Below are 57,671 nucleotides of genomic sequence, written 5' to 3' on the forward strand. Positions count from 1 at the left end.
TCTCTATCTTTCTAAATTTAACTGTACAGGTCTGGTATTATCGCAAGTTACAAGGCTAAATTTCCCGTAACTAAATCTTCCCTTTCACTACCCCCGCATCAATTTCGCCGTGCGATTCATCATAAACCGACTGCCCCTTCTTAATAACCAGCACCTGCGGGCTCTGGTGTACCACATTAAAGCGGCTGGCTATTTCGCTGCTTATATCGCGGTGCTCAAGAAGGTCGAGAAAGTAAGGCTTCGCCTCCCCTTCTCCGATGCTGTACTCATTTTCGAAGTTTTTTAATGCCATACGGCTCACAGGGCAGCGGGTACTGTGCTTAAATATTATAACAGGGGTATCGGCAGACTCGGCTACAAGGGTATCCAACTGTTTTAGTTCTGTTAAATCATTCCACGCTATCGCACTATCTGTTGTATCTTTACTGTCAGAGTTACCGAATATTTTACCAAAAACGCCCATATATTGAATATTTAAGACAATTTGTCTGCTCTGAGTACTTAATTCGCAACACATACAGCCATTTCGTCAGATTTTACTTATTGGAATAATACTTGACTATCACATACCAAATTTAATGAAATTAGGATATGAACTTTGCCAATTTTACCATAAAATCTCAGGAAGCCATACAGCGTGCACAGCAGATTGCCCAAAGCTATGGCCACCAGCAAATAGAGAACGAGCACATTGTAAAAGCCATCCTTGAGGTGGATGAAAATGTAACGCCGTTCCTGCTGAAAAAACTCAACATTAACCTGCCCCTGTTTACCCAGGTGCTTGATGCTACCATACAAAGCTTCCCTAAAGTGCAGGGCGGCGAAATGGGTATTTCGCGCGATGCGTCAACAGCATTAAATGAAGCCAGCAATATTGCCCGCAAAATGAACGATGAATTTGTGAGCATAGAGCATTTATTGCTCGCCATATTTGCGTCGCGCAGCAAGGTAGCCCAGATTTTAAAAGACCAGGGCGTTACCGAAAAAGGGCTTAAGTCCGCGATTGATGAGCTTCGCAAAGGTGAGCGCGTAACCAGCGCAAGTGCCGAGGAAACATACAATTCGCTTAACAAATATGCCAAGAACCTTAACCAGTTGGCTAACGACGGCAAGCTCGACCCGGTTATAGGGCGCGATGAAGAAATTCGACGTGTGTTGCAGATACTAAGCCGCCGTACTAAGAACAACCCTATGCTTGTGGGCGAGCCCGGTGTGGGTAAAACCGCTATTGCCGAGGGACTAGCACACCGCATTATACAGGGAGACGTGCCTGAAAACCTTAAGAATAAAGTGGTGTATTCGCTGGATATGGGCGCGCTGATAGCCGGTGCTAAATATAAAGGTGAATTTGAGGAAAGGCTGAAATCGGTAGTGAAGGAAGTTACCTCAGCCGAAGGCGATATCGTACTGTTTATTGATGAAATACATACCCTTGTGGGAGCCGGCGGTGGCGATGGTGCCATGGATGCCGCAAATATACTAAAACCTGCCCTGGCCCGTGGGGAACTTCGTGCCATAGGCGCAACAACGCTTGACGAGTACCAAAAGTATTTTGAGAAAGACAAAGCGCTTGAGAGACGTTTCCAGAAAGTTTTAGTAGACGAGCCGGATACCGAAAGTGCAATATCAATCCTGCGCGGTATTAAAGAAAAATATGAGGCCCACCACCAGGTGCGTATTAAAGACGAAGCCATAATTGCAGCCGTAGAGCTGAGCCAACGCTATATTACGAACCGTTTCCTTCCGGATAAGGCGATTGACCTTATGGACGAAGCGGCCAGTAAACTACGCATGGAGATTAACTCAAAGCCGGAAGAACTGGATGTGCTTGACCGTAAAATAATGCAGCTTGAAATTGAGATTGAAGCCATTAAACGCGAAAATGACGAAAGCAAGCTGAAATCTCTGGGCATGGAACTCGCCAACCTAAAGGAAGAGCGCAACGAGATATATGCCCGCTGGAAAAGCGAGAAAGATGTAGTAGACAACATTCAGGCAGCAAAAACCGATATTGAAAACTTTAAGCTGGAAGCCGAAAAAGCAGAGCGCGAAGGTAATTACGGCAAGGTAGCGGAGCTGCGCTACGGCAAAATAAAAGATATTGAGGAGCAACTTATTGCCCTGGAGCAACAACTTGCCGAAACCCAGAAAGGCCAAACCCTTATTAAGGAGGAAGTGACCCGAGAGGATATTGCAGAAGTTGTAGCAAAATGGACCGGTATACCGGTAACCAAAATGCTGCAGGGCGAGCGTGAAAAACTCCTTAAGCTGGAAGACGAACTGCACAAACGTGTGGTAGGCCAGGAAGAAGCCATAGAGGCTGTAAGCGATGCCGTGCGCCGCAGCCGTGCCGGGCTACAGGACCAGAAAAAGCCTATAGGGTCGTTCCTGTTCCTGGGTACTACGGGTGTGGGTAAGACTGAATTGGCGAAAGCCCTTGCCAGTTACCTGTTTGACGACGAGAATGCCATGACGCGTATAGACATGAGCGAATACCAGGAACGACACAGTGTGAGCCGCCTTGTGGGTGCGCCTCCGGGATATGTGGGGTATGATGAGGGCGGGCAGCTTACTGAGGCGGTGCGCCGCAAGCCCTACAGTGTGGTGCTGCTTGACGAGATTGAGAAGGCCCACCCTGATACCTTCAACATTTTGCTACAAGTGCTTGACGAAGGCCGCCTTACCGACAACAAAGGGCGTGTAGCCGACTTTAAGAACACTATAATAATCATGACCAGCAATATGGGCAGCAGCATTATACAGGAAAAGTTTGAAACCTATAAAGGTGACATATACAACGCCATAGAAGCTGCTAAAGTTGAAGTCCTTGGCCTGCTGAAACAAACCGTAAGGCCGGAGTTCATAAACCGTATAGACGATATCGTGATGTTTACACCGCTTAGCGCCGATAATATCCGCGAAATTGTAGGTTTACAAATTAAGGGTGTTACCAAACTTCTTGCCCAGCAAAACATTACGCTGGATGCCACCCCGGAAGCTATTGACTACTTAGCGAAGAAAGGTTACGATCCTGACTTTGGCGCCCGCCCTGTAAAACGCGTGGTACAAAAAGAGGTTATGAACCAGCTAAGTAAAGAGATCCTAAGCGGCAGGGTCACTACAGACAGTATCATACTGCTGGATAGTTTTGACGGGCAGCTTGTGTTCCGCAACCAAACGGATTTGGCACATAATGACTGAACAAATTTTTTGAATACAAACGAAGGAGCCATCCGGTAAGGGTGGCTTTTTAAAACAGAAACGGGGTTACTCATTAAAAGAGTAACCCCGTTTTCATTTTAAAGGCAATCGTTTATCCAGCGGGGCTGTTAGCTTTTATAATCGTAGTATTGGCGTATGGTCATCATGCCTTTGTAATGCTGTTTTCTTTTGAGGCTTATTAAAAATGCGAGCCCACCTGCAAGTAACCCGCCTACAAGCGTTATAAATAGGCCGTTGATAAGAAATGCGCTAAAGGCCGTACTATTAAAACTGAAATTATTTGTTGCAAAATATATACCGGTTACCACGATAATCAATGCTAAGAGGATGTATACTACTTTCATAAGAATACTTTTTAAAAGTGGGACTTCATTTGTATCGCATCAAATTTCAGGAATTAAAATATTAGTTTATAGAACTTTATGACTAAATAACTTTTTATTAAGAAATATTTTGACGGTATTTTCTTTCAAAAAATATTAATACTTAAAAATTCGCCACATTGTTACAGAAGTAATACTGCTGCTGTTAATGTTTTATCAAAATAAAAAAACATTTGACAAATAAAACAGAACTTTACATCAACACTAATAATATTAAATTATGAACCTGAAAAGAATTTTTGGCACCGTACTTACCATATTGGGCATTATTGGGCTTATTTATGCCGCTTACACATTTGTGAATACCAGCACCGGAGAACAGAGCGTAAAGGTTATAGCAATATACGGCATTATAGGACTTATATTTTTTATTGCCGGCATTGGACTTGTAAAGCGTACCCGCGACGACTCCAGGGTGTAACGGCACTCTCAATACAAAAAAGGGATGGCTCCGCGCCATCCCTTTTTTGCATAAGTATATATTTTATTTGGCAGATAAAGTAATTGTAGTGCCTTCACCCGGCGCACTCTTTATCAATGCATCAAGCCCTATTATAGCGGCACGGCTTACAAGGTTATCAAGCCCCATTCCCGTTGCGCCTTTTTGTATCGTATCATAGTCAAACCCCCTACCATTATCGCTAACCGACAATTTAAACTTTGGAGTGTCTGATATTGCAACTGTAACAACGGTAGCTCCTGAGTGCTTTAAGATGTTGTTAATACTTTCCTGGAATACACGGTATATTACAATCTGTGCCTTGGCATCAAGCGACTTTACCTCATCATCCTCACTGGTACATACTACCTTTATCCTGCCTGCCTGCATAAGGCGTTCTGCCTCGCCTTTTATGGCTTTAACAAGATTTTGTTTTACCATGAGCTGGCTGTTAAGCGAGTGGCTTGCCCGCCTTATCGACTGGGATAGCAATGTAACCGAGTGGCTAACCGGCTCCAGCGTTTCTTCCAGTTCGGGTTGTTCCAGTTTAAGGTTTTCAACTAAAAACCGTATGTAGGTAAGCTGCTGGCCGGCGTCGTCATGCAGTTCTTCCGAAATATCGTTTAGTACCTGGTCCTGTGTTTCAAGTATTGTGGTGGTGAGCGTTTTTTCAAAGGCCAGGTCTTTTTCATAAATAAGCCTGGTATAGGTTTTTATCTTATTTATATACAGCTTTATAACCAATACACAAAAAAGTATAATAAGGCTTATAAAAAGTAAGCCTACAAAAATACCATATGCTATATTAGTTTGCAATTTACGTTCTTTTTTCTCTGTAAATATATAAATTGATCAGGCTATAGTAAAAAATACTGGTAAAATGGGAAATAAAATCATATAAATCGACACCGAAAACCTTTGTATCTAAAAGTTTTGAACTATTAAATCCAAACCCTATACCTAAACCTAAAAAAAGTAGGATTGGCGAAAACAATAATATAAAAACGTTTGATGAAAAAAAAGGAAAATTTTCTTTTTGAAGTTCATAAAAACTTTCGGTAATAAAAAGGACAAGGTATATAAAGGCGCCAACCACCATTAGGTAATTATTAAAATCATACAGCAAAGACGACTGAAACAGATTTGTTACCACAGCGAAAAGAATATAAAAAACACCCAATACCTTAGTAAGCAGCTTCATATTCATATTTCTATATAAAATAAATAACCATATAATATTATGAATAGGAATACTAAAATTATACACAAGGTTTATCCCGATATTAAAGTCAATGCATTTAAAAACAGCACATAAAATCTCTGTAAATACCATAATAATAAGAATACTTAATAACAGCCTATTATTTTTATCCTTCTTATTAAGCGACCACAATGCATAAAAAAAAGTAACAAATAGATAATATGTTACCGGCTTTATATTAATAAAGAAGCTGGCTGCATTTATATACATATAATTAAGGCTTTCCCGGAGGATTATTCGTAAAATCAAAATAGGCATCTGTAATACCTTCAATGCAAAAAACAATCACATTTTTTCCATTTATTCTACCCTCGGTAAATTTTAGGCTTGAGTTTACGCTAACACCGGCAAATTTCAACGGCAGACCCTTAAAAAAACAAATTGAATAATTATGCCCATTAAAATTAAATGGTGCCAGAGTATTTGTTATAGCATGCGTACTTCCATTTACTGAAAAAACATAATATTTAGCAAAAGTACAATTTTCACCCAAAAACGTACTTAACGGGAACGTTGTGCTTTTTGGCACATTTGTGCCCCAATAAGAACTTAGCGCGTTATTATACTCCGCTTTTGTAATCATATGATTCTTTACCAGGGATTTAAGCAATTCATTATTATTGCAAATCTCTTCGGTTTTAGTTATTAGCCATGCTAATTGGTTTTGCGGACTTTGCAATTTAATAGGTTCAAAGTAGTCCTCTGGGATTGGTGTAGTTTCACTCATAAACTTAATTAATTAAAAAGGTTGGTAGAAGATTAAAAAATACTCGGTTTTAAAATTAAGAGAAATTTCTAAATTTTAAAAAACAAATATAAGCGTTTTCCTAATAATTAAAATGTAAATTTTGATTTAATTATTAGGAAAACAATACCTAAAGAAATCCCTTTTTGCAGAAGAATTTTAACCAAACCCTAACAGCGTAGTTTTAAGTAAATGCCAATCTTTTTGCGTAAATTTGCACCTCAAATTTTTATGTATATACCATGGGTAAAGTAAAGATAGGGCTTGTGCAAATGAGCTGTGTTGCCGAAAAGCAGCCCAATATTGATAAAGCAATACGCGAAATTCGCAATGCAGCCGCTAAGGGCGCTCAGATTGTTTGCCTTCAGGAACTTTTTACATCACTGTATTTTTGTGATGTAGAAGATTATGAAAACTTTAAGCTGGCCGAAGCCATTCCCGGCCCTTCTACCGCTACACTTTCTGAAGTGGCAAAGGAGCTTAATGTGGTAATTATTGCATCGCTGTTTGAAAAACGTGCCGAAGGCCTGTACCATAACACTACAGCGGTTATTGATGCCGATGGTACTTACCTGGGCAAATACCGCAAAATGCACATACCGGACGACCCTGCTTTTTACGAGAAATTTTACTTTACACCCGGCGACCTGGGTTATAAAACCTTCCAGACCAAGTATGCAAAAATAGGTGTGCTTATCTGCTGGGACCAGTGGTACCCAGAGGCCAGCCGTATTACTGCGCTTATGGGCGCAGAAATCATGTTCTACCCTACCGCTATAGGCTGGGCAACATCTCAGGATGAAGATACCAATAAAGAGCAGTACGACGCCTGGCAAACCATACAGCGCAGCCATGCCGTGGCAAATGGCGTACACGTGGTAAGCGTAAACCGTGTGGGCTTTGAGCAGGACGGCGCCATGAAATTCTGGGGCGGAAGCTTTGTGGCTAACCCGCAGGGCAGGCTGCTTTATCTGGGCTCTCACGACAACGAAGAAACAACCGTGGTAGAGGTTGATACAAAAGACTCTGACCATTACCGCACGCACTGGCCGTTCCTCCGCGACCGCAGGATAGACAGTTACCAGCCAATAACAAAGAGGTATCTTGACGAGGATTAATTAGTTTAAGGTTTAAAGTTTAAGGTCGCCTATCTGCTCTTCATTGCGAGCGGAGGAACGTAGCGCGGCCATCTACTTACACGATTAAATAAAATAAATGTCACAATTCCAAAATATAGAAACTCCAAAAAAACTGGGTTTCCACTTCCCCGCAGAATTCGCCCCGCAACGTGCGCTATGGCTATCATGGCCGCATAAGGAAGCCTCATGGCCGGGCAAACTGCATACCATTTACAAGCCGTATTGCGAGTTTATACTACAGGTAAGCCGCCACCAGCAAGTGTGCATAAATGTGGCCAATGAAGAGATGAAGAATTTCGCCCTGGCGGAACTACACCTGTATGCAACGCTGGTTAAAGGCGCAATTTTAGAGAATGTAAGCTTCTACTTCCACCCTACTAACGATGCCTGGTGCCGCGATCATGGCCCCGCATTTTTGGTAAATAAGCAAACGGGCGAAAAAGCTATTGTAGACTGGGGCTACAACGCATGGGGAGGCAAATACCCTCCATATGACCTGGATGATGTTATCCCTACCCGTATAGGCGAAGCCCTTGGATTAAAAGTATTTAATCCGGGTATTGTGATGGAAGGGGGCAGCGTGGAGTTTAACGGTAAGGGCACATTGCTTACTACTACGGCATGCCTACTGAACGAGAACCGCAACCCACACCTTAACCAGGCACAAATAGAAGAATATTTATCGGAATATTATGGTGTAGACCACATTCTTTGGCTGGGCGATGGCATTGTAGGCGACGATACTGACGGGCATATTGACGATATAACGCGTTTTGTAAACGAAGATACCGTGGTTACCGTTGTAGAAGAAAACAAGAACGACGAGAACTACCACCTGCTACAGGAAAACCTCGAACTGCTTAAAAAAATGCGCCTTCAGGATGGTAAGCAGGTTAATATAATAGAGCTGCCCATGCCAAAGGCCGTTAGCTGGGAAGACCAGAGGCTGCCTGCATCATACGCTAACTTCTATATTGCAAATGAAAGCGTTATTGTACCTACCTTTCGCGACGATGCTAACGATAAAAAAGCGCTTGACATCCTTACCGGTTGCTTTGCCGGCCGCGAAGTTATAGGCATAGACAGTACCGACCTTATCTGGGGCCTTGGCAGCTTTCATTGCCTTAGCCAGCAGGAGCCTTTGTAACGATTTCAGATTTCAGAAGGTAGATTTTAGATTTAACATCACTCATAGTAATTTTTGATTTTAGATTACACTTTAGTACATCCGAGTGAAGTTCAATCTAAAATCTGAAATCATAAATCTGAAATTATTTTCAATAGCTCCTCCTTCGGTACTACCCCACTTTGTTTCCAGAGCATTTTACCTTTCTTAAAAAGCATAAGTGTAGGCACTCCCCTAACCTGAAACTGCGGTGTATTCATTAACGCCTGGTTTTTATCTACGTCTACTTTTACAATGGTAATGCTTTCACCCAGTTCAGCTTTTACATCACTTAATATAGGTGCCATAACTTTACACGGGCCGCACCACGTTGCAAAAAAGTCGACAAGTACCGGTTTATCACTGTTTATAAGCGTTTGAAAAGTCTTCATCATTAATATATTTTTCCTGAAAGTTACCTCATGAAACCTTTTTTGCCAACTGCTTTAACAGAGTTTTAAAAATGCTGTGTAACGTTAATAAATACTTGGCAATTAGTACTAAATATGCGTTAAACAACTAATGCGGGTGCCATACATTTATAAAAATGTTCCTACATTTATTCCATTAAAACAACTTTATGAAAAAGATAAAAATATTTATCGCGTCAGTATGCATGGTGGCCGTTGCACTTACTTCATGTAAGGGTAATAAAGACGGCGATGTAAGCTCAGATACTGAAACGCACGAACACAGCGAAAAAATGATACCGCTGGACACTACACAGTTTGCTTCGTTTTACAAGCAATATCCCGAGTTTAAACAGTATAGCGGCGAAATAGCCGAGCTGTATAAAAAGCACACGCACTACATCTGGCACGAAAAACGCGGCCTTATAGAATTTGCTGAAGTACTGTACAACAGGATAAACCAGCTGGATGACGAAGGTCTTTCAAAAAACATACCGTACAAAAAAACGCTTGATGAAGTGTTTGAAGATTCGGGCCGTGGCGAGCGCCCTAATGTGCAAACCGAACTGCTAATATCATCTATGTATTTTTATTGGGCAAATAAAACAATTGACGGGCTGCCGGCATCTAAAAGCCGTGAAACAGGCTGGTTCTTGCCACGCGAAAATATGGATCTTGTAGCCTACCTCGATACGCTGATGAAAGACCCGCAGAAGGTAAAAGGCGATAAAGAAGAAGTATTCAGCCAGTATTTTGCACTTAAAAAAGGATTAGCTAAATACCGTGAGATACAAAGCAAAGGCGGCTGGAAAACCATTGAACTACCCGAAGGTACTAAAGTGCTGCAGGAAGGCGACAACAATGCTGCCGTGGCACAGCTGCGCGCGCGCCTTGCGGCAGAAGGTTACCTGAAATCTGACAACAAAAGCACCGAATTTGACAAGGCCCTGGCAGATGCAGTATCTGACTATGAAGAAAAACATTTCAGGAAATATGACGGTAAAGTGGGGCCTGCAATACTGGGCGAACTTAACGTAGCGGTTGCAGAACGCATAAAAACCATTACGGTTAATATGGAACGCTGCCGCTGGATACCTTCCCGCCTTAATACACAAAAAGAATATATAGCGGTTAATATACCCTCTTACAGGTTACGCTATGTGCGCGATGGTGAAATAGAGTTGATATCTAATGTTGTAGTAGGCAAAGAACTTAATAAAACTGTGGTATTTACCGGTAACATGAGCTATATAGCATTTGCTCCCTACTGGAACATTCCGCAAAGCATAGTAGAAAAAGAGATACAACCGGGCATTGCAAAAAACAGCAACTACCTGGCGAGCCATAACATGGAGTATTACGACAATGGACGCATACGCCAAAAACCGGGCGGGGAAAACTCGCTGGGTAAAGTAAAGTTTATGTTTCCTAACTCTAACAATATTTACCTGCACGACACCCCTGCCAAGAGCCTTTTTAATAAAGACGACCGCGCGTTTAGCCATGGATGTGTGCGTGTGGAAAAAGCCCGTGAACTTGCTATATTGATAACCGGAAAAGACGGTGGATGGGATGAGAACAAGGTTGATGAGGCGATGAACTCTGACAAAGAAAACACCTATTCGCTAAAGAAAAAGATACCTGTATACATTACCTATTTTACCGCCTGGGCGGATGAAAACGGCAATGTTGCCTTTTTTGAAGACATTTATAGCCGCGACGTGAGTTTAGAGCATCTGCTTTACAAAGAGTAAAACATATTAATATTTTTTTACCACGAATACACCTAATAATAACGAATTCAAATTTGTGAAATTAGTGTAATTCGTGGCTATTTTTATTTAATTCCCCATCCTTTGTAATGCTGTTTTCATAATTAAATCCCCACATGTATGAGATTTTCCAAGAGCCATTTTCTTTTACGGCACTAAACGGGTAACTATAGTCTTCTACCGTGGGCAGCTCTTCGCCAAAGTAATAAAAAAAATCGCCTGACTCTTCATCTATATCTTTAATACCAACTTTTACATTATTCCAGTCGCCGGGATCGTCCTGACACATGCACCACGGATTTACATCATTATCGAAAATAAATGTAGGGAGTTCATATACATTCCATGCATCAAATTCCCCTGATTTAATTTTGCTGTCAAGCGTTCTAATAATGCTATCATAATTACTGATAAACTCATCTGCAAAAAATCCTGTAGCTTTAAGGTTTTTAAGGTTTTGGTGGTGTTTATCAAAATCAAAACCTGTGCATATACTGTCTTTTACTACAACAGGCAGCAGGTTAATACTTTGTTCAGATTCTGACCAATACATGGTTTTACCGATAAGCCGTGCGAGTTCCTCCTTTACTGCCGCATCATCATCTGCAGCCATTGTTGTATCAGCCGAAAGTTTCTCCACCCCAGATGTAGCCTCTACTGTTTTCTCATCTTTACAGGAAGAAAAAAAGCCAATTATCAAAAAGGCTAAAAGTAATTGTTTCATAATCGGTTGGTTAAAAAAGATTACTCCTTTTCCAGCACCACCTCAACGGGCTTATTCATTTTACGGCCAAATTTTGCCGCGGCCTGCTGGCTTTCGTTGCTGCACAAAATATACATATTGTAGCTGTGTAAGGGTACAATAACGGTTTTAAACTTGCCGCCATTTTCAGCGCCGTCTACATCCTCCACCTTAACGCTAAAGCTGTCGGCGGGAAACTGTTTGCTAACCGAAAGGAGGTAGGTATCTTTCGCAAATGGGAAATACCAGCGCTCATTGCCCGTTAATTGTGTACCCTCAGGTAATGCTTTGTTATCGGCACCTATAGGGTAATTACGGGTAAATTTCATGGGTTGGTTGGCCTTTTTCCAGCTGTACACGTTGTTCACGTTTATTACCTCGCGGCCCAGGCTGTCCACTATGGTTATTTTCAGGTTTTTTATGTTCTCTTTTTTGCCGGTTTCGTGTACTTCTAAAACTACGTATGACGTAAAATCGTACCCGCAGTGCATAGCGGTTTGCTGGGCTTTCGCACCCAAACTGAGTAAGCTAATAAGAATAAAAAGATACCGCATAACCGTGTAAAATTGAGCGCCTGTGGCACTAAGCAAATGTATAAAAATTTTAGCGCGGCAGGGTTTCCCGCGGCAAATTATAACAATTGACAATAAAATAGTAATACCTTAAAACAGCCTCCCTTTGTTGTGATTTTTTCAATAAATTAGCGCTTTTAAATTTTATTATAAAATAAATGAAAAATACAGCGCTTACGCACATTCACGAATCACTGGGTGCCAAGATGGTACCGTTTGCGGGCTACAATATGCCGGTACAATACGAAGGGGTAACTGCAGAACACGAAACCGTGCGCAACGGTGTGGGCGTTTTTGACGTTTCGCACATGGGCGAGTTTTTACTGAGCGGCCCTAATGCCCTTGCCCTGATACAAAAAGTTACCAGTAATGATGCGTCTGTACTAACCATAGGCCGCGCGCAATACTCGTGCCTGCCTAATGCTGATGGAGGTATTGTAGACGACCTTATTGTATATAAAATTAAAGATGAGCAGTACCTGCTGGTTGTAAACGCCAGCAATATAGAGAAGGACTGGGCCTGGATTTCATCGCACAACGACCTGGGTGTAGACATGAAAAACCTGAGCGACGATTACTCGCTGCTTGCCATACAGGGCCCTATGGCTATGGAGGCCATGCAGCCGCTTACGTCAATAGATCTCGCCGCCATTAAATACTATCATTTTGAAGTGGCCGATTTTGCAGGCATTGAGCATGTAATTATTTCTGCAACAGGCTATACCGGCAGTGGCGGTTTTGAAATATATGCCAAAAACAGCGAGATAGAGCAAATCTGGAACAAGGTGTTTAAAGCCGGAGCCGCTTATGGTATCAAGCCAATAGGCCTTGCAGCGCGTGATACCTTACGCCTTGAAATGGGCTTTTGCCTGTACGGCAACGACATTAACGATACCACATCGCCACTTGAAGCCGGCCTGGGCTGGATTACAAAATTCACTAAGGAGTTTACCAACAGCGAAGCGCTTAAACTGCAAAAAGAAACCGGCGTTACCCGTAAGCTGGTAGGCTTTGAACTTACAGAGCGTGGCATCCCCCGCCATGATTATGAAATAGTTGACGCGCAGGGCACAGTAATAGGTGTGGTAACATCGGGTACTATGGCGCCGTCGCTTAACAAAGGTATTGGCCTTGGGTATGTGCCAACGGCTTTTGCTGCTGAAGGAAGCGAGATTTTTATCCGCATCCGTAAAAATGATGTGCCTGCTACCGTGGTAAAACTGCCTTTTTATAAAAAATAGATAGAAACATCATAACGTGAAGCCGCAAATCGTATTAATTTGCGGCTTTTTCGTTTAAAAGACAGTACCGCGTAAAATTTTTTTAGTTAATTTTAGTTACATTTACTATTGTAACCTTTCAACTATGAAAAAACTGTGCGCCTTACTATTCGTCCTTACATCCTTGCTGAATGCACAGGATAATGAAAAGGCGTGCAAAACCTTTTCCCGCGTTAGCGAGATGCTGCAGCAAAACCACTTTAAGCCTAAGAAAGTTGATGACAGCCTATCGGTATTTGTTTTTAACCAGGTGGTTGACGGACTGGACGATAACCATGTGCTTTTTACCGCTACAGAGTTTGACAAGCTCGCGGTGCACAAAAACCAGATAGACGATTATATCAATAAAAAAGACTGCGCGTTTTTCACTGATTTTATAAGCGTGTACCGCACCGCGCTGGAACGTAACAAAAAATTTATTGAGGAAATAAGCGCCGAAAAGCTTACCTATACTACTACAGATACCATGCGGTATTCTAAAGGGGCCTATCCGTATTTAAAAGAGCCGGAGCGCATTAAAAAATACCTCCGCAAAAAAATAACGCTGGATATACTGGAAGACATAGCCGAACTGAGCAAGAATAAAGATTCGCTTACTAAGCAGCTTCCCGCGTTGTTTGAAACCAGTAAGCAAAAAATAACAAGCACCTACCTGTGCCGTGCAGACAACCTGCTCTCCCCCGCCGATGGGTTTGAGAATGCTGTATACGGCAAATTCTACAATGCTTTCTGCACCTATTTCGACCCGCACAGTGCCTATTTTAACTATAACGAAAAAGCCTCTTTTGTATCTACTATATCCTCTCAAAATTATTCTCTTGGGCTTTATGTGAACCAGGAGGACGATGAGCAAATGGTGGTGGAGGAAGTGGTGCCCGGCGGCCCGGCATTTAAGTCGGAAAAAATAGAAAAGGGCGACAAAATTATAAAGCTAACCGCTAACAAGCAGGAATATATTATATCATGCGCATCTATGGATGCGGTGACTAATATTGTAAACAGCGACAGCTATCGCGATGTGGCGCTAACCCTGCGCAAGCAGGACGGCAGCCTTTATACGGTTACACTTACTAAAGAAAAGATGCGTGATGACGACAACGCCGTGTACAGCTATGTATTGGGCGAAGGCACCGAAAAAACAGGGTACATAAAAATACCCAGCTTTTATTCGGGCTACGAAGACGGCAAGCGCGCCGGTATGGCCGAAGATGTGGCCGCCGAAGTTAAAAAACTAAAAGAGCAAAAAATTACCGGCCTTATTATCGACCTGCAATACAACGGCGGCGGCTCTATGGATGAAGCGGTGCGCATGGCCGGTATGTTTATAAACTTTGGGCCCATAAGCATCCTTACCGATAAGCAGATGAAATACAACACCCTGCGCGATTACAACCGCGGCATGCTGTATGATGGCCCTATGGTGGTGCTTGTAAACGGGCTTACGGCTTCGGCAAGCGAGTTTTTTGCCGGGGTAATGCAGGACTATAACCGCGCCGTAATTGTGGGCAGCCCTACCCTGGGCAAAGCCTCTATGCAAACTATAATGCCACTGGATGAAAAAGAGCAAAGCGATTTTATAAAAATCACTGTAGACCGTTTTTATAGGGTAAACGGGAAAAGCAGCCAGTATACAGGCATTATACCTGATGTAAAACTGCCCATGCTGTTTAGCGACATTATGCCCAGGGAAAGCAAGATGGCCAATGCCCTGCTTAATGATACTATTGATGTAAAACTGCGTTACAGCAAGCTCCCGGTACTGCCTATAAAAAACGCGGTATCGCAAAGCGAGGGGCGTATAAAGGCAAATGCGTCCTTTACCGCTATAAACAGTCTTAACCAGCGCGTTAATGTATTGTATAATGCCGACAAAAAGCCCCTGCCCATAACATTTAGCAATGTATTTGATGACGTGCACAGTACCGATAGCCTCTACAAAGATGTAAAGGATGTAATGGATACCGAAAGCACTTTAGGCGTATCGGGTACGTATAATGCACTGGGTACTGACGAATATGTAAAAACAGTAAACGAATATAAGATTAAAAACATAAAGCGCGACCCTTATATACTGGAAGGCATGAAGATATTACTGGACCTTTCGGCAGGAAAAGACAGGTAATAATACGCACCCCGTAGCAGGCAAAAAAGCCTTCCCGCTAAAAGCGAAGAAGGCCCCGTTAACAAATACAAAACGTACTATAGTAAACTGCTGAAATGCTCCCCTGTGCCGATATGTGTAAGACCCTACCACTTGGTCTTCATTAAAAGATTATATGTTGAAAAGCAAAGGTTTCGATTTTTTGTTTTCGCTAAAAAGAAATCGCTGTGGCAATTTAAGAGATAAATGGCTTAGGGGTGATTCCTGTTTATTTTAATGTCTCCGTATTCAGATTTTACATATACCTTACAAGCGCCGCTGCCTGTATTGCTGCTGCCTTTATAATGTGCCGAAGAATCTTTATCTGATTTTTCGGAAAACTTGAGGTTTTCCTGCCCTGAGAGACTACCATAATCAAGCTCAAACTCAAAAGTAAACCGTGCGGCATCGGCAAATGCGAGTTTTGTGGTACCATAAGTACTGTTAACCACTACACTCCTTGCCGATGCAGCTATTTCCTTTACAGTCACATCGCCGTATTCTGTTTTTATGTTGAGCAGGTCGTCAACGTGGCCTACTTTAAGGGCGGTATAATCGGCTCTTACATTTACCTTATCTGCGTTGCCTATGGTAAGCTCGCTATAGTCAAGGCCCATATTTACATCGCCGGCATTATCTATGGTTACCTCAGAATAATCGGCACTGGCGGTAAGCATGCCTAATTTTACAATATAAATACCGCTGTATTGCATCTTTATTTTGGCCGCTTTTATATACCCTATCCTCGATGCATCACAGTACTGTAAATTTATGGTATTGTTTTCGGCATTTGCCTCATCAATAGTAAGGCTACCGTACTGGCAGTCTATGTTCATGCCACCGTTTATCCTGCCCAGCTTTATGCCGCCATACTGGTTGCCTACGCCCAGAGTACCGTTCCTGGGGATTTTTATGGTATAGTTAATTTCCATATTAATATTCATCCCACGGAAATTGCCTATTTTAGTAAACGCTTTTACAAGCTCTCTGGTTGCCTCAAATTCTACATCAAGGCTGTTAAACCTTTTCAGCACATTGTCTTCGTTATTGCCGCTTACGGTTATTACAACTTCAATTTCGGTACGGTCTTCATCCCAGGGGGTTATAACAATATTACCATATTTATTACCCACCTGTAGCCCGGCGTTGTTGTTTACCGTATATGACTTAGATATTTTCCGCTCTTTTATATATTTCCCTTTAGGTATGCCCGCAGTTGCCAGCGTAGGCATCAAGAGCAGTATAATTAAGTAGTTAACTATTATTTTCATGGTAGTTATTTTTAATTTTTTTGATGTTTTCAATTTGTGTCAATACGTCTTCCAGGAATGATATCCGTGTTTGCAGGTTGGTTATCATCGCATGGATTATCTTTTTGTTTTCGCCTTTTTTCATAAGTTCGTCTTCCAGACGGGCGTAGTCTTTATCCAGCTCATCCATACGCTGCAGGGCATCGTGCACCAGCGTCTTGGTTTCCGGGCTGTTTTCTTTTTGTACTTTGGCCAGCTCCTTGTTTATAACCATGGTAAAGTACTGCTGCGCCTCCCGGTTTTTCGGAGACAGCTTGTTTGCCGCCAGGCCGTTTTCCATACCATTATTGTATACAGTAACAAAGCCTATCATCATAATAACCACTGCCGCCACAGAAGCCGCTATACCCATAAACCCAAACTTCTTTTTCTTTTTACCGTCAAGGCGGTCCATAAAGCGGTTGTGGTGCCCCAATGCAGGTTCTGCGGTATCCCACTGTCCGTTAAATCCTTCAAACAAACCGTCTAAACGGTCTTTTTCCTCTTCTGTCATAGTCCTTTCAGTTTTTTTAGCAGGCTTTCTTTTGCCCGGCTTATCGTTGTGCGGCAATTGCCCGCGGTAATATTAAGTATTTCGCAAATTTCCTCCTGGTCATAACCTTCTATATACAGCAGGGTAAGTATAAGGCGGTAACTCTCTTTAAGGCTTTGTATTGCGGCGCCTACCTGTTGCAGCTGCAGCTGCTGAAAATCTATTTTTACCTCTTCCAGGTACCCATCGTCCTCAACCTTATATAAAACATCGTCCAGCGGGTCTGCAGCCGCGCGGTTAATCTTCTTATAACTGTCAAGGCTGTGGTTAAGCACAATCTTTTTTAACCAGGCCCCAAACGTAACCTCACCCTTAAAAGATGCAATTTTTGTAAAAGCCTTTAAAAAAGCTTCCTGCATTACATCTTCGGCCCAGTGGCTATCTTTTACTATGCGCAGTGCCGTGTTGTACATGGGCTTATAATAGCGGTTATACACCTCAAACTGGGCATTGCGGTTGCCCTCCCTGCACAGGGCAACTAAGTGGTCGATATTCTGGTTGGGTTCAGCCAATGCGTTGTAACTTGGTTTTTATATAATGACTGCCGCTTTTGTGATATGTTACAGTTATAGTATAAAAATTATTTCCTAAAGTTAACATTTTCCCATATATGTAACCCGGATATGGCAGTATAGAACAGATTGCAGTATCTTTACTGTAAGAAAAACAATCTTAATTAACTATAGGAAACATGAAAAAACTACTACTTATTGCCGGCCTTCTTGCAGCTAACTTTGCAGGTGCACAGGCTTTTACAGGAAAAGGGGACGCAAAATTAAATATAGGCGCTAACATCCAGGACCATGCAACAGGCATCACCGCCACGGCGGATTTTGGCATTGGGCCTAACCTCTCTTATGGCTTTTCAGCCACTTACCTGTTAGGTACAGATGATATATTAGGCGAGAAAGCCGAATTTGGCGACAGGGCCGATATTAAAGCCCGGATTAATGCCAACATAGGCAACGTAATAGGCATTAGCGAGAAGTTTGACGTTTACCCCGGCCTTGACCTGGGCCTGCGTAACTTTGGCGGGCACGTAGGGGCACGCTACTTCTTTACCGACGGGTTTGGTTTATATACCGAAGCTGGTTTTCCTATCGCTAAGTACGACAGCGATGTTGTAGGGTTTGACCATTACAACAACCAGTTTGTATGGCAAATAGGTGCTTCGTTTAATTTCTAGACGCTACTATATATATAAACAATAAAGCCATCTTTACGGATGGCTTTATTGTTTATATATAATACATTTCATTCAGATTATTAACCATGAGTAGAGCTCAATTCTTAATTCTAAAATCTAAAATGATTACTCCTCCATAGTATGGTATACGTTCATCACGTCGTCATCCTCTTCTATTTTCTCCAGTAGCTTTTCTACATCGGCTACTTCGGCCTCGGTAAGTTTTTTAGTAACCTGCGGAATCCTTTCAAAGCCTGAGGAAAGTATTTCTATACCCCTATTTTCAAGTTCCTTCTGGATGGCACCAAAGCTGCCGAAAGGCCCGTACATCAATATACCGTCTTCATCGGCAAAGATTTCCTCTACGCCAAAGTCAATCATTTCCAGCTCCAGCTCATCTACATCCTGGCCTTCAGCGGGTATGCGGAAATTGCAGGTATGGTCAAACATAAACTCTACCGAACCCTGTGTGCCCAGGGCGCCGTTGCACTTATTAAAATAACTGCGTATGTTAGCCACCGTGCGGTTGTTATTATCAGTGGCGGTTTCTATAAGTATGGCAATGCCGTGCGGCGCGTAGCCTTCAAAAAGTACTTCTTTAAAGTTAGCGGTATCTTTGTCCGATGCTTTTTTAATAGCACGCTCTACATTATCCTTAGGCATGTTTGCCGCTTTGGCATTTTGTATTACCGCGCGCAGCCTTGAGTTGGTCTCGGCGTTAGGCCCGCCTTCCTTTACGGCCATTACAATATCCTTGCCTATGCGTGTAAACGTTTTGGCCATGGCCGACCAACGCTTCATTTTCCGTGCTTTCCTGAATTCAAACGCTCTTCCCATTGCTAATTGTATATATTTTGGATGCACAAAAATAGGATTATTCGTTTGTTTTTGCAAAAACAAATACTAACTGATTTTTTTGCCCGTTGCAGTAAGATAAACAAGTGGTTATAATACCATCTGAAAAAAATTATAAACACCGCACAATAAAAAAACGGCAATTACAGTTATTTAACTATAAAAATAGTTGGTAAACTAAAAAAATAGTTTTAGCTTTGAAATACTAAATAAAACGGAGATGCAAAAGTTGACAAATAAAGAGGAAGAAGTAATGCACATATTATGGAAGCTGGAAAAAGCTTTTGTAAAAGATGTGCTGGCAGAAGTTAAAGACGACAAGCCACATTATAATACCTACAGCACAATTATACGCAACCTTGAGGACAAGGGCTATGTAGGCCATACCGCCTTTGGCAATACCCACCAGTACTTCCCTGTAATAACTAAGGAAGAGTACCGCACCGGCTTTATGAGCAACGCGATTGAAAATTACTTTGGCAACTCATACAAAAGCATGGTATCATTCTTTGCCCGCGAAGAAAAAATAAGCGCCGAAGAGCTCCGTGAAATACTCGACATGATAGAAAAAAGGAAATAATATGGATACGTTACTACTGTATGCACTAAAGTCTTCTGCCTTGCTGGCGCTATTTTACCTGGCGTACCAGCTGCTCAAAAAGGAAACTTTTTTTAACGCAAACCGGGTGTTCCTGCTTATGGGCCTTATAAGCGCTACCCTGCTACCGCTTGCTGTGTTTACTAAAACAATCTGGGTAACCCCCCGGCCGCAACAGCCGCTTAGTAATGCCGATATGGCACTACTTATGGCCGCTATGAAAAACAAGTCCGCGCAACCTGATTTTCAGCTAAACTGGCTGTATATAGTACTCGGTATATATGTGGCAGGTATGCTGTTCTTTGGCATAAAACTTTTGGCAGACATTTACAAAGTCCGCGCCATGGTAAAGGGAAAAAATCTTGTCCGCCAGGAGCGCTACAAGCTGGTAGACTCACATGATGTGGAAGCGCCATTTTCATTCTTTAACTATATTGTTTATAATTCTAACGCCCTGCAACCGCAGGAGCTGGAAAGCATTATAAGCCACGAAAAGGTGCACAGCCGCCAGAAGCATTCGGTAGACATGCTTGCTGCACAGGCCTACTGCATACTCTTTTGGTTTAACCCTGTTGCCTGGCTGTACCGCAAGGCCATCTCGCAAAACCTGGAGTTTATTGCCGATGCCGAAGCTGCCATACAGGTAACCGACCGTACTGCCTACCAGAAAACCATGCTGCGCCTATCGGTACAGCCACAACAAATTGCAATCATCAATCACTTTTATCAATCATTAATCAAAAAACGAATCGTTATGCTGAACAAACAAAGATCGCATCGGCGCAACTCATGGAAGTTTGCCGTAGTGCTGCCCCTGCTGGCCGCCTTTATGATGGCCTTTCAGGTAAAAACCGTGGCCCGCGAAAAAACAGGCACAAAAACAATTACCCAAACGGGGGATGCAAAAGCAAAAGAGGTGGAAACGCTGGAAATTACTAAAGACACCGGAGATGACATCCTTAAAAAATACCAGGATGAACTATCGGCCCACGGTGCCGAGGCAAGCTTTACTAACGTAAACCGCAATGAGCAGGGTGAAATAACGGGCATACGTATTGAGGTAAAAGGTAACGATATAAACCGCCTGTATGATATAGACGGTACCGAGCCAATAACTACCATTTACATTACCGTTGTAAAACAAAGCGATGCCATTAAAGAGATACATATTAGCCCATCAGCGCCAAAAACCAGCAAATATCTTAGCGACTCCGGCGATTACCTGACAAGAGGCGATACCGTAATTGTAACGAAAAGAAAGGTAATAACAAGCCCTGCCTCACCGCTCACGCCGTTAGATCCGCTGGCGCCGTTAAGTGCTGCCGCACCCCCTGCTAAAATGGGTTACAGCAGTGGTAACGGGCAAAACATAGCCATGAACACTAGTGACAATACCCTTATAGTTGTTAACGGTGTAAAACAGCAGAAAGGCGAGCCCGTATACATTCCGCATGGCCAGGACATAAGCGCTGTAAACGTTATTAAAGGCAAAGATGCTAAAAAGAAATACGGCAAAGAGGCTAAAGACGGTGCCATAGAAATAACTACAGCCGGGCCTCAAAACGGCCATGTTATGGTAGTGAGGCCCGACAAAGCGTTTACTTTTGAATATGATGCACCTATGGTAACAGAAAACAGCTTTAGCTGGAGCACCGGTGAAATGCCCGACTTTGATTTTGAAATTAACGCCGATAATATCCGCGCGACTATGGATATGGTATTGAAAAATAAAATGGAAATAGATATGCAGATGGATACAGACCAAAATATTATTATGCTGGATGCCAATGCCGATGCTATGACAAAAGCAGGAAAAATACTTGAGGAAAATGCAAAGAGGCTGCAAAGCCTGAAGTCGCGGGAAGATATGGAACAAGCAAGGGAAGAAATAAAAAAGGCACGTGCAGATATGATGAGGGCCCGCGATGAAATAATGAAAGAGCACCAGCAAATAATAAAAGAACATCAGCAAATACTTAAGGAGCACGAAAAAGCAACGCAAAAGGCTAAAGCGGCAAAGGCAACACGCAAAGCATAATTTAATTTATTAGGAGTTAGTTAAACCAATAAATAACAATTATTTATGAAAGAAGGCAGTACATATAATGCTGCCTTTTCTTAAATTTGTGGTATACCAAAAACGGATTTTATGTTTAAGATACTCGCAAAAATAAATAAAGCACTGCTGCCCAATTATACAAAGCAGCAACTCGACCTTGCCAAAGCCACTAAATTGCAAAAAGCAATAATTGCATGGAAATACTGGGTAACAACACATGCGGTTGATTAAACATTAGTTTATGTAATGCATTTGGTAAAAATCAACCCATTTGTAAGAATATTTATAAAGAATTGACCCTTAAAGGCATCTTGTTTTCTTTTGATTTCCGTAACAATCAGTAAGATTTAATGACTGTTTTTCAATAAAACAAAACAAATCTTAAGATTTACCTAATTAACAAATTATTTAAATCCCAAACAATATAAATAACGTATATTTGCAGTAATAAGTTTTTTTCACAAAACTTAATTGGTTGGTTGGTTTGAAATGCCTCCCGTCTTGGGGGGCATTTTATTTTTCACGCCACTGGTAATTTCTTCGCCACACTACAGTTTTTATTCAAATATTATCATTTAATCGATTAAATTAGCTGTTCACCGATTATCTCGCTAACTATTCTTAAATATTACTGAACTATTTTACATTAGATATGGAAATAGAGCTTCGAACCCTCATTTTCAAAAAATTCTTAAGCGCCTTCACAGAGGGTGCTTATTTTTTTATAATATATCCGCTCGTCGACACTTAAACGCCATTCAACGTATTAAACAGTCTGTTTACCTAAAGCAGGGCATTTAGCGCTGCATAAAGCCTTAAATTTGCAGTGTTACCTTTCTGCGGAAAGAATAACATTGGTTGGTTGGTTTGAAATGCCCCTTATTACTAAGGGGCATTTTGTCTTTATAAACAACCGTCTTCATTTTAACCATCCCCCAAAAAACACTACTTTTGAGCAAAATTTAAAACACTATGGCAACAAACAGGACGTTTACAATGATTAAGCCGGATGCGGTTGAAAACGGGCACATCGGCGGAATACTTAACATGATAACCGAAGCGGGCTTCCGTATCGTTTCACTGAAGCTTACACAGCTTACCGTTGCCGATGCACAGGCATTTTATGCTGTACACAGCGAGCGCCCGTTTTATGACGGACTGGTTAGCTTTATGTCGCGCGGGCCTATTGTAGCCGCCATTCTTGAAAAAGAAAATGCCGTACAGGATTTCCGTACGCTTATAGGAGCTACAAACCCGGCTGATGCTGCCGAAGGTACCATCCGTAAAAAATATGCCACTTCAGTGGGGGAAAATGCCGTGCACGGTTCAGACAGCGATGAAAACGCTGCAATAGAGGGCGCATTCCACTTTTCAGGCCGCGAACAATTTTAATAAAAATCTAAGCTGCTAAGACAAAAAAGCCATACGAGAATATGGCTTTTTTGTATCTCCTTAATCCTTTACGTTATAGAACTTAATTCGAATAGTAAAGATTTGGTTCATCATTCTCTCCTACTGGCTGACGCTTTCCTGATGGGCCATTACTCTATCATATAGAAATACCATCAAAAATAAAAAACCGCCCCAATTAAGTATTGAGACGGCTTCATATTTTAATTTTTACTAATACTGTTAATCAAGAAGGAACATCCTGCCCAGTTTATCGCTCTTTTTCCTAGACGAATAAATAATATACTCGTTGTCGGTTTTAGAGTAGTTTACCCCAGGACGAATAACCAATTCATTTTTAACAACTTCTTCAGGGTCTTTACGGGTAATTTTACCGTCTTTTCCAAAAATGAATAATGATGGCACCGCATTGTTATAATTGCCCATAGATTTTATTTCCTCAATATCGGTAATACCCTTATTTTTTACGTTGTCATTAATCAGGATACTTAGTTCACCGTTCTTATAAATAGGCAATGCCCCAAGATACTCCGGGCCTTTGCCCATTTGCAGTAGCGGTATCATTACCGTGCCGCCCACAGCAAAACCATTGCTTACACCTCCAAAACCCAAGCCTAATGACATTGTAGTTACAGATGCAGCCTGTTCTTTTGGTAATACATTACTCCACTCGTGGGTACCGTCCGGCGCAAGGGAGGTAACAATAATTTCGTTCTTAATGTAGGTTACCGGGGTAAAGGCCAGCGGCCCGATGCCCGATGACTGCCCTATTACTACTAGCTGGTATTCTGAAACCATAATCATACCACCATCTTCACGCCCTATAATCTGGATAATGTTATATAAAGGTGGTACATCTTTACCTTTCTTCGCCCTGCGTTCGCCAAGCAGCTTTACGCGTGTAGGCATATCAAGATCATTAAACTTAACATTAGTAACGCTGTTATCTTTCATGTTAACGGTAGCAGCATACACGCCCTTTAGCTCTTTGTTGCTACGGCCACTTTCGCGTACGCTTGAATAAAAGCCCATAAGATGCAGTATATCGCCTGACGGCACTATCTTGCAGTTTATAGGTGACTGGTCTTTAACATCTATGTTTATTACCTCTTTCGTATAGTTTTTTGCACTCTTGTAGGCATGTATTTCAAAACGCTCAACACGTTCTTTTTTCTTATTATCGCGGTAACCCTCATTTATTACTACATATACATCATCATTAAGCCCAGCCTGAAAATCAGGGATATAAAACTCATAATCCTTATGATTATCGTCAAACTTTACCTTTTCGGTAGTACTGAAGATGGCCTTAAGGTTATCATCAAAAAGCTTAATATCATACTTTACGGCATCTTCCTTATCAAAGCGCGAAGCGTGCATTACCAGCAGGCCGTTCTCATCCTGGGTTTTACGGAAATAGAAACCACCGCGGGCGCTTTTCTTTTCTACTTCACTTTTAAACAGCACTACACCATCCTTGCTTAGTTTTCCTTCTTCAGACAATGGTGTGGCTACCAGGTTAAATATTTTTTCTTTTTTGTTATATACACTGCCTACCACATACAGCTTACCGTTTAGCAGGTACAGGTTTTCAAACTCAACTTCCTTGTCATTAAGGTCAGGAATGATAATTTCATGCGACGACTTTTGTGCCATCGTGCCACTATCAAATATTTTAAGCATATAGGTATCTTTACCTTTAATGGCAAGGCCGTAAATTTTTCCGTTAGCCTCGCCGGTAATGTCTACCAGTTTTTGCTTATCGTCAGGAAGTTCCTGCCCGTAAGTAACGTTTATCTTATCAATTTTGTTTTGAGCCATTAATGGCGCAATACCGCTAAATAGCAATGCAGCTGCTACAAATTTTTTTCATCGGTTGGTACTTATCTATTTTGGTGCGATAATACAAAAAAGCCTCCTGATATTAACAAAATGTTAAAAGAAATTTTTATCCGTTAATCACTTTTTCCTGCTGGCTGATACTCTCCTGGTGAATGGCTTTAAAAATATCTATAATAAAGTCTTTACCCAGGCCTTTTTCAGTACCCTGTGCTGTCATTTTGTCGAGTATCTCATTCCAGCGTTTGTTTTGCAATACCGCTACGTTAAACTCTTTTTTTAACGCACCTATCTGCCCGGCTACCTGCATGCGTTTGCCCAGTATCTCTATTATCTTATTGTCATATTCGTCTATATTCATGCGCAGGCCTGCCATTTTTTTGTCGTAGTCGGCATCCGTGCCTACTTCTTTACGCACGCGCAGGTCTTCAAAAATCTGCTTTAGTTTCGTAGGTGTTACCTGCTGCGCCGCATCGCTCCAGGCGTTTTCCGGGTCTATGTGCGTTTCTATGATAAGCCCATCGTAATTTAGGTCGAGCGCCTGCTGGCTCACTTCCTGTATCATGTCGCGGCGGCCGGTAATGTGGCTCGGGTCGCATATAAGCGGCAGGTCGGGGAACTTGTTCTGAAGTTCAATAGCCAGCTGCCACTCCGGTATGTTACGGTACTTGGTTTTTTCGTATGTACTAAAGCCACGGTGTATAGCGCCAAGCTTTTTAATACCGGCATTGTACAGGCGTTCTACGCCACCCAGCCACAGGGCAAGGTCAGGGTTTACCGGGTTTTTAACCAGTACAATTTTATCCGTGCCCGCAAGCGCATCGGCTATTTCCTGCACCGCAAAAGGATTTACGGTAGTTCGTGCGCCTATCCACAGCACGTCGATGTCATGCTCAAGTGCAAGCTTTACATGGGTAGCGTTGGCTACTTCGGTTGCCATTAATAAACCCGTTTCAGCTCTTGCTTTTTGCAGCCACTTCAGGCCTATTGCGCCCACACCCTCAAACCCTCCCGGACGGGTGCGCGGCTTCCAGATACCTGCGCGGTAAATACTCACGTCGCTGTCTTTAAGCTCGTGGGCTATTTTTAACACCTGTTCTTCGGTCTCGGCGCTGCACGGGCCGGCAATTACCAGTGGGTGGTCTAATTTAAAATCGTCTAACCAGGTGCGTAGTGCGGGGGTATTTTCCATAACTATTATATTTTGTATTTTCTATTCTATTTATTATTCTGCAGCTGCGATCTGAACACTGCAAACTGGCTCTTATTTTATCCCGTTCAGTATATTCTTAATCCTGTTTGTATTTTCCATTTCCTGGAATATCCCATCAAAATCTTCTTTTTCCAGCAGCTGCTGAAAGTTCTGCAAATTGGCTATGTACAGCCGCAGTGCTTCACTTACATTAGCTTTATTTTCGCTGAAGATGCTTGCCCAAGTTGTGGGCGAACTTTTGGCGAGCCGTACCGTACTGGCAAAACCACTGCCCGCCATGTCAAAAATATCGCGCTCGTCTTTCTCTTTTTCAATAACCGTTTTACCCAGCATGAACGCGCTGATGTGCGACAGGTGTGAAACATAGGCAATATGTGTATCGTGCGACACCGGGTCCATATAGCGGATGCGCATGCCGATGGACTTAAACAGCTCCAGCGCTTTTTCCTGCAGCTTAAAGGCGGTGCGCTCTACTTCGCAGATGATATTCGTTTTGCCGTCAAACAGCCCATGTACGGCGGCTGACGGGCCGCTAAATTCCGTTCCCGCTATGGGGTGTGTGGCAATATAATTACGCCTGCGCGGATGGTGCTCTACCGCCTTGCAAATGGCTGCCTTGGTAGAACCGGCATCAAAAACGATGGCATCTTCTTTCACCTTATCAAGCACCTGCGGCAGCACAGTAGCAATGTTGTTAACCGGAATGGCCAGGATAACCCAGTCGGCTACCGCAATATCATCGGTAGTAGCCGCATGCTGTATAACGCCCAGCAGCAGCGCTTCTTCCACGTGCTTATCGCTCGCATCAATACCCGACATCTTAGCCTCCGGAAACACCTTTTTGATATCCAGCGCCAGCGAACCGCCTATTAATCCTAATCCTATTATGAGTACGTTCATTTTTTAGTTGTTGGTTGTCGGTTGCTGGTTGTTGGGTCACAACTTTACAACGTTCAACATTATAACTTTTTCAACTTAATTAAAATCTGGCAATAGCTTCTGTAATTACCTCTTCCGGTGCGCAGAGTGAAAACCTAACATAGCCCTCCCCCGCGCTGCCAAATACCGTACCCGGCGTAAGGAAAATGTGCTTATCATACAGTATGCTATCGACATAAGCCTCAGCATTATCTATTCCTGCAGGCAGTTTTGCCCAAACGAACAGCCCGGCGGTATCACGGTTGTAGGTGCAGCCAAGGTTATCGGCCAATGTAAAGATAAGTTCGCGCCTATTGCTGTAGGTATAGTTAAGTTTTTGAAACCATTCCGCGCCGCTGTTCAGTGCGACAATGGCGCCTTTTTGTATGCCATAAAACATACCGCTGTCCATATTGCTTTTTACCTTCAGTACTGCGTCTATCAGCGTGGCGTTGCCGCTGACCATGCCCACGCGCCAACCGGCCATATTAAAGGTTTTGCTGAGCGAGTTGAGTTCCAACGCCACATCTTTAGCGCCTTCTGCCTGGAAGATGGAGAACTGGGCATCATTCAGCACAAAACTGTAAGGGTTGTCATTTACCAATAGTATATTGTGCTTCTTTGCAAAATCAACCAGCTTTTGGAACATCGCTTTGCTGCCCTTAGCTCCGGTAGGCATGTGCGGGTAGTTAACCCACATAATTTTCACACCGGTTAAATCCTGTCGCTCTAAAGCTGTAAAATCAGGCTCCCAGTTGTTGGCTTCCGCCAAATTATAAAACACCGGCTCAGCGCCTACCAGCTTTGTCGCCGATGTATAAGTCGGGTACCCGGGATTAGGAATCAGTACTTTGTTGCCTTCATTTAAAAATGCCATGCTGATGTGCATAATACCCTCTTTGCTGCCCATAAGTGGCAGTATTTCGTTAGCCGGGTTAAGGCCTACGCCAAAGTGCCTTTGGTAAAAACCGGCAATGGCGTCGCGCAGTTCCGGCAACCCCTGGTAGCTTTGGTATTCGTGTGCCTTCGTATCAGCAAATGAATTAGATATGGCATCTAAAACTTCCCGCGACGGCGGTAAATCAGGGCTGCCGATGCCCATGTTTATTACCTTTTTACCGTCTGCAACCATCTGGCGTATTTCCCTCAGCTTCCCCGAGAAGTAGTATTCTTTTACTTCATCAAGGCGTTTTGCAGGTGCTATCATTGTTGTCCTTTTTTATATTCGCCAAGTACTTTAAACTCGGTTGTCATTAGTTCCAGTATCGTTTTTGCCTTTGCATAATGCTTGTATTTTTCAAACACCACATCCACAAAAAACGAGTATTTAAAGGGTGTCTCTGCTATTGGCATGCTCTGTATCTTGGTCAGGTTCAGCTTGCAGTTGTTCATCACATTTAGGACCGTGGCCAGGCTGCCGGGGGTATCATCGAGTACAAATTTTACCGATGCCTTGTCGATTTCCTCTGCCGGAAGCACGCTGTTGTGCGTCTTCACAATTACAAAGCGCGTCTGGTTGTTTTTTATATTATGGATGGCTTCTTCCAACACATCGAGCCCAAACAATTCAGCCGCCATACCGCTGCCTATCGCGGCAATCCCCGTAAGGTTATTTTCGCGGATATAGCGTGCGCTTTCGGCGGTATCGGCGCTTTCTACCAATTTAATATGCGGGTGTTTTGCAAAGAAATTAGTACACTGCAGCAGCGCCATGGGGTGCGAATGTATCTCAGTTATACCAGCCAGTTTCTGCCCCGGCAGCGCCATAAGGTTCATGCTGATATTAAGGTAATGCTCGCCGATGATGTGCAGGTTGTTGTTATCAATAAGCGCGTAGTTAGGGATAATGCTACCCGCAATGGAATTTTCCAGCGCCATAATGCCCAGTCCCGCTTCTTTGGTTACCAGGCTCTGTACCACGGCAGGGAACGACATACACTCCTCCAGCGGGGCATCGGCGCCAAACCATTCCCCCGCCACCTGGTGGTGAAAGCTGCCCTTAATGCCCTGTATGGCTATTTTTGTATCTACCGCTGTAATCATTTCTGTATGTATTGTTTTCATTTCAGGCAAAAAAAAATCCCGACTTTCATCGGGATTATATTTGGTGTTTGTTGTATCATATTTTGCTACACAGCCATATAACCCCTCTCCTCTTTCCAGAAGAAATAAAAATAGGTGCTATAAAAAGAAAGGTTGTGCATTACTTTGTTATTTTACTTGATGCTAATGTAGGAATTATTTCAATACGTGCAAGTGATTTTTAACTTTTTTGAGGAAAATTGGCTGATAGTTCTCTCCCCCGACCCCTCTCCAAAGGAGAGGGGCCAACGGACGGGTACAGTTTGGTTAGAAAACATCTCCAAATTACATAATAATACACAGTCAAAACCAAGAGTGTAGCTACCCCCTCTCTCTTAGAGGGGTCGGGGATGAGGACAACCAAAAAATCTCTATCTTTCCAAAAATTAAATCCATTCCCATGGTTCTATTAATACAATGCACCGACCGACAAGGCCTTGTGGCTACTATAGCTAATGTATTGGCTCATTATTCGCTTAATATTACCACCTTGCGCGAGTTTGTCGATACCGAGAACAACCGGTTTTTTGCGCGTTTTGTATGCGAAGGTGGAGCTGATTTTGAGTCGATTAAAACCGATCTTGTAACCGCCCTGCCCAGCGATGCCGCAGTTGTTATAAACCCGAACCCCAATAAAAAGATAGTAGTAATGGTTACCAAAGAATACCACTGCCTGAGCGACATACTGGTGCGCAACCACTTTAACACGCTGGGCGCCACGGTAGAATGTGTAATAGGCAACCACCCAGACCTTGCTGACTTGTGCGCCCGCTTTTCAGTGCCGTTTCATTACATTTCGCACGAAGAAAAGACTAAAGAGGAGTTTGAGGGCGAATTAATGAACACCATAAACAACTGCATATTTGATTATATTGTACTGGCAAAATTCATGCGGATACTCTCCCCTGCTTTTGTAGCGGCCTACCCGATGAAAACCGTAAACATACACCACTCTTTCTTGCCTGCTTTTATTGGGTCAAACCCCTACCGCAAGGCATTTGAACGCGGCGTAAAACTCATAGGCGCCACCGCCCACTTTGTTACCGACAGCCTTGATGAAGGCCCCATCATCGCCCAGGAAACCATACACGTAAACCATACCTTTACCCCTGCCGATATGGTTAAGGCAGGTAAAGAAATAGAAAAATCGGTACTGGCAAAAGCGTTGCAATTAGTATTGCAGGACCGCGTGTTTGTATACCATAATAAAACGGTTGTTTTTGAGAATTAAACAAATATAATGAGGGCTGTCTGAATTTAGGCAGCCCCCATTATTATTCCTTTTTATGTCCTGGTTCATATATCAGCCTCAGGAATGTGCTGAGCCGCTCGTTTTCACGGTTAACCGGTATACCGGTTGCAATGCCTATCAACAGGTTATCAGCTATGCTAACCCTCATTTGCGGCCTTATGGTCATATCAAAATCCTGTCCCACCACTTCTTTGTTAAACTCTATACCTATAAAATTGCGGGTACCGGGTATCATGTAATGAATGTTTGTATTTATTTGCCACGCTGTGTGCATCGCACTGCTTTCAAAATGATGAATAAACTGCGGACCCGTATAGATAAGCGTATGGAAGTTTTGCCCCCAGCGCTTTGCAGCTACAAAAAAAGGGTTGTACACATTTCCGGTGAAGATACGGGCGTTTTGATAACGGTTAAATTCAGTCAATTCAAATTCCTGAATGTAGCCCACTGCTAACGAAGTACTCGCCTTTTCTGAAACAAAAAATGAATACTGTATGGCCATTTTAAGGCTGTTGAGCTTACTGCCCGGTGCTGCACCCTCCCCGGGGTAATACATGCTAAAAGGCAATTCTACTTCAAGTCCAAGACGGTCTGCAGGCGCCCATTCGTATTCTACAAGGGCTATATATTCATCATAGGTACTTTTATCGGTAAGCCCCATACCTACATTCCATTCCCTCTCCCCTTTACGGGCACCCAGGTCGCGAATAAGGTCAATATAGAGCGGTTCGGCGTGTAGTACCTTGGGTGGGCCTGCATCTTTTTCTACTTCTTTAATATAAAGGCTGTCTATAGAGCGGTTTTCTTCTGCTTCGGTCTGTGCCATAGCAATATGGGCTGTTAGTAATAACAGCATTGATAAAAATTTACGGATCATTTACTTAATTTGTTACGTCAATACATAATAATTATCGCTACCCCGATACAAGAGGGCAGCAATGGCTATTCACTAATAACAAATTAAGCTTCGGGTGGAGGGGAATTAATTTCGGCCATTATATCCTTATGCGTTTGAAGCAACACTATAATGGGCTGTTTTTTAAAAGTAAGAATGTATTTTTTTGGCGCAGGCTTAGCCATCGGTACAAGGTAAAAGTCTATTGAAAGCGTCTTTTTTATCGAAAAACCCTCATCACAATCATTATCATCATATTCGGCTATGGCGTCATCATAACCAAATACTTTTTCAATTGCTATCTCTAAAAAACTTTCCTGCTTATTGATACTAAGGTTTTCAGCAACGCCAACGGGGCCGTTATCTGCCGGATCAGCACTGATATTAAACAGATATACCGCCATAAGTGCCGCAATGCAACGAAATATGGCAGTATACCTGAAGTGTTTTAACATGCTGGTGCTGGTAAAATTATATTTTGAAAACGAAAGCGTATACCCTAAAATTGCAAGGCTACTCAAATATTATATGAAAAACTACCGATACTAAAGTGCAAAGGCTGTTTTTACTTTCTCTACATAGTCTAACTTTTCCCATGTAAATAATTCTACCTCAAGGGTTTTTACCTCACCGCCAGGAGATGTAAACGTTTTGGTAACCACTTCCGGCGTGCGGCCCATATGGCCGTAAGCGGCGGTTTCACTGTATATAGGGTTACGCAGCTTTAGGCGCTGCTCTATAAAGTAAGGGCGCATATCAAAAATAGCCTCTACTTTTTTAGCAATTTCGCCATCGGTAAGATTTATTTTAGATGTGCCATAGGTATTAATATAAATACCCATAGGCTGCGCTACACCAATGGCATACGACACCTGTACCAGTATCTCATCGGCTATGCCGGCAGCCACTAAGTTTTTTGCAATATGGCGGGTAGCATAAGCAGCGCTGCGGTCTACCTTGCTGGGGTCTTTACCGCTAAACGCACCACCACCGTGGGCACCTTTACCACCATAGGTATCTACAATAATTTTACGCCCGGTAAGCCCGGTATCTCCATGCGGGCCGCCTATTACAAACTTGCCCGTAGGATTAATGTGGTACTGGATTTCATCATTAAACAAGTGCGCGTACTGCGGGTTGTCTTTTTTAATGCGGGGTATAAGTATATTAAGAATATCTTCTTTAATTTTTGCGAGCATGGCAGGCTCATCCGCAAAATCATCATGCTGTGTAGAAATCACGATAGCATCAATGCGCACCGGCTTGTTGTTATCGTCATACTCCAGCGTTACCTGGCTTTTAGCATCAGGGCGCAGGTAGGTAATTTCGCTGTTTTCACGGCGCAGTGCAGCAAGTTCCTGTAGCAGTTTGTGGCTCAGGTTAAGCGCCAGCGGCATATAATCCTCGGTCTCGTTTGTGGCATAGCCAAACATCATGCCCTGGTCGCCAGCGCCCTGCTCTTCTTTGCTGGCACGGTCTACACCCTGGTTAATGTCCTGGCTCTGCTCGTGTATGGCGCTAAGCACACCACATGAGTTGGCCTCAAACATATATTCGCTTTTTGTGTAGCCAATTTTACGTATTACCTCGCGTGCTATAGTTTGCACGTCAAGGTAAGTCTTGCTTTTTACCTCTCCCGCAAGTATTACCTGGCCTGTTGTAACAAGTGTTTCGCAGGCTACTTTACTCTCGGGATCAAAGGCTAAAAAGTTATCAATCAGCGCATCTGAAATCTGGTCAGCAACTTTGTCAGGGTGTCCTTCACTAACGGACTCTGACGTAAATAAATATGCCATAGTGTATAGTCTATAAATTTAGTAGGATATCGCTGTTGCAACGGGCTAAAGGGAGGGAAGTCCTGCTTTAGCATTATTTTACCGAGGTTGCAATCAGACAAATTTTTCCTCACAATTAATTCGGCTGCAAAGGTATAAACCTTATCGGAATAAAAAAACCGTTATGGCATTTTTAATTTTGGGTTAGCTGCTTAAAAATTGCTATTGATTATTTTTACTGATTATACACCGGTGATATTTCACAAAAAGGGTCCGGAACGCAAAGCTGTGCGGGAATAGCCTTTTGCGTGAAATTATTGTTTAAATTACTTTAAAGGTAGATAGCATCAATTTATCCCCGAAAACGTAATACTGTTAAATTTTGAAATTTTATTTGGTAAATAAAAAAATACTATCGAAGTTTGCTAAAGTAAAAATCGAAAACTTATGAACCTTACAATGTGCAAAATGTGCTGTATGATGTGGAAGACTTCCGCGGAACGCACTGTTGCCTAATTTTAAGTTTCTTAAAAATATACGCAAAGCCTTCCGCAACCCGGTAGGCTTTTTTGTTTTATCATGCTTCGACAAGAGCAGCACGACAAGGCACAAAAAGTTTAACTAACTCAAATGCCCGAACTTTTCCCCTCTCATTTGAGGGGCAAGAGGTGAGGATTAAAAAAGAACAAATGAAAAATTTCGCTAAAAATATGGTAATCTGTTGTTGTATGATGTGCATGTGCACACCGCAGCCCCGTTACCATAAGCGAAAGAGATAATCTTAGTATAGTTCGTTCAAACTATTCGCCCCTTTGGTAACTGTGCCAAAGGGGCTTTTTATTTTCTACAGCATCTTAGTTCGTTCAAATTCAAATAAAATCATTTAAAAATTAAAAATCATGAGTACACAAAAATTTTCAACAGCAGCACTACACGCAGGACACGATGTAACTAAAAACGGCGGAACACGTGCGGTGCCAATTTACCAGACCACATCATACGTTTTTAACAATTCAGAGCATGCGGCCAACTTATTTGGCCTTGCCGAGCCGGGCTTTATCTACACCCGCCTTAACAACCCTACTAACGATGTACTGGAGCAACGGCTTGCAGCCCTTGAAGGCGGAATTGCGGCGGTAGTAACGGCGTCGGGTACGGCGGCCATAGCCACCACCCTGCTCACACTGCTAAAAGCCGGCGACCACATTGTTGCCAGCAACAGCCTTTATGGCGGCACCTACAACCTGCTTAGCGTTACCCTGCCGCGCCTGGGCATTACCACCACCTTTGTAGATCCGGAAAACCCGCAAAACTTTAAAGATGCCGCACAGGAAAACACCCGCGCCTTTTTTGCGGAATCACTCGGCAACCCTAAGCTCGATGTGCTGGACCTTAAAGCCATTTCGGAAGAAGCCAAAGCCTTTAAAGTGCCCTTTATTGTAGATAATACCGTGGCTACCCCTTACCTGCTTAACCCTATTGAACACGGTGCAGACATTGTGATTCACTCCCTAACCAAGTACATAACCGGAAACGGCACATCATTAGGCGGCGTAATTATCGATGCCGGAAACTTCGACTGGAGCAGTGGCAAGTTCCCTGAGTTTACTGAGCCTTCTGCCGGATACCATGGGTTGGTGTACCATGAAGCGCTGGGCAACGCAGCCTTTATTGCAAAGGTGCGTATTGAAGGGTTAAGGGATTTTGGCGCGGCACTTAGTCCGTTTAACGCCTTCCAGACCATACAGGGCCTTGAAACGCTGGAAGTACGCATAGAAAAACACAGTAAAAATGCACAGGCATTGGCCGAATGGCTGCAAACCCGCGACGAGATAGCATGGGTAAACTACCCGGGATTAAAAACCAGCAAATATAACGCACTGGCCGAGCAATACCTGCCAAAAGGTAAAAGCGGCATTGTAACGTTTGGCCTGAAAGGCGGCTTTGAAGCGGCAAAAAAAGTAGCCGACGAAACCAAACTCTTCTCGCTATTGGCTAATATAGGCGATACCAAGTCACTCATCATCCACCCCGCAAGCACCACGCACCAGCAGCTAAGCGCAGAGCAGCAGGCAACTACCGGTGTAACACAGGATTTGATTCGCTTGTCAGTAGGCCTTGAGGATATTGAAGATTTAAAAGCCGATTTACAGGCGGTGTTTGAGAAGATTGGCGTATTGGTATAACCCTCACCCAGCCTAAAAGTCCTCTCCCCCGGCCCCTCTCCAAAGGAGAGGTTTGCGAGAGGGAAATAGAAATAATTGAAAGAGCATACTTTGTTTGTTTTTGGTGGTCAAACCGTCTCCGCCGGCTCATGCGGGGGCGGTTTATTTAAAAAAAAGAGAAATATGGCTGATTTACATAATATAATAATTGCCGAATGGAAACTGTTAAGCGGCAAAAGCCTGCACCTTGTATCACTATCGTACCAAACTTTTGGTCCGCCCATAGGCACGGCGCCGGTGGTACTGGTTAACCATGCGCTCACGGGCAACAGCAACGTTAGCGGCCCTGCAGGCTGGTGGAACGACCTGATAGGCAGGGCAAAAACCGTAGACACGCGCCATTACACAGTACTGGCGTTTAATATTCCCGGCAACGGGTATGATGGCGTTAAAGAAAACCTGCTATATAATTATAAGGATATAACCGCCGAAGATGTGGCGGCGCTATTCTGGAAAGGGCTGGAAAAGCGGGGTATTCACAAGCTGTTTGCACTCATTGGCGGCAGCCTGGGCGGGGGCATTGCCTGGCACATGGCAGCGCTGCGGCCTGATGCTACGGAACATCTTATACCCATAGCGACGGACTGGAAGGCAACGGACTGGGTAATTGCCAACACACTGGTGCAGGAACGTATACTGAACAATAGCGCCGACCCGCTGGCCGACGCGCGCCTGCATGCCATGCTATTGTACCGCACGCCGCAAAGCCTTAAGCAACGCTTTAACCGTGAGCAGCTGGGCGGTTCGTTTGATATAGAGCTGTGGCTGGACAAACACGGTAAAAAATTGGCTAGCCGCTTTACCCTCCCGGCGTATAAGCTGATGAACCGGCTGCTACGCTCTATAAACATTGCCGGCAACGATAGCTTTTTGGCTGTAGCCAAAAAAATATCCTCAACGGTACACCTGGTAGACGTAGATACCGATTTGCTCTTTACACCCGATGAAACCCAGGTAACTTATGTGTCGCTAAAGGCGGCGGGAATTACCGTTACGTATAATGAAATACATTCGGTACACGGGCACGATGCGTTTTTAATAGAACATGGGCAGCTGTCCAAAATTTTAAAGCCGGTGTTTGAGGTTTCGGAAGGTTATTACACAAAGGCGTATAACGAAGGTGCAACGGAGCACAAAGTTTAGGTTAATAAATTTTTCTTCGTGACAGGTATTCCATTTGCTCCCCCAGTTCGAGCAATGCCCCTCGGGTCGACTATAAGAGAAATGGAAGAGTAAAAAAAAACACCCAAAAGAATAATTGTTAAATTTTAAAATTAAATTTGGCTGATTGAAAAATATGTTGCACATTTGATAAACAAAACAAAAATAGTCATGAAACTTAATATTTGTTCATCCGTGCACACCATTTGGAAACCGTTTCCGGCAGGGGTAGCGTTGTATGCATTTTAAGTTTTATAAAACATAAAAAATTACAAAGCCCCTGCACAATAAAAGCAGTGGCTTTTTTGTTTTAAGATAAGAATACGATTACAAAAGTAAAAGAGATATGAATACCGCTACCGTACATAATTATTGTAAACAGCTGATTTGCCAGTCGCCGTCGTGGGCGATGCAGGTGCAGCCCATACATTTACCAGAACGGTCAAGCGTATAAACGTAGTTTATAATTCAGGTGCGAAGGCTCTTTTGGTAACAACATTCCGAAAGAGCCTTTTTTATTAGCCAAAATAGTATCCAGCAAGTTCAGTCATCAACATAAAATTCAATCACCATGAAAACGCAAGCCATTAACGTATTGGGCTACACCGGACAAAACAGCCAGTTTGTAGTACAAACCTCAACAGCTAACCTGCGCATAAGCCCTAACGCCACACAATATGTGCAACAGGCGGCTAACCCGTATGAATACATCCTTGCGGGCTTTGCGGGCTGTATTAACGCGCTGGGCATTGCGGTAGCTAAGGAACTGGGCATTGCGCTAAAATCGCTGCAGATTGAAATTACCGGCGACTTTAAACACAGGCCGGAAGAAAAACCCGGTTTTGAAAAAATAGAAATAACACTAAGGCCGGCTGCTGCGGCACCGCTTGCCACACTTCAGCGCTGGATGGACGAAGTGCAGTTCCGCAGCCCGGTTTTTGATACGCTGGTTAACAACACGCCGGTACACCTTAGTTTATATAAAGAACTGGCGGTTGCGAATTAGCATCTGCTGCAAGGTTTTAAAAACCTTGTAGCTATAAAAAATTAAACCTACAGGGTACTACAGGCCTTGCTGGTTAGAAAATATAAGTTTGTTTTAAGTTGTTTTTTGTTTGTTTAAGAACTGCCTTTGATTCGGCACCAGAGGCAGTTTCTTTTTTAGGTAATCATTGCCGCTGTGTTACCAAAATTCATTTAAAAATAGTCCATAAAAAATATAAAATCAGATGGCACACACAATAAATATAGTACTCTTCGGCATAGGGAATGCCGGCAGCGCGCTAATAAACAAAGTAACTAAGGAACGTGAAACCTACAGCGCACTCGCTGACAACATCCGCTTTCCTGTGATAACAAACAGCAGCGTGGCATTTTTTGAAAAAGACGGCGACGGCTATGCCTGGGAGGCCAACTTTATACGCTTTGCTATTCCGTTTAAGATAGATGATGTAATGGAGTATGTGCTGGAGCACGACCTGCAAAACCTTATTGCGGTAGATGCCACACCCAGCGCGGCCCTGGCTGCAGAGTACCCCAGCCTGGTACGCACAGGATTTAGCATCGTATCGATAAACGAGAGCCTGCTGTACCTGCCTGAAAATTTTGAGAAAGGAATCAGCTTTTTGACCGCCACGCGTGGGTTGGGCTATAAGTTCATCACTACAGTGCCCGGAGATGCACTGGCTGCCGGCGATGCCCTATACAAAGGCGTGTTGGAAGTAGCAGGTAAGATTAAGGAAGCGGCGGCGTAGGCTGTTTTTTTGATTTTACGTATATTTAATACGAAAACACCACCCAACCATGAAAAAATTTATTTATTCCTTTATTGCATTTTGCTGTATAAGCTTTTTGTATTCCTGCAAAAGCACTTCGTATATAAGTTATGATTTAAAAACAAAAATTTTATATCGGGGTATAAATAATGAAATCGGAATTAAAAATATTGATTGCCATAAAATCAATATTTCAGCCATAGATGCTACATTCAAAATAAAGGATGATTCTACACTCATAGTAAATACAGAATCAAGTGGCCGGGCCTTATTAATTCTAAAATACAAAAATGTAAGCGATACCCTGGATTTTCACGTGTTGGAATTTCCCAACCCTATACTTACCTTCAGGGCAACGGTCTTTAATTCGTCTAAACCCATGCCGGTGGATTTTGCCCGAAAAACGTATTCCGTTTCTTCTACACTGCCCAATTTTATGTACGATTGTAGTTTTGACATTGATAACTTTGATTTAAACGTTATCAAAAAAGATGGTAAAACACGCTACTATAAAATATATGGAAGAGATTTAAAAGGCATATTTAATAATGCAGAAGTGGGCGACACCTATATTTTTTCTAATATTAAAATGCATTTAATCGACGGCGGAGATATTATGGGCACAGACACGGTAATAAAAATAGTTGAAAATGCTAATGGATAAATTTCAAAAAACGTACATTCGTGATACAACCAGCAACAGCGTATTATGAAACCAATTTTTACTTTACTTGCGGTATTTTTAAGTATTTATATTCAGGCGCAAACAGACAGCCTGAAAAAATATGTTGTGGATTATAAGTTAGAATATGATGCCATATATCCTCAGGATTCCACTAAAAACTATAAAGCAATATATTACATTGGCAGCACCGCTAACAACTTCTTTGCAACGGCCAAGCCTGATAAAGAAGGAAAACTGAAGTTGTACTTTAGGGATAATGATGGAAGAAGTTTTAATGGAAATGTTACCCCAGACGATTTGGCTTCAATTGAAAAAATCAGTATCGCTCAAAAAGCTTTTTATGAGTTTAGTAATCCATACAAATACCAAATTAACAATTATGATTATTTTGCAACAGGTGATAGCATCGTGAATGGCCGTAAATGTTCCGGATACTCGTTACGTAGCACGAAACCAAAAAGGGAGAAACGAAAAAAGCTGATCCACGAAATGTATTATATAGATACTACTACAAAAATGCTGCCCTTGCTTATAGAACCAACCGCTTATGAAATATGGAAAGCCCGAAAAAATATAAGTAACGGCTTGCTGGTACAAAAGGACGCTTTTAAAATTGACGGTACATTATTTTATACCGAAAAACTTGTGCATGTAACTCCCGTAGATTTTACGATTACATTGATAGGGGATACTACTACTGTTTATAGGATTGACGTGCATTAGAACAATAGACTCTAAGCCGCTGTTTCAGCAGGCTTGATGCTTTCCAGCTCATCGTGCTTGGCAGTAGTTTCTTCCTCCAGATCATAATCATCCTGAAGGCCCAGCCAGAATTTTGCGCTTGTTCCAAAATACTTAGAGAACCGCAACGCCGTATCGGCTGTAATCCTGCGGTTGCCCTTTATAATTTCGCTGATGCGGGTTTGTGGTATATAGGTTTCTTTAGACAACCTGTATGCCGATATGCTTAATGGCTCAAGAAATTCTTCTTTAAGCACTTCGCCGGGGTGTATGTTTTTAAGTTTTTCCATAGTCATTAATGATAGTCTACAATTTGAACATCAAAAGCATTTTCATTTTCCCAAACAAAAATTATACGCCACTGCTTATTTATCCTGATACTATAATAATTAGACAATTTGCCTTGCAACTTTTCTAAGTGATTAGCCGGTGGCATCCTGAGATCGTTTATATTCTGGGCATTATTAATCATCCTCAGTTTCCTTCGCGCAACATTTTGTATATCAGCAGGAAGCTTTCTGGATTGAAAACCGTCCCATATCTTTTCCGTCTCTTTATCTCCAAAACTTCTAATCACTATTCGCATATTGCTAACGCCAAAGGTAAGTAAATTATTTACCAAAAACAATTATTTGCTTTCTACAAATCTATGCACTATTTTTGCGCTGTTCTTTAACACAACTGTTATGTTATCACGAAAGGCAGAGGGACTAGACCCGATGAAGCCTTAGCAACCCTTTACCATAAAGAAGGTGCTACATTCTACTACGCCAGTGCGTAGATAGATAACACAAAGGAATTTCCCCTCCTCCCCCACTGATGACATGATTTTTAAGAAACAGATTTAAGGTGCCGATTGGCAACTTTAAACTTTAAACCTGAAACAAATGTCAGCTATACATAAAGCCATTAACGACCGCATACTCGTGCTCGACGGTGCCATGGGTACCATGCTACAGCGCTACAACTTTACCGAAGACGACTACCGCGGCGCACGCTTTAAAGACTTTCCGCACCCGCTAAAGGGTAACAACGATTTGCTTACCCTTACCCAGCCCGAGGCTATTAAAGATGTGCACCGCCAGTACTTTGCGGCCGGCGCCGATATTGTGGAGACCAATACCTTTAGCGGCACCACCATCGGTATGGCCGATTACCACATGGAAGATTTGGTGTATGAACTTAACTATGAGTCCGCAAAAATAGCCCGTGAAGTGGCTGATGAGTTTACCGCAGCCAACCCTGATAAGCCCCGTTTTGTGGCGGGTTCTATCGGCCCTACCAACCGTACCGCCAGCATGAGCCCGGACGTGAACGACCCCGGCTACCGCGCCGTAACATTTGACGACCTGCTCATTGCCTATAAAGAACAGGTAAAGGCATTGATAGACGGCGGCTGCGACATCCTTTTGGTAGAAACTATATTCGATACGCTTAACGCGAAAGCTGCGCTTTATGCCATAGAAGAAGTTAAGGACGAACTGGGTATTGATATCCCCATTATGGTGAGCGGTACCATTACCGATGCCAGTGGGCGTACGCTTAGCGGGCAGACTGTGGAGGCGTTCCTTATTTCGATATCGCACATTCCGCTACTCAGCGTAGGCTTTAACTGCGCCCTGGGTGCCGACCAGCTGAAACCGTACCTTAAAAGACTGGCACACAATACGCAGTTCAGCATTTCGGCCCACCCGAATGCGGGCTTGCCTAACGCCTTTGGCCAGTACGACCAAACCCCTGAGGAAATGCAGGTACTCATCAAGGAATACCTTGACGATAACCTTATCAACATAATAGGCGGCTGCTGCGGCACCACTCCGGAACACATTAAACTAATAGCTGAACTAGCCCAAAATCACAAACCACGCCCCCTAACCCCAAAAGGGGGAATTGAGCTTCACTCAAATACAACTGTTGCGTAATAATATGAACGAAAAGAAAGATTTTTTTACGGAAAATAAATCTGATGATGATTTATCGGCAAGAGTAGGAGTTCCCCTTTTGGGGGTTAGGGGGCTGGAGCCTCGTTACCTAAAACTTTCTGGCCTTGAGCCATTGATTGTAACACCCGAAAGCAACTTCATTAATGTGGGGGAGCGGACTAATGTTACTGGATCGAGGAAGTTTTTAAGACTTATAAAAGAAGAAAAATACGAAGAAGCCCTCGATATTGCCCGTGCGCAGGTAGACGGCGGCGCGCAGATTATCGACGTGAATATGGATGAAGGAATGCTGGATGGCGTTTATGCCATGACCAAGTTTCTGAACCTTATCGCCTCGGAGCCCGATATTGCACGCGTACCCCTGATGATTGATAGTTCTAAGTGGGAAATTATCGAGGCCGGGCTAAAAGTAGCCCAGGGCAAGAGCGTGGTAAACTCCATCAGCCTTAAAGAAGGTGAGGAGAACTTTATACTTCATGCCAAAAAAATAAAACGTTACGGCGCCGCAGCCATCATCATGGCGTTTGACGAAGCCGGCCAGGCCGATACCTATGAGCGCCGTATCGAGATATGCAAACGCAGTTATGACATACTGGTAGACAAAGTAGGCTTTCCCCCTGAAGATATAATTTTTGACCCGAATATATTCCCCGTGGCTACCGGTATGGAAGAGCACCGCCGCAACGCGATCGACTTTTTTAATGCCACAAAATGGATACGTACCCACCTTCCTTACGCCCACGTAAGCGGTGGGGTGAGCAATGTGTCGTTCTCGTTTAGGGGCAATGACCGCGTAAGGGAAGCTATGCACTCGGCCTTTTTGTACCACGCCATTCAGCACGGTATGGATATGGGCATCGTGAACCCCGAGATGATTGAGGTATACGACAGCATCGACAAAGATTTGCTCGAGCATGTGGAAGACGTGCTTCTCGACCGCCGCGACGATGCCACCGAGCGCCTTTTGGCTTTCGCCGAAAATGTAAAGGGCGATGTAAAATCGGTTGAAAAACAAATACAGGAATGGCGCGCGCTGCCCGTACAGGAACGCCTTACCCATGCCCTTGTAAAAGGCCTTGACGAATTTATAGAAATAGATGTAGAAGAAGCACGCCAGCTTGCTGCCAAGCCCATTGAGGTTATTGAAATCAACCTGATGAACGGCATGAACGTGGTAGGCGACCTGTTTGGTTCGGGTAAAATGTTCCTGCCACAGGTGGTTAAATCTGCCAGGGTAATGAAAAAAGCCGTGGCCTACCTCCTTCCCTACATAGAAGCCGAGAAAGACGGGAAATCATCAAGCGCCGGTAAAGTATTGATGGCAACCGTAAAAGGCGATGTACACGACATTGGTAAAAACATAGTTGCTGTAGTGCTGGGTTGTAACAATTTCGAGATCATCGACCTTGGGGTAATGGTTCCGCCCGAAAAAATTATAGAAACCGCCGTGCGTGAACAGGTAGATATTATAGGATTAAGCGGACTGATAACACCTTCGCTTGACGAAATGGTTTACCTGGCCAAGGAAATGGACCGCCTCAACATCAGCATCCCAATAATGATAGGCGGCGCTACCACAAGCCGTGCGCATACCGCCGTAAAAATTGCGCCACAATACCGCGAAACCGTGGTGCACGTTAACGATGCCAGCCGTGCCGTAACAGTAGCCGGTAACCTACTCAACTCAAATAAGCTGGATTACGCCAAAACCGTTCGTGCCGAATATGACACGCTTCGAGAAGGTTACCTGAACCGCAGCCGCGATAAGGATTTCCTGAGCATTGAAGACGCCCGAAAAAATAAATTACTGCTGGACTGGGAAAACTTTACGCCATTTGTGCCAAAGCAGCTTGGCGTACACACCATTTACCCGAAACTGGAGGAGCTGGTTGATTATATCGACTGGACACCGTTTTTCCAGACGTGGGATTTGCACGGTAAATACCCGGCCATCTTGACCGATGATATAGTAGGCGAACAGGCGCAGTCGCTTTTTGCCGATGCCCAGAAAATGCTGAAGCAGATTGTAGGCGAAAACTGGTTTGAAGCCAAAGGTGTATACGGAATATTCCCCGCGAACACCGTGAATGATGATGATATTGAGCTTGTTCTTCCCTCAGAAAGAGGGGCTAAAGCAACGTTTTTAACGTTGAGGCAGCAGAGCCAAAAAACCAAGGGCGCACCAAACATAGCCTTAGCCGATTTTATTGCCCCAAAAAACATGGGTAAGCAAGATTATATGGGAGCGTTTTGCGTTACCACCGGTTTTGGTGTAGACGAAAAAGCAGCCGAATTTGAAAAAGAACTGGATGATTATAATTCCATCATGGCAAAGGCATTGGGAGACCGCCTTGCAGAAGCCTTCGCCGAGTATTTGCATAAAAAAGTACGTACTGAAATTTGGGGTTACGCTTCCGACGAAAGCCTTACAAACCAGGATTTAATTAAGGAAGAATACCAGGGCATACGCCCAGCGCCGGGCTACCCAGCATGCCCTGACCATTTAGAAAAAAACACTATATGGCAGGTGCTTGATGTAGAAAAGCAGATAGGCGTTACCCTAACCGAGAGCCTTGCCATGTGGCCGGCCGCATCGGTATCGGGGTATTATTTTGCAAATCCACAGAGCAAGTACTTTGGCCTTGGCAAAATTAAGGACGACCAGGTAAAAGATTACGCAAAACGCCGTGGCGTGCCCGAAACAACCGCCTATAAATGGCTTAACCCTAATATAGCAGATTAAAGGCCCCCTAACCCCCCAAGGGGGAAATAGGAGCATTGTATAATATTAATAAAATCCCTCGTCAAAATTCCCCCTTCGGGGGTTAGGGGGCTGACTTATGAAAGTAACCGAACATATAGCGAATGCCCAGGGCAAAACGCAATTTTCTTTTGAGATTCTGCCACCGCTTAAGGGGCAGAACATACAGTCTATTTTTGATGGAATAGACCCGTTGATGGAGTTTAACCCGCCATTTATAGACGTTACCTACCACCGCGAGGAGTATGAATATAAGGAACTGCCCAGCGGCCTGCTGGAACGCCGCGTGGTTAAAAAACGCCCCGGTACCGTTGGTATTTGCTCAGCAATACAAAACAAGTACCAGGTAGATGCTATTCCGCATATATTATGCGGCGGGTTCTCTAAGGAAGATACCGAGAATTTCCTCATCGACCTTGACTTCCTGGGCATACAGAACGTAGTAGCACTTCGCGGCGACGCGGTAAAGAACGAGATATATTTCCGCCCTGAGAAAGACGGCCACCATTATGCCACGGAACTGGTTAGCCAGATTGTGAACCTTAATAAAGGCGTGTATCTTGATGATGAACTGCAAAACTCCGCATGCACTAACTTTTGCATCGGCGTGGCCGGCTACCCCGAAAAGCACATGGAAGCCCCAAGCCCGGACAGCGACATCCATTACCTGAAACAAAAAATAAAAAACGGCGCGGAGTACATCATCACCCAAATGTTTTTTGACAACCAAAAGTTTTTTGACTTTGTGGCCAAATGCCGCAAAGAGGGCATTACCGTGCCTATTATACCTGGTTTAAAGCCCATTGCGACCAAGAAACAGCTTAATATTATTCCGCACCGTTTTAAGGTAGACCTTCCGGACGACCTTATAATGGCCGTGGTTAAGGCTAAAGATAACGACGCCGTAAAACAGGTAGGGATAGAGTGGTGCATAGCACAGAGCAAAGAGCTGGTTACCGCCGGTATACCGGTGCTGCATTACTACAGCATGGGCAAGGCAGAAAACATTAAGGCAATAGCCCAGGAGATATTTTAATATAGTTTTTACTATATTAAATGGTCTATTATTTGGATTATATTGTTTTAAGTGCCGTTTTCAGGTTCATGCAACTGGGTAATCATTACTGTTATATACGATTTAAGGCAGTTGGCAATATGTTGTTTTGTAAGTTTAATTTTAACAAATATTTCATAAATTGCAGCCTGCCAACCTGTAAAACCGTATGGAAAGAAAAATTACCTTCTCTACCCTTTTTATAGCCATCACCGGCCTGATTTCTAAACTGTCGCACCTGCTGCCCGAGCCGCATTCTATAGCCTTGCTTTGGCTTAGGGGTTACCTGTCATTCTTTACCTTTGGTTTCCTGGACAAGGAAGACCTTATAGGCGAATACGACCAAGTTAACTTTATAGACATCGGTATGTTCCTGCTCTTTGCCATAGGTGCCATCATCTTTTTGAAAAACAAAAAGGAAACCCGCCTTATCCGCTTAATGTATGCCATATTGATCTACCACAGGGTTTTAGGGCTTGCGGGGCTTGTGGTAGAACTCACGGTTAAGCAATACCGTGAGTATATAGAGTGGCCTTACATGGTGGTATATGTGATATGGAGCGCCCTTCTGCTAGCATTATCCTGGAAAGCATTGAAATGGCTGGACCGTGATATACCGCTACAGATTACTGTGGCTACAAATCCCGGCGGTGAAGAAGTGGGTACTTACAATCTGGCCTCGAGGTGGCAGCGTTTTTTACATTTGCATATAGACGATTTTATCTTTGTACTTATAACCACACCCATCCTCGCAGGATACCTGCAACTATCTACACGCTTTGACTATAATGGCGGCTTTGAGGAGACTAAAAAAAAATACATCCTTTTTATTGTGTGCTTCCTGGTGCTGAGGCTGTTGTACCATTTCCTTTTTGAATACCTGCTTAACTATACACCTGCTAAAATACTTACCGAAACACGCGTGGCCGATGGCGGTGGCTATAAGCCTTCGCCCGGGCAGATAGCGCGCCGCACCTTTACAAGGTACATGCCTTTTGAGGCGTTTTCATTTTTTGGGGGGCATGGGTGGCACGACAGCTGGTCTGACACCTATGCCATTAAGGAAGACCGCGGAAGCAAAAACGGAAGCCTTTACCTGCTTGCCCTGCCATTCCTGCTTATTGTTTTGGGCACAGGTTACTTTATAACCCCTACACTGGCTGCCTACAAGGATAATGCAAGAGCAGAGGAAGCCTTTAACTACAGGCGCGAAAATACTGCCGATGCCATAAACAACCTTACCTTAAACGACATTATAAAGCTGAAGAGCGCTACAGATACTACCATGTTTATATACCTGAAGCCCGAAGCCATAAGGGGTAATGATATAAAATTTATACCGTTTGAATATAACCCGGACGCATATGATAACGGCCTGTATTCTGATACCGGCTGGCGCGAGGTAGAACAGGCCTACCATACGGCCGCGGCTTCGGGAGGGCAGGCTACAACTATAACAAAAAGCACGCTGGCCAAGGCAAACATATCTTTTGATAATACCGCAAGAAAAAACAACGGCAGGTATACCGGCGGCGTGGCCCTGTTAGGTGGCAGGTATATAATAGCAAGCATAGAGCCTTATTTTATGCCGAATATTGATTTTGACGATTATACCAATTATTTGCCCGTATATACCCTTAGCGATAAAACGGAGATAAAAATTGTTAACAAAGGCCGCCCGTGCCACGTTACAAGTATTAAAAACAACCTTGATGATGGTATTATATGGAAGGCCGACACAGATACACTGGCTTCCGGAAAGTCAGTGTATGTTACAAGCGATAAGCAGGCGCGCGGTGATACAGATATTACCCTTACGGTAACAGACGCTGAAAACAATACATATAAATACCGCATATACGGCGATATCGCTTTTGGCTCTAACTGGGATATAAAAATAAGACGCTCCAGGTAATATAATTTTCGAGGCATTACCTTATAACTGGCACATTCTTTTATATTTGCTGCATTAACCGATAACATGAAGCAAGTTTCCCTGCTTTTGCTGTTTTTTTCGTGCCTGTTGTCTGCTCAGGAGCAACCGGAAGGAGGCTATACCGTTGATGCCAATTATTTTTATGGCAACATCATACCACACCGAAAGAGCATACAGCACCTTATTACCGCCCACCCCGAGGGCATGGTTATCAGCTTTAACCGCAAGACCTTTGGGCATAAGAAATGGGAAAGCACCTATAATTACCCAGATTACGGCGCTTCTTTCCATCACCAGGATATGAAGAATGTCGCCCTGGGCGATATGTACGGGTTGTATGGACATTATAGTTTTTATTTTATAAACCGTAGCCTAATGCTGCGCGTGGGCCAGGGTGTAGCTTATAATACCAACCCGTATGATAAAGAAACCAACTTTCGCAACTATGCCTATGGTATGCACCTGATGCCCAGTACCTACTTTATGCTGAATTATACCAAACACGACATTATAAAAGGGCTGGGGGCGCAGGCCGGGCTTATTTTTATACACCACAGCAACGCCAGCATGAAATCGCCCAATACAAGCACCAATACCTTTGCCGTAAACGTGGGGCTTAACTATAGCTTTGACACGAAACCGGATAATGTGCGGCACACAATTGTATACGACACCATAATAAACTACCGCCAGCCGCTGCACTACAATATTGTTTTTCGCGGGGGCGTAAACCAGAGTGATGTCATCGGCAGTAAGCAATACCCCTACTATACCATTGGCGGGTATGTAGACAAGCGCATCAGCCGTAAGAGCGGTTTCCAGCTGGGCGCTGAATTTTTTATCCCGAAATACCTTAAGGAATACATACACTATATGTCGGTCGCTTACCCCGAAGAGGGCGTAAACCCCGATACCGATTACCATAAGGCCGGCGTGTTTGCGGGTTATGAGCTGTACATCAATCGCCTGTCGCTGGAGGGGCAGGTGGGCTACTATGTATATGAGCCTTTTAAGAGTACCGGCAGCCTGTACCAGCGCGTAGGCATGAAATATTATTTCAGCAAAAGTATTTTTGGGTGTATCGGGCTTAAAACGCACGGCGCCAAGGCAGAGGTTATGGAGTTTGGTATTGGCTACAGGATTTAGAATTATGAATTACGAATTACGAATTTTCCGGACGTTAGCCCTACTGCTCGTTTTGATAACAGCAGTTTCCTGCAATGGTGATAACACACCGGAGTGCTTTAGGAACGCGGGAAATAAAACACGCTACGAAGTTGGAGTGCCTGAATTTAATTCGCTATATGTTTCGGCGGGGGTAGAAGTAGTGCTGGTGCAGGGTATTACCCATAGCGTAGTTATTGAGACCGGTGAAAACCTGAGGGAATATATTTCAGCTAACGTGGTTGACGGCCAACTTCGGCTCGAAAATTCTGTGAGCTGCAACTGGGTGCGTGATTATAATACTACTACCATAACCGTTACCACCCCAAATCTTGAAAAAATATATACAGCAACCCAGTTTACCATACGTTCGATGGGTACCTTAAGTTTCCCTAATTTATCCATACAATCGGGTATATTTAGCGAAACGGCCTCGGGCACCCTGGCGCTGGATGTAAACTGCGACAACCTGACTATTGAAGACAACCAAAATTTACACAGCATTATAACCGGCTATGTGGACAACCTCAACGTGAATTTTTATGCCGGGGACGCCCGCTTTGACGGTACCGGACTGCAAGCTCAAAATGTTCAGGTATTTCACCGCAGCAGTAATGACATCATCGTAAACGCGGGCCAGCAGGTTATCGGTACGCTATATTCCACAGGGAATTTAGTACTGCTAAACCAGCCGCCCGTTGTAAATGTAGAAGTGAGATACACCGGGAGAATTGTGTATGAGTAGGCCACCAACTATTAAATGGGTAATAGAATGGCGGGCATTGGTAAAAAGCAACCTACTTCAGCGTTATCCATACCGGTGCGTGGTCGCTGGTTTTTTCCCAGCCGCGCACATGGCGGTCTACCCCGGCCGATTGCAGCCTGGCAGCACTTTCATCACTAAGTAAAAAGTGGTCTATCCTCAGGCCTGCATCGCGCCCGTAAGCATTGCGGAAGTAGTCCCAAAAAGTATAAATCTTCTCATCAGGATATAATGTACGGATGGCATCCGTCCACCCCTGCCCTACCAGTGTATGGAACGCATCCCGCGTTTCCGGCCTGAACAGCGCGTCGTTTACCCAGCGCTCGGGTTTATACACGTCGAGTTCGGTAGGCATTACATTATAATCGCCCGCCATTACCACCGGTATCTTAAACTCCAGCAGTTGCTTTGCCCGTGCCGAAAAACGCTCAAACCATTTTAGCTTATAATCAAACTTAGTCCCCGGCGCGGGGTTGCCGTTAGGTAAATACAGGCACACAATGAGCACGTTATTTACCAGCGCTTCTATATAGCGGCTCTGTACATCTTCGGGGTCGCCAGGCAGGCCGCGGCCCACCTCTTTTATTTCGTAGCCTTTTGCTAAAATTGCCACCCCGTTCCAGCTTTTCTGGCCGTGAAAAATAGCATTATACCCGGCTGAATTTATGGCATCAAGCGGAAACTTCTCATTGGGCGACTTAAGTTCCTGCAGGCAAACCACATCGGGCTGTGCTTCCTCAAGCCAGCGCAGCAGCACCGGCAGGCGCCCGTTAATACCGTTTACATTATAGGTGGCTATTTTCATAAATACAGTTTATACCAAAAATATGAGTTTTGTCATTTTTTAAGCGTTACAACGGCGTTAATTTTGCACTATAAATTTAGCTAAAATGAGCAAATATACAACCGCTGCCCAGGCAGTAAAATCAATAAAGTCAGGTGACCGTGTGTATGTGCAGGCCGCAGCTGCCACGCCAAACCTGCTTACCGCGGCATTAGCCGAAAGGGCAGCCGAACTGCATGACGTAGAGGTATGCCACATGCATACCGAAGGCCCCGCTCCCTATGCTGACCCAGCACTGGGTGATAGTTTTCATACCAATTCCTTTTTTATAGGCAAGAACGTGCGCCACACCCTAACCGCCGGAAACGGGAGCTACACACCCGTTTTTTTGAGTGAGCTGCCACGCCTGTTTCGTAAAAAGGTAGTCCAAATTGATGTGGTTTTTATACAGGTATCGCCGCCCGATGCGCACGGCTATGTATCGCTAGGCGTTTCGGTAGAGGCTACCCGTGCCGCCATAGAAATGGCACGGCTGGTTATTGCCCAGGTTAACCCCAATATGCCGCGAACTTTTGGCGACAGCGTATTGCACCATTCGGTTATCGATTTTATGGTAGCCGTGAATGTGCCGCTGTATTGCCAAAAGTTGGCCGCCATAACCCAACAGGAGGCGCAAATAGGCGCGCACGTTGCCTCGCTTATAGAAGATGGCAGCACACTGCAAATGGGCATCGGCGCCATACCCAATGCGGCGCTGGCTAACCTGGGCAACCATAAAAACCTGGGCCTGCATACCGAAATGTTTTCAGACGGTGTTGTGGACCTTATAGAAAACGGCGTAATTAACTGCATGCAAAAGGGTGTGGTTAAAGGCCGGGCGCTGGCTACTTTTTTAATAGGTTCGCAGCGGCTGTATGATTTTGTAGACAACAACCCGTTTATAGAAATGCGCGAATCATCGTTTGTAAATGATACTGCGGTAATAAGGCGTAATCCTAAGATGATAGCTATAAACTCTGCCATAGAGGTAGATGTAACGGGCCAGGTGTGTGCCGATTCTATAGGCAGTAAAATGTACAGCGGCGTGGGGGGCCAGATGGATTTTATGCGGGGGGCATCGCTTAGCGAAGGCGGTAAGGCCATTATAGCGCTGCCCTCGGTAACTAAGAATGGTGAAAATAAAATAGTGCCCTTTCTTAAAGAAGGAGCCGGTGTAGTAACCACCCGCAGCCATGTGCAGTATATAGTAACCGAATATGGCATAGCCGACCTATACGGAAAAACCCTGAAGCAACGCGCCAGTGCACTTATAAACATAGCCCACCCCATGCACCGGGAATCTATTGAGAGAGCATTTTTTGGGGCACTGAAGTTGGGCAGCTAAGCTACTTAGCCGCTGAGTTTCTGAGAAAAGCCGTGACATAAAAAAGCCGTTGCAAATTTGCAGCGGCTTTTAAGGTTTTTAACGACTAAGCGGCTAAGTAGCTCGGTAGCTAAGAAGCTTTAAACAAGCGGATGCCTTGTCATTACTTCCGGCTGTGGTATGCCCATCATTTTTAAAATGGTTGGGGCAATATCGCCCAGCACGCCGTCTTCAACGTGTTTAATATCTTTATCAACCATAATAATAGGCACCGGGTTAGTAGTATGCGCCGTATTAGGGCTGCCATCAGGGTTTATCATGGTTTCGCAGTTACCGTGATCAGCAATTACAATGGTGCTGTAACCGTTATCAAGCGCGGTTTCTATTACGGCTTTCGCGCAGGCGTCTACCGCTTCGCAGGCTTTAATGGCGGCTTCAAATACACCGGTGTGGCCCACCATATCGCCATTGGCAAAGTTAAGGCATACAAAATCAGCCTCCTGCTTTTTAAGCTCTTCCACAAGCGCGTCTTTAAGTTCGTAAGCGCTCATTTCCGGCTGAAGGTCGTATGTGGCTACCTTTGGTGAGTTACGCAAAATGCGGGTTTCCCCTGCAAATGGCTCCTCGCGCCCTCCCGAAAAGAAAAAGGTAACGTGTGGGTACTTCTCGGTCTCCGCCATGCGTATCTGTTTTTTGCCCGCCGCGCTTATCACCTCGCCCAGTGTCTGGGTAAGGTTGTCTTTATCATAAACTACGTGTACGTCGTTATAGGTATCGTCGTAATTAGTAAGCGTAACAAAGTACAGTTTCAGCTTGTGCATGTTTTGCTCGTGCACGTCAAACTGGCTCAGCACCTCGGTAAGTTCGCGGCCCCTGTCCGTACGGAAGTTAAAAAAGATTACCACGTCATGAGGCTCAATAATGGCTATCGGGTTAGTACCGTCTTGGCTAACCGCAATAGGCTTTATAAACTCATCGGTAATCCCTTCGGCGTAGCCCTGCTTAATGCTTTCAACAGGGTTAGTGCTTGGTATGCCCAGGCCGTTAACCAGCAGGTCGTAGGCCAGCTTTACACGTTCCCAACGCTTATCGCGGTCCATGGCATAGTAGCGGCCCACTATGCTTGCCAGCTTTACTTTGGTATCTTTTATATACTCCTGGAGGCCGGCTATAAAGCCCGCACCCGATTTTGGGTCTACATCGCGCCCATCGGTAAACGCGTGGATGAATACATTATCCAGCCCGGCATTTTCGGTAGCGTCTACAAGCCCCTTAAGGTGCTCTATGTGCGAGTGCACGCCACCATCTGAAACAAGGCCCAACAGGTGTACTTTTTTATTATGTGCTTTAGCGTAGGCAAAGGCTTCAACCAGCGCGGGTTCTTTTTCAAGCGTTTTATCCTGCACGGCCAGGTTTATTTTTACAAGGTCCTGGTATACAATACGCCCGGCGCCCAGGTTCATGTGGCCTACTTCGCTGTTTCCCATCTGCCCTTCAGGTAGGCCTACGTTAAGGCCGTCGGTGCGGAGCGATGCATTAGGGTACTCTTTATACAGGCTGTCAATAAAAGGTGTATTGGCATTGTCTACAGCCGATACTTTAGGGTCTGGCGACTTCCCCCAGCCGTCAAGTATCATTAAAATAACTTTTTTGTTCATTTTCAATAGATTATATATGTCTTGGCATGGTTTTAGCTTAATATAAGCAAAACAAGTGCTAAAGTTAACACAAAAAACATAATGAATATGTTGTAATAGGGTTAAGTTTAGGGCATGTATCTTAAAATTTGCAAAGAAAATTTAGGTGTTAGGCAATATCAGCTTTTAGCGCCCGTTATAGAGAATAATGAAGCAAGAACGGCACAGGTACTGCTACCCTGCCAAATGAAAATGTTAAATTATTGATTTTAACACAGTTGCTATTTGGATATTAAGTATTTCTTAACTTAATTGCAACCAGGTTAAAAACAATACAAGGAATTTTATAATGGTATACAATTTTTTTACGTCGGTTTTATTTTTGTTCTTTTCAATTACCAATACCCCAACAACAAACGCAGTGACTTCGGCCCCGGCTGAAACCAAAGCGGTTACCGAAACGGAATCGTTGTACAGCACTATCAGCGCACATGCTGCATCTATGCCCACTTATGGGTGCTTTGAGAAAGCTGTAAAAGGCTATAACATCCTTAAAGCAGCAGGAAAAATCAAAAAAGATTACCTTACGGTAATTGATTTCAGCAAGTCATCAAATACTAAAAGGCTTTGGATTATCGATATGGATACCCAGGCCGTAGTATACAACACGCTTGTGGCGCACGGCCGCAACAGTGGCGATGAGTATGCGCAAAACTTTAGCAACATGAACAGCTCTAACATGAGCAGCCTGGGCTTTTATGCCACCGGGGAGCTTTACAACGGCAAGCACGGGCAATCGCTTAAGCTTGACGGCCTTGAAAACGGCCTTAACAGCAACGCACGCAGCCGTGGCGTGGTAATGCATGCCGCTGACTATGTAAGTGACACCTTTATAAAAATGCACCACAGGCTGGGCCGCAGCCAGGGGTGCCCGGCACTGCCCAGCGGTATTACTAAAGAGGTAATTAACCTTATAAAAGGAAAATCATGCCTGTTTATATACCACCCGGCTTACGAGCATTCATCTAAAATACTATCTTAAAGCTGCCTGGCTACTGAGTTTCTCAGTGCCTGATCCTCTTAGCTTATCATATAAAATTTTATCGAGGCTGTAAATATCATCGCGAAACTGCAGCCCACCTTTATCCATCCAGGCGGTCCAGTATAACTGGTGCACCCGGATGGATTTTTGTATATACACATTTTCAGTCGCTTCGGCATCAACCATCCCTTTTATTTTACTGTTATCCCATGCGGCATCTTCGCCGTTCAGCACATACTGGGCCAGCTTAAGAGGGTCCTGCACACGCACACAGCCGCTGCTCAGCGCGCGGTAGCTGCCGCTAAAAAGGTTGCGGTGGTTCGTATCATGAATGTAAACGCTAAAGCTATTCCTAAAGTTAAATTTTACACGTCCCAGCGCATTATCTTCACCCGGCCCCTGCACGTAGCGGTATTTATCGGCCTCAAGCGGATTCCACGCTTCGGCGAGAACCTGCGCGCCGTCTTTATAAATTGTCATATTGTGGTTAGCAAAATAGGCTCGGTCTTTAGTAGCTGCCGGGGTAAGGTCTTCCTTAATAATAGTGGGCGGTACGGTCCAGGTAGGGTTAAATACCACATCGGTAATCTTCGACTCTAATACCGGGGTGCGGCGTTCCGGCTTGCCTACTACCACGCGGTAAGTTTGCACGGTGTCTTTACCATTTTCCAGCACTGCCATTTTATAGGTAGGGATGTTTATGAGCAACGCCCTGTCGCCAAACTGGTACGGGAACCACCTCCAGCGCTCCAGGTTTACAATAACCTGTTCGCGGCGCTGGTTGCGGCTAATGTTTAAGGCTTCGGCGGTTTGCCTGCCAACAACACCATCGGGATACATGCCGTGGCGCTCCTGGAATTTTTTAACCGCGGCTACAGCATCAGCATCATATTTTGTATTTACAGTATCTAATTTAAGGTCGCCCCAGTATATAAGGCGTTGTTTCACAACTCCTACCGTAGCCGAACTGTCGTTTGGTTTTATGGCTTTTTCCCAAACAATTTGGGGCAGCTTGCTATCATCAGGCAGGGCATTTAATGTAGCCAGGCTGTTGCGCAGGCTGCTATATACTTTGTGCCTGGGGCGGCAGTTGTTTATGGCTTCGGCTATATTGTGGTTTTGCAGCGCTTCAGTTTGCAGTTTTGCAGCATCAAAAGGCTTTGCGGCAAGCGCCCAGTCGTTATACACGCCCTGCGGTTTTAGCTTCCCTTTAAAAAGATGTGTAGAAAGGTCGCGAAAAGCTTCTGTCATCATCAGGTCGTAGCGCAGGCATTCGTCTTCGGTAATCATACTCAGGCCTTCAAACTGGGTAAGGAAGTTAAGGTGGTAGTCTTCGGGCAACAGGCCGTCCCCTTCAGCCTCTTTTATGGCCTGCAGCAGTGCGTCTCGGTCGGCTTTATCGGTCCATACGGTAGTATTGTTGTGGTCGGCATAAAACTCGCGTACTGCATCTGTAGCGGTTTTTAAAACAGCATCGTTAAAAGCTATCGGGGTATTTTTAAGGTAGGCGGTACTGGCGGGCTTTGCGGCAACTTTCTCTTTTGCCCCGGCCGCATTTTTGCATGAAGGCAATATAAACAGCAACAGCGCTACAGCTAAGCAGGTAACTTTATGCATAATGGTTCGATATTGGTTAATAACGAAACGCAAGTGGCTTTGCCGCAGGTACCCGGTTGTATGTGTATGTTGCTCCGCGAGCAGGCTAAAAAACGTCGTTGCCGGATAAGTGTTGGGCAGTACCCTGAATTTCAGTATAAAGATACATAAATCGAATTATCAAATACTAAAATTTGAGTATAAAATTTTGTGATATTCCTAACAGGACTGGATAATTTTAAACATTACATAATGTGTGCCGATATCCTTAATGTAGAAAGGATTACCTATTATATAATAACCCACCTTTTCATAAAAGCCAATGGCTTTTTCGCGGGCGTTACACCATAGTAGCGCACCGCCATTTTGTACTACATAAGCCTCGGCGTGGCGCACCAGGAGTTCACCCAGCCCCTTGCCCTGATACTGCCTCAATACCGCCATGCCCCGTATCTGATACTGGTTTTGCTGCTCAAACAACTCATGGATTGCGGTAAATATTGATACAATCCCCACAAGGGTATCCGCATCATATATCCCAAAGTGTATGGTAGTGGGGAGGTCGTCTCCATCAAAAATGCAGGTTTCTATGGTTTTGCCGGGGCGTAGAACAGGCTGGCGTACCGCAAATGTGTCTTGCGAAGTGATTGTTTTTATAGCATACATAAGGATAACAAATTTAAGGTAAACGGCTTACAAATACTACGCTTATAAGGGCGGATTTTTTTCGAAAAAAGTTTGCGGGGGCAATAAAATATTATTTATATTTGCACTCACAAAAGCGGAAGTAGCTCAGTTGGTAGAGCTCCAGCCTTCCAAGCTGGTTGTCGCGAGTTCGAGCCTCGTCTTCCGCTCTGCTAAAACCCGAAACAGGAATGTTCCGGGTTTTTTTGTTTATATCATTTTCCCTATCCTTCATATTCGTCAGGCGATGCCCGACACTATTAGGTATGACCCTTACAGGGTCAGGTAAGATAATGAATAATATAATGAGAAATTATTATATTTATATAAACCACCCTATATGTCGAAATCATTAAATTGCAATTATGTGCATCTGGTATTTAGTACTAAACACAGAATGAATCTTATTACGCAGGAAATCGAAATCCCTCTTTATAAATACATTACAGGTATCTGTACAAACTTTAATTGTCCCGTTATACAAATTAATGGCGTAGCTGATCATATCCACATTTTATTCATGCTTTCAAAAAACGTGGCTCTTGCCAAAATAGTAGAAGAGATAAAAAAGAATTCCTCTAAATGGATAAAACAGGAATTCTCCAGATATAACAATTTTTACTGGCAAACGGGTTACGGAGCTTTTTCGGTTAGCCAGAAGCATGTAAGCATAGTTACAAATTATATTCGTTGCCAAAAGAAGCATCATCAGCAAACGTCATATAAGGAAGAATTCATCAAATTTCTTGATTCCTACAATGTAGAATATGATGAACGGTATATCTGGGATTAGACAGACCCTGTAAGGGTCATACCTAATAGCGTGTGGCATTGCCACACGACATGGTATTAAATTGGGGATAATATAAAGCTTGGCAATAACAAAAAAATCCGGTAAGCAACGCCTACCGGATTTTTTATATAGGGAGCTAAACCGCCGGGTTTAGCAATATGTCTTAAGCTTCAACTTCAAACGGAACGATTGATACATACGATTTGTTGTCTCTTTTCTTTTGAAATTTAACAACACCGTCTACTCTGGCGTGCAGCGTATGGTCTTTGCCCATGTATACATTTTCACCCGGGTTGTGCTTAGAACCTCTCTGCCTGATAATAATATTACCGGCAATAGCAGCCTGGCCGCCAAAAATCTTAACACCTAA

Annotated in this window: 55 protein-coding genes, 1 tRNA gene and 1 riboswitch (1 of these 57 running past the window's edge); of the genes, 29 read left to right on the plus strand and 27 right to left on the minus strand. The window is 43.8% G+C overall.

The features are described 5' to 3' along the window. Nucleotides 1-70: 70 nt before the first annotated feature. A complete protein-coding gene (gene ytxJ, locus ACLI09_RS15160) occupies nucleotides 71-463 on the minus strand; it encodes a bacillithiol system redox-active protein YtxJ (RefSeq protein WP_411420485.1) in 393 nt (130 codons plus the stop codon). 128 nt (nucleotides 464-591) lie between these two features. On the opposite strand from ytxJ, the gene clpB reads away from it, so the two are divergent. Next, nucleotides 592-3,201, plus strand: coding sequence for an ATP-dependent chaperone ClpB (clpB, locus tag ACLI09_RS15165; RefSeq protein ID WP_411420486.1), 2,610 nt, complete (start codon nucleotides 592-594; stop codon nucleotides 3,199-3,201). 128 nt (nucleotides 3,202-3,329) lie between these two features. Here the strand turns inward: clpB and ACLI09_RS15170 are convergent, their stop codons facing one another. Continuing rightward, a complete protein-coding gene (locus ACLI09_RS15170) occupies nucleotides 3,330-3,566 on the minus strand; it encodes an LPXTG cell wall anchor domain-containing protein (protein WP_411420487.1) in 237 nt (78 codons plus the stop codon). A 259-nt stretch (nucleotides 3,567-3,825) separates the two neighbouring features. Here ACLI09_RS15170 and ACLI09_RS15175 point away from each other — a divergent pair, with 259 nt between their 5' ends. Next, the gene (locus ACLI09_RS15175; RefSeq protein ID WP_411420488.1) at nucleotides 3,826-4,026 is read left to right on the plus strand and encodes a hypothetical protein; all 201 of its coding nucleotides are present in this window, start codon (nucleotides 3,826-3,828) and stop codon (nucleotides 4,024-4,026) included. A gap of 63 nt (nucleotides 4,027-4,089) precedes the next feature. Here ACLI09_RS15175 and ACLI09_RS15180 read toward each other — a convergent pair whose 3' ends face one another. From ACLI09_RS15180 to ACLI09_RS15190, 3 genes are all read right to left on the minus strand, one after another. Continuing rightward, on the minus strand, nucleotides 4,090-4,860 hold the full coding sequence (locus ACLI09_RS15180; RefSeq protein ID WP_411420489.1) for a sensor histidine kinase: 771 nt from the start codon (nucleotides 4,858-4,860) through the stop codon (nucleotides 4,090-4,092). A 1-nt stretch (nucleotide 4,861) separates the two neighbouring features. After that, entirely contained in the window at nucleotides 4,862-5,245 is a 384-nt protein-coding gene (locus ACLI09_RS15185; protein WP_411420490.1) for a hypothetical protein, read from the minus strand. A gap of 274 nt (nucleotides 5,246-5,519) precedes the next feature. Continuing rightward, nucleotides 5,520-6,032 carry a hypothetical protein gene (locus tag ACLI09_RS15190; RefSeq protein WP_411420491.1) on the minus strand — a complete coding sequence of 171 codons (513 nt, stop codon included), beginning with the start codon at nucleotides 6,030-6,032 and terminating at the stop codon, nucleotides 5,520-5,522. A gap of 260 nt (nucleotides 6,033-6,292) precedes the next feature. On the opposite strand from ACLI09_RS15190, the gene ACLI09_RS15195 reads away from it, so the two are divergent. Continuing rightward, on the plus strand, nucleotides 6,293-7,168 hold the full coding sequence (locus tag ACLI09_RS15195) for a carbon-nitrogen hydrolase (RefSeq protein WP_411420492.1): 876 nt from the start codon (nucleotides 6,293-6,295) through the stop codon (nucleotides 7,166-7,168). A 97-nt stretch (nucleotides 7,169-7,265) separates the two neighbouring features. After that, the gene (locus ACLI09_RS15200; protein ID WP_411420493.1) at nucleotides 7,266-8,336 is read left to right on the plus strand and encodes an agmatine/peptidylarginine deiminase; all 1,071 of its coding nucleotides are present in this window, start codon (nucleotides 7,266-7,268) and stop codon (nucleotides 8,334-8,336) included. Nucleotides 8,337-8,446: 110 nt separating this feature from the next. Here the strand turns inward: ACLI09_RS15200 and trxA are convergent, their stop codons facing one another. Further along, nucleotides 8,447-8,749 carry a thioredoxin gene (trxA, locus tag ACLI09_RS15205; RefSeq protein WP_411420494.1) on the minus strand — a complete coding sequence of 101 codons (303 nt, stop codon included), beginning with the start codon at nucleotides 8,747-8,749 and terminating at the stop codon, nucleotides 8,447-8,449. A gap of 185 nt (nucleotides 8,750-8,934) precedes the next feature. Between trxA and ACLI09_RS15210 the strand changes: the two genes are divergently transcribed. Beyond that, the gene (locus ACLI09_RS15210; RefSeq protein WP_411420495.1) at nucleotides 8,935-10,518 is read left to right on the plus strand and encodes a L,D-transpeptidase family protein; all 1,584 of its coding nucleotides are present in this window, start codon (nucleotides 8,935-8,937) and stop codon (nucleotides 10,516-10,518) included. A gap of 61 nt (nucleotides 10,519-10,579) precedes the next feature. On the opposite strand, the gene ACLI09_RS15215 is transcribed toward ACLI09_RS15210, so the two are convergent. Next, nucleotides 10,580-11,260, minus strand: coding sequence for a hypothetical protein (locus ACLI09_RS15215; protein WP_411420496.1), 681 nt, complete (start codon nucleotides 11,258-11,260; stop codon nucleotides 10,580-10,582). A gap of 20 nt (nucleotides 11,261-11,280) precedes the next feature. Further along, a complete protein-coding gene (locus ACLI09_RS15220) occupies nucleotides 11,281-11,796 on the minus strand; it encodes a hypothetical protein (protein ID WP_411420497.1) in 516 nt (171 codons plus the stop codon). A gap of 212 nt (nucleotides 11,797-12,008) precedes the next feature. On the opposite strand from ACLI09_RS15220, the gene gcvT reads away from it, so the two are divergent. Further along, the gene (gene gcvT / locus ACLI09_RS15225; RefSeq protein WP_411420498.1) at nucleotides 12,009-13,091 is read left to right on the plus strand and encodes a glycine cleavage system aminomethyltransferase GcvT; all 1,083 of its coding nucleotides are present in this window, start codon (nucleotides 12,009-12,011) and stop codon (nucleotides 13,089-13,091) included. 124 nt (nucleotides 13,092-13,215) lie between these two features. After that, the gene (locus tag ACLI09_RS15230; protein WP_411420499.1) at nucleotides 13,216-15,252 is read left to right on the plus strand and encodes a S41 family peptidase; all 2,037 of its coding nucleotides are present in this window, start codon (nucleotides 13,216-13,218) and stop codon (nucleotides 15,250-15,252) included. A gap of 230 nt (nucleotides 15,253-15,482) precedes the next feature. Here ACLI09_RS15230 and ACLI09_RS15235 read toward each other — a convergent pair whose 3' ends face one another. From ACLI09_RS15235 to ACLI09_RS15245, 3 genes are read right to left on the minus strand one after another with little or no spacing between them, the layout of a single operon-like run. Then, nucleotides 15,483-16,541, minus strand: a complete 1,059-nt coding sequence (locus ACLI09_RS15235) for a DUF4097 family beta strand repeat-containing protein (protein WP_411420500.1) — start codon at nucleotides 16,539-16,541, stop codon at nucleotides 15,483-15,485. After that, nucleotides 16,525-17,073, minus strand: a complete 549-nt coding sequence (locus ACLI09_RS15240; protein ID WP_411420501.1) for a hypothetical protein — start codon at nucleotides 17,071-17,073, stop codon at nucleotides 16,525-16,527. The genes ACLI09_RS15235 and ACLI09_RS15240 overlap by 17 nt, the downstream gene beginning before the upstream one ends. Further along, nucleotides 17,070-17,624 carry an RNA polymerase sigma factor gene (locus tag ACLI09_RS15245; RefSeq protein ID WP_411420502.1) on the minus strand — a complete coding sequence of 185 codons (555 nt, stop codon included), beginning with the start codon at nucleotides 17,622-17,624 and terminating at the stop codon, nucleotides 17,070-17,072. The genes ACLI09_RS15240 and ACLI09_RS15245 overlap by 4 nt, the downstream gene beginning before the upstream one ends. Before the next feature lie 179 nt (nucleotides 17,625-17,803). Between ACLI09_RS15245 and ACLI09_RS15250 the strand changes: the two genes are divergently transcribed. Next, the gene (locus tag ACLI09_RS15250; protein ID WP_411420503.1) at nucleotides 17,804-18,298 is read left to right on the plus strand and encodes a DUF6646 family protein; all 495 of its coding nucleotides are present in this window, start codon (nucleotides 17,804-17,806) and stop codon (nucleotides 18,296-18,298) included. Nucleotides 18,299-18,424: 126 nt separating this feature from the next. On the opposite strand, the gene ACLI09_RS15255 is transcribed toward ACLI09_RS15250, so the two are convergent. Beyond that, nucleotides 18,425-19,135, minus strand: a complete 711-nt coding sequence (locus ACLI09_RS15255; protein WP_411420504.1) for a YebC/PmpR family DNA-binding transcriptional regulator — start codon at nucleotides 19,133-19,135, stop codon at nucleotides 18,425-18,427. Nucleotides 19,136-19,373: 238 nt separating this feature from the next. On the opposite strand from ACLI09_RS15255, the gene ACLI09_RS15260 reads away from it, so the two are divergent. The 4 genes from ACLI09_RS15260 (at nucleotide 19,374) to ACLI09_RS15275 (ending at nucleotide 23,202) form a co-directional block, all read left to right on the plus strand. Beyond that, a complete protein-coding gene (locus tag ACLI09_RS15260; protein WP_411420505.1) occupies nucleotides 19,374-19,733 on the plus strand; it encodes a BlaI/MecI/CopY family transcriptional regulator in 360 nt (119 codons plus the stop codon). A gap of 1 nt (nucleotide 19,734) precedes the next feature. After that, the gene (locus tag ACLI09_RS15265) at nucleotides 19,735-21,789 is read left to right on the plus strand and encodes a M56 family metallopeptidase (RefSeq protein ID WP_411420506.1); all 2,055 of its coding nucleotides are present in this window, start codon (nucleotides 19,735-19,737) and stop codon (nucleotides 21,787-21,789) included. Nucleotides 21,790-21,900: 111 nt separating this feature from the next. Beyond that, nucleotides 21,901-22,041: an SsrA-binding protein gene (locus ACLI09_RS15270; protein WP_411420507.1), complete on the plus strand. Its 141-nt coding sequence runs from the start codon at nucleotides 21,901-21,903 to the stop codon at nucleotides 22,039-22,041. Between the two features lie 741 nt (nucleotides 22,042-22,782). Further along, nucleotides 22,783-23,202 carry a nucleoside-diphosphate kinase gene (locus tag ACLI09_RS15275; protein ID WP_411420508.1) on the plus strand — a complete coding sequence of 140 codons (420 nt, stop codon included), beginning with the start codon at nucleotides 22,783-22,785 and terminating at the stop codon, nucleotides 23,200-23,202. A 240-nt stretch (nucleotides 23,203-23,442) separates the two neighbouring features. Here the strand turns inward: ACLI09_RS15275 and ACLI09_RS15280 are convergent, their stop codons facing one another. From ACLI09_RS15280 to ACLI09_RS15300, 5 genes are all read right to left on the minus strand, one after another. Beyond that, entirely contained in the window at nucleotides 23,443-25,041 is a 1,599-nt protein-coding gene (locus ACLI09_RS15280; protein ID WP_411420509.1) for a hypothetical protein, read from the minus strand. Between the two features lie 127 nt (nucleotides 25,042-25,168). Next, nucleotides 25,169-26,251 (minus strand): chorismate mutase, encoded by a 1,083-nt coding sequence (locus ACLI09_RS15285; RefSeq protein WP_411420510.1) that lies wholly within the window; start codon nucleotides 26,249-26,251, stop codon nucleotides 25,169-25,171. A 72-nt stretch (nucleotides 26,252-26,323) separates the two neighbouring features. Then, entirely contained in the window at nucleotides 26,324-27,172 is an 849-nt protein-coding gene (locus ACLI09_RS15290; RefSeq protein ID WP_411420511.1) for a prephenate dehydrogenase, read from the minus strand. 79 nt (nucleotides 27,173-27,251) lie between these two features. Continuing rightward, the gene (locus tag ACLI09_RS15295; protein WP_411420512.1) at nucleotides 27,252-28,397 is read right to left on the minus strand and encodes a pyridoxal phosphate-dependent aminotransferase; all 1,146 of its coding nucleotides are present in this window, start codon (nucleotides 28,395-28,397) and stop codon (nucleotides 27,252-27,254) included. Beyond that, entirely contained in the window at nucleotides 28,394-29,254 is an 861-nt protein-coding gene (locus ACLI09_RS15300) for a prephenate dehydratase (protein WP_411420513.1), read from the minus strand. The genes ACLI09_RS15295 and ACLI09_RS15300 overlap by 4 nt, the downstream gene beginning before the upstream one ends. 418 nt (nucleotides 29,255-29,672) lie before the next feature. Between ACLI09_RS15300 and purU the strand changes: the two genes are divergently transcribed. Next, on the plus strand, nucleotides 29,673-30,503 hold the full coding sequence (purU, locus tag ACLI09_RS15305; protein ID WP_411420514.1) for a formyltetrahydrofolate deformylase: 831 nt from the start codon (nucleotides 29,673-29,675) through the stop codon (nucleotides 30,501-30,503). 43 nt (nucleotides 30,504-30,546) lie between these two features. On the opposite strand, the gene ACLI09_RS15310 is transcribed toward purU, so the two are convergent. From ACLI09_RS15310 to metK, 3 genes are all read right to left on the minus strand, one after another. Beyond that, complete coding sequence (locus ACLI09_RS15310; protein ID WP_411420515.1) at nucleotides 30,547-31,380, minus strand: HAEPLYID family protein; 834 nt, start codon at nucleotides 31,378-31,380, stop codon at nucleotides 30,547-30,549. A gap of 104 nt (nucleotides 31,381-31,484) precedes the next feature. After that, nucleotides 31,485-31,874, minus strand: coding sequence for a hypothetical protein (locus ACLI09_RS15315; RefSeq protein ID WP_411420516.1), 390 nt, complete (start codon nucleotides 31,872-31,874; stop codon nucleotides 31,485-31,487). Nucleotides 31,875-31,964: 90 nt separating this feature from the next. Then, nucleotides 31,965-33,215: a methionine adenosyltransferase gene (gene metK / locus ACLI09_RS15320; RefSeq protein ID WP_411420517.1), complete on the minus strand. Its 1,251-nt coding sequence runs from the start codon at nucleotides 33,213-33,215 to the stop codon at nucleotides 31,965-31,967. Between the two features lie 878 nt (nucleotides 33,216-34,093). Between metK and ACLI09_RS15325 the strand changes: the two genes are divergently transcribed. The 6 genes from ACLI09_RS15325 to ACLI09_RS15350 all read left to right on the plus strand — a co-directional run bounded on the left by ACLI09_RS15325 (nucleotide 34,094) and on the right by ACLI09_RS15350 (nucleotide 39,763). After that, the gene (locus ACLI09_RS15325) at nucleotides 34,094-35,380 is read left to right on the plus strand and encodes an O-acetylhomoserine aminocarboxypropyltransferase/cysteine synthase family protein (protein WP_411420518.1); all 1,287 of its coding nucleotides are present in this window, start codon (nucleotides 34,094-34,096) and stop codon (nucleotides 35,378-35,380) included. Nucleotides 35,381-35,542: 162 nt separating this feature from the next. Beyond that, a complete protein-coding gene (locus tag ACLI09_RS15330) occupies nucleotides 35,543-36,562 on the plus strand; it encodes an alpha/beta fold hydrolase (RefSeq protein ID WP_411420519.1) in 1,020 nt (339 codons plus the stop codon). Nucleotides 36,563-37,151: 589 nt separating this feature from the next. Next, nucleotides 37,152-37,586, plus strand: coding sequence for an OsmC family protein (locus tag ACLI09_RS15335; protein WP_411420520.1), 435 nt, complete (start codon nucleotides 37,152-37,154; stop codon nucleotides 37,584-37,586). A 223-nt stretch (nucleotides 37,587-37,809) separates the two neighbouring features. Next, nucleotides 37,810-38,334 carry a hypothetical protein gene (locus tag ACLI09_RS15340; protein ID WP_411420521.1) on the plus strand — a complete coding sequence of 175 codons (525 nt, stop codon included), beginning with the start codon at nucleotides 37,810-37,812 and terminating at the stop codon, nucleotides 38,332-38,334. 49 nt (nucleotides 38,335-38,383) lie between these two features. Continuing rightward, complete coding sequence (locus ACLI09_RS15345) at nucleotides 38,384-39,019, plus strand: hypothetical protein (protein ID WP_411420522.1); 636 nt, start codon at nucleotides 38,384-38,386, stop codon at nucleotides 39,017-39,019. A 45-nt stretch (nucleotides 39,020-39,064) separates the two neighbouring features. Next, entirely contained in the window at nucleotides 39,065-39,763 is a 699-nt protein-coding gene (locus ACLI09_RS15350; RefSeq protein ID WP_411420523.1) for a hypothetical protein, read from the plus strand. Between the two features lie 11 nt (nucleotides 39,764-39,774). On the opposite strand, the gene ACLI09_RS15355 is transcribed toward ACLI09_RS15350, so the two are convergent. Together ACLI09_RS15355 and ACLI09_RS15360 are read right to left on the minus strand one after the other, a co-directional pair. Beyond that, a complete protein-coding gene (locus ACLI09_RS15355) occupies nucleotides 39,775-40,071 on the minus strand; it encodes a HigA family addiction module antitoxin (RefSeq protein WP_411420524.1) in 297 nt (98 codons plus the stop codon). A 5-nt stretch (nucleotides 40,072-40,076) separates the two neighbouring features. Beyond that, nucleotides 40,077-40,358, minus strand: coding sequence for a type II toxin-antitoxin system RelE/ParE family toxin (locus ACLI09_RS15360; RefSeq protein WP_411420553.1), 282 nt, complete (start codon nucleotides 40,356-40,358; stop codon nucleotides 40,077-40,079). Between the two features lie 109 nt (nucleotides 40,359-40,467). After that, nucleotides 40,468-40,573, plus strand: a riboswitch (SAM riboswitch). A gap of 95 nt (nucleotides 40,574-40,668) precedes the next feature. On the opposite strand from ACLI09_RS15360, the gene ACLI09_RS15365 reads away from it, so the two are divergent. The 6 genes from ACLI09_RS15365 to ACLI09_RS15390 all read left to right on the plus strand — a co-directional run bounded on the left by ACLI09_RS15365 (nucleotide 40,669) and on the right by ACLI09_RS15390 (nucleotide 49,384). Beyond that, nucleotides 40,669-41,703, plus strand: a complete 1,035-nt coding sequence (locus ACLI09_RS15365) for a homocysteine S-methyltransferase family protein (RefSeq protein WP_411420525.1) — start codon at nucleotides 40,669-40,671, stop codon at nucleotides 41,701-41,703. A 4-nt stretch (nucleotides 41,704-41,707) separates the two neighbouring features. Continuing rightward, nucleotides 41,708-44,467 carry a methionine synthase gene (metH, locus tag ACLI09_RS15370; protein WP_411420526.1) on the plus strand — a complete coding sequence of 920 codons (2,760 nt, stop codon included), beginning with the start codon at nucleotides 41,708-41,710 and terminating at the stop codon, nucleotides 44,465-44,467. Between the two features lie 97 nt (nucleotides 44,468-44,564). Beyond that, a complete protein-coding gene (metF, locus tag ACLI09_RS15375; protein ID WP_411420527.1) occupies nucleotides 44,565-45,521 on the plus strand; it encodes a methylenetetrahydrofolate reductase [NAD(P)H] in 957 nt (318 codons plus the stop codon). 187 nt (nucleotides 45,522-45,708) lie between these two features. Continuing rightward, on the plus strand, nucleotides 45,709-47,454 hold the full coding sequence (locus ACLI09_RS15380; RefSeq protein ID WP_411420528.1) for an RDD family protein: 1,746 nt from the start codon (nucleotides 45,709-45,711) through the stop codon (nucleotides 47,452-47,454). A gap of 66 nt (nucleotides 47,455-47,520) precedes the next feature. Continuing rightward, nucleotides 47,521-48,621 (plus strand): acyloxyacyl hydrolase, encoded by a 1,101-nt coding sequence (locus tag ACLI09_RS15385; protein ID WP_411420529.1) that lies wholly within the window; start codon nucleotides 47,521-47,523, stop codon nucleotides 48,619-48,621. Nucleotides 48,622-48,625: 4 nt separating this feature from the next. Continuing rightward, on the plus strand, nucleotides 48,626-49,384 hold the full coding sequence (locus ACLI09_RS15390) for a GIN domain-containing protein (RefSeq protein WP_411420530.1): 759 nt from the start codon (nucleotides 48,626-48,628) through the stop codon (nucleotides 49,382-49,384). A gap of 52 nt (nucleotides 49,385-49,436) precedes the next feature. Here the strand turns inward: ACLI09_RS15390 and xth are convergent, their stop codons facing one another. Beyond that, nucleotides 49,437-50,207, minus strand: coding sequence for an exodeoxyribonuclease III (gene xth / locus ACLI09_RS15395; protein WP_411420531.1), 771 nt, complete (start codon nucleotides 50,205-50,207; stop codon nucleotides 49,437-49,439). Between the two features lie 85 nt (nucleotides 50,208-50,292). Between xth and ACLI09_RS15400 the strand changes: the two genes are divergently transcribed. Further along, nucleotides 50,293-51,570, plus strand: coding sequence for an acetyl-CoA hydrolase/transferase family protein (locus tag ACLI09_RS15400; protein ID WP_411420532.1), 1,278 nt, complete (start codon nucleotides 50,293-50,295; stop codon nucleotides 51,568-51,570). Between the two features lie 119 nt (nucleotides 51,571-51,689). On the opposite strand, the gene gpmI is transcribed toward ACLI09_RS15400, so the two are convergent. Then, on the minus strand, nucleotides 51,690-53,207 hold the full coding sequence (gpmI, locus tag ACLI09_RS15405; protein WP_411420533.1) for a 2,3-bisphosphoglycerate-independent phosphoglycerate mutase: 1,518 nt from the start codon (nucleotides 53,205-53,207) through the stop codon (nucleotides 51,690-51,692). Nucleotides 53,208-53,535: 328 nt separating this feature from the next. Here gpmI and ACLI09_RS15410 point away from each other — a divergent pair, with 328 nt between their 5' ends. Beyond that, nucleotides 53,536-54,228, plus strand: a complete 693-nt coding sequence (locus ACLI09_RS15410; protein WP_411420534.1) for a murein L,D-transpeptidase catalytic domain family protein — start codon at nucleotides 53,536-53,538, stop codon at nucleotides 54,226-54,228. Here ACLI09_RS15410 and ACLI09_RS15415 read toward each other — a convergent pair. Next, the gene (locus tag ACLI09_RS15415; protein WP_411420535.1) at nucleotides 54,220-55,845 is read right to left on the minus strand and encodes a L,D-transpeptidase family protein; all 1,626 of its coding nucleotides are present in this window, start codon (nucleotides 55,843-55,845) and stop codon (nucleotides 54,220-54,222) included. The genes ACLI09_RS15410 and ACLI09_RS15415 overlap by 9 nt on opposite strands. Nucleotides 55,846-56,043: 198 nt before the next feature. After that, entirely contained in the window at nucleotides 56,044-56,490 is a 447-nt protein-coding gene (locus ACLI09_RS15420; protein WP_411420536.1) for a GNAT family N-acetyltransferase, read from the minus strand. A 115-nt stretch (nucleotides 56,491-56,605) separates the two neighbouring features. On the opposite strand from ACLI09_RS15420, the gene ACLI09_RS15425 reads away from it, so the two are divergent. Next, nucleotides 56,606-56,678: transfer RNA gene (locus ACLI09_RS15425), tRNA-Gly, on the plus strand. A 170-nt stretch (nucleotides 56,679-56,848) separates the two neighbouring features. Further along, nucleotides 56,849-57,301, plus strand: a complete 453-nt coding sequence (gene tnpA / locus ACLI09_RS15430) for an IS200/IS605 family transposase (RefSeq protein ID WP_411420537.1) — start codon at nucleotides 56,849-56,851, stop codon at nucleotides 57,299-57,301. Between the two features lie 163 nt (nucleotides 57,302-57,464). Here the strand turns inward: tnpA and rpmA are convergent, their stop codons facing one another. After that, on the minus strand, nucleotides 57,465-57,671 hold the 3' portion of the coding sequence (gene rpmA / locus ACLI09_RS15435; RefSeq protein ID WP_411420538.1) for a 50S ribosomal protein L27. 60 nt of this gene lie beyond the right edge of the window; the window shows 207 of its 267 coding nt (coding positions 61-267); the start codon falls outside the window, past its right edge — the gene reads right to left on this strand; it ends in the stop codon at nucleotides 57,465-57,467.

The organism is Flavobacterium sp. RHBU_24 (assembly GCF_046613695.1).
GTDB lineage: Bacteria > Bacteroidota > Bacteroidia > Flavobacteriales > Flavobacteriaceae > Flavobacterium.

Excerpts from the sequence above, each read along its gene's own strand:
- ytxJ (WP_411420485.1), bottom strand. The coding sequence starts at position 463 with ATGGGCGTTTTTGGTAAAATATTCGGTAACTCTGACAGTAAAGATACA.
- clpB (WP_411420486.1), top strand. The coding sequence starts at position 592 with ATGAACTTTGCCAATTTTACCATAAAATCTCAGGAAGCCATACAGCGT.
- ACLI09_RS15170 (WP_411420487.1), bottom strand. The coding sequence starts at position 3,566 with ATGAAAGTAGTATACATCCTCTTAGCATTGATTATCGTGGTAACCGGT.
- ACLI09_RS15175 (WP_411420488.1), top strand. The coding sequence starts at position 3,826 with ATGAACCTGAAAAGAATTTTTGGCACCGTACTTACCATATTGGGCATT.
- ACLI09_RS15185 (WP_411420490.1), bottom strand. The coding sequence starts at position 5,245 with ATGAAGCTGCTTACTAAGGTATTGGGTGTTTTTTATATTCTTTTCGCT.
- ACLI09_RS15190 (WP_411420491.1), bottom strand. The coding sequence starts at position 6,032 with ATGAGTGAAACTACACCAATCCCAGAGGACTACTTTGAACCTATTAAA.
- ACLI09_RS15195 (WP_411420492.1), top strand. The coding sequence starts at position 6,293 with ATGGGTAAAGTAAAGATAGGGCTTGTGCAAATGAGCTGTGTTGCCGAA.
- ACLI09_RS15200 (WP_411420493.1), top strand. The coding sequence starts at position 7,266 with ATGTCACAATTCCAAAATATAGAAACTCCAAAAAAACTGGGTTTCCAC.
- trxA (WP_411420494.1), bottom strand. The coding sequence starts at position 8,749 with ATGATGAAGACTTTTCAAACGCTTATAAACAGTGATAAACCGGTACTT.
- ACLI09_RS15210 (WP_411420495.1), top strand. The coding sequence starts at position 8,935 with ATGAAAAAGATAAAAATATTTATCGCGTCAGTATGCATGGTGGCCGTT.
- ACLI09_RS15215 (WP_411420496.1), bottom strand. The coding sequence starts at position 11,260 with ATGAAACAATTACTTTTAGCCTTTTTGATAATTGGCTTTTTTTCTTCC.
- gcvT (WP_411420498.1), top strand. The coding sequence starts at position 12,009 with ATGAAAAATACAGCGCTTACGCACATTCACGAATCACTGGGTGCCAAG.
- ACLI09_RS15230 (WP_411420499.1), top strand. The coding sequence starts at position 13,216 with ATGAAAAAACTGTGCGCCTTACTATTCGTCCTTACATCCTTGCTGAAT.
- ACLI09_RS15235 (WP_411420500.1), bottom strand. The coding sequence starts at position 16,541 with ATGAAAATAATAGTTAACTACTTAATTATACTGCTCTTGATGCCTACG.
- ACLI09_RS15240 (WP_411420501.1), bottom strand. The coding sequence starts at position 17,073 with ATGACAGAAGAGGAAAAAGACCGTTTAGACGGTTTGTTTGAAGGATTT.
- ACLI09_RS15250 (WP_411420503.1), top strand. The coding sequence starts at position 17,804 with ATGAAAAAACTACTACTTATTGCCGGCCTTCTTGCAGCTAACTTTGCA.
- ACLI09_RS15255 (WP_411420504.1), bottom strand. The coding sequence starts at position 19,135 with ATGGGAAGAGCGTTTGAATTCAGGAAAGCACGGAAAATGAAGCGTTGG.
- ACLI09_RS15260 (WP_411420505.1), top strand. The coding sequence starts at position 19,374 with ATGCAAAAGTTGACAAATAAAGAGGAAGAAGTAATGCACATATTATGG.
- ACLI09_RS15265 (WP_411420506.1), top strand. The coding sequence starts at position 19,735 with ATGGATACGTTACTACTGTATGCACTAAAGTCTTCTGCCTTGCTGGCG.
- ACLI09_RS15270 (WP_411420507.1), top strand. The coding sequence starts at position 21,901 with ATGTTTAAGATACTCGCAAAAATAAATAAAGCACTGCTGCCCAATTAT.
- ACLI09_RS15275 (WP_411420508.1), top strand. The coding sequence starts at position 22,783 with ATGGCAACAAACAGGACGTTTACAATGATTAAGCCGGATGCGGTTGAA.
- ACLI09_RS15280 (WP_411420509.1), bottom strand. The coding sequence starts at position 25,041 with ATGGCTCAAAACAAAATTGATAAGATAAACGTTACTTACGGGCAGGAA.
- ACLI09_RS15285 (WP_411420510.1), bottom strand. The coding sequence starts at position 26,251 with ATGGAAAATACCCCCGCACTACGCACCTGGTTAGACGATTTTAAATTA.
- ACLI09_RS15290 (WP_411420511.1), bottom strand. The coding sequence starts at position 27,172 with ATGAACGTACTCATAATAGGATTAGGATTAATAGGCGGTTCGCTGGCG.
- ACLI09_RS15295 (WP_411420512.1), bottom strand. The coding sequence starts at position 28,397 with ATGATAGCACCTGCAAAACGCCTTGATGAAGTAAAAGAATACTACTTC.
- ACLI09_RS15300 (WP_411420513.1), bottom strand. The coding sequence starts at position 29,254 with ATGAAAACAATACATACAGAAATGATTACAGCGGTAGATACAAAAATA.
- purU (WP_411420514.1), top strand. The coding sequence starts at position 29,673 with ATGGTTCTATTAATACAATGCACCGACCGACAAGGCCTTGTGGCTACT.
- ACLI09_RS15310 (WP_411420515.1), bottom strand. The coding sequence starts at position 31,380 with ATGCTGTTATTACTAACAGCCCATATTGCTATGGCACAGACCGAAGCA.
- ACLI09_RS15315 (WP_411420516.1), bottom strand. The coding sequence starts at position 31,874 with ATGTTAAAACACTTCAGGTATACTGCCATATTTCGTTGCATTGCGGCA.
- metK (WP_411420517.1), bottom strand. The coding sequence starts at position 33,215 with ATGGCATATTTATTTACGTCAGAGTCCGTTAGTGAAGGACACCCTGAC.
- ACLI09_RS15325 (WP_411420518.1), top strand. The coding sequence starts at position 34,094 with ATGAGTACACAAAAATTTTCAACAGCAGCACTACACGCAGGACACGAT.
- ACLI09_RS15330 (WP_411420519.1), top strand. The coding sequence starts at position 35,543 with ATGGCTGATTTACATAATATAATAATTGCCGAATGGAAACTGTTAAGC.
- ACLI09_RS15335 (WP_411420520.1), top strand. The coding sequence starts at position 37,152 with ATGAAAACGCAAGCCATTAACGTATTGGGCTACACCGGACAAAACAGC.
- ACLI09_RS15340 (WP_411420521.1), top strand. The coding sequence starts at position 37,810 with ATGGCACACACAATAAATATAGTACTCTTCGGCATAGGGAATGCCGGC.
- ACLI09_RS15345 (WP_411420522.1), top strand. The coding sequence starts at position 38,384 with ATGAAAAAATTTATTTATTCCTTTATTGCATTTTGCTGTATAAGCTTT.
- ACLI09_RS15350 (WP_411420523.1), top strand. The coding sequence starts at position 39,065 with ATGAAACCAATTTTTACTTTACTTGCGGTATTTTTAAGTATTTATATT.
- ACLI09_RS15355 (WP_411420524.1), bottom strand. The coding sequence starts at position 40,071 with ATGGAAAAACTTAAAAACATACACCCCGGCGAAGTGCTTAAAGAAGAA.
- ACLI09_RS15365 (WP_411420525.1), top strand. The coding sequence starts at position 40,669 with ATGTCAGCTATACATAAAGCCATTAACGACCGCATACTCGTGCTCGAC.
- metH (WP_411420526.1), top strand. The coding sequence starts at position 41,708 with ATGAACGAAAAGAAAGATTTTTTTACGGAAAATAAATCTGATGATGAT.
- metF (WP_411420527.1), top strand. The coding sequence starts at position 44,565 with ATGAAAGTAACCGAACATATAGCGAATGCCCAGGGCAAAACGCAATTT.
- ACLI09_RS15380 (WP_411420528.1), top strand. The coding sequence starts at position 45,709 with ATGGAAAGAAAAATTACCTTCTCTACCCTTTTTATAGCCATCACCGGC.
- ACLI09_RS15385 (WP_411420529.1), top strand. The coding sequence starts at position 47,521 with ATGAAGCAAGTTTCCCTGCTTTTGCTGTTTTTTTCGTGCCTGTTGTCT.
- ACLI09_RS15390 (WP_411420530.1), top strand. The coding sequence starts at position 48,626 with ATGAATTACGAATTACGAATTTTCCGGACGTTAGCCCTACTGCTCGTT.
- xth (WP_411420531.1), bottom strand. The coding sequence starts at position 50,207 with ATGAAAATAGCCACCTATAATGTAAACGGTATTAACGGGCGCCTGCCG.
- ACLI09_RS15400 (WP_411420532.1), top strand. The coding sequence starts at position 50,293 with ATGAGCAAATATACAACCGCTGCCCAGGCAGTAAAATCAATAAAGTCA.
- gpmI (WP_411420533.1), bottom strand. The coding sequence starts at position 53,207 with ATGAACAAAAAAGTTATTTTAATGATACTTGACGGCTGGGGGAAGTCG.
- ACLI09_RS15410 (WP_411420534.1), top strand. The coding sequence starts at position 53,536 with ATGGTATACAATTTTTTTACGTCGGTTTTATTTTTGTTCTTTTCAATT.
- ACLI09_RS15415 (WP_411420535.1), bottom strand. The coding sequence starts at position 55,845 with ATGCATAAAGTTACCTGCTTAGCTGTAGCGCTGTTGCTGTTTATATTG.
- ACLI09_RS15420 (WP_411420536.1), bottom strand. The coding sequence starts at position 56,490 with ATGTATGCTATAAAAACAATCACTTCGCAAGACACATTTGCGGTACGC.
- tnpA (WP_411420537.1), top strand. The coding sequence starts at position 56,849 with ATGTCGAAATCATTAAATTGCAATTATGTGCATCTGGTATTTAGTACT.